Source organism: Sphingobacterium corticibacterium (assembly GCF_004208525.1).
Classification (GTDB): Bacteria; Bacteroidota; Bacteroidia; order Sphingobacteriales; family Sphingobacteriaceae; genus Sphingobacterium; species Sphingobacterium corticibacterium.
Window position 1 is genome coordinate 1,153,427 of sequence record NZ_SGIT01000001.1, and the last position, 57,671, is coordinate 1,211,097.

32 protein-coding genes (2 of these 32 running past the window's edge) are annotated in these 57,671 nt (G+C 44.4%); 8 read left to right on the forward strand and 24 right to left on the reverse strand.

Features of this window, described 5'->3' with window-relative positions; genetic code table 11:
• From EWE74_RS04810 to EWE74_RS04860, 11 genes are all read right to left on the reverse strand, one after another.
• Nucleotides 1-247, reverse strand: the 5' portion of a protein-coding gene (locus EWE74_RS04810; RefSeq protein WP_130140363.1) for a FecR family protein. Its footprint begins 938 nt before the window's first position; 247 of the gene's 1,185 nt are visible here — the first part of the coding sequence; its start codon is at nucleotides 245-247; the stop codon falls past the left edge of the window.
• 120 nt (nucleotides 248-367) lie between these two features.
• Nucleotides 368-949 carry an RNA polymerase sigma factor gene (locus EWE74_RS04815; protein WP_165384643.1) on the reverse strand — a complete coding sequence of 194 codons (582 nt, stop codon included), beginning with the start codon at nucleotides 947-949 and terminating at the stop codon, nucleotides 368-370.
• Between the two features lie 316 nt (nucleotides 950-1,265).
• Nucleotides 1,266-2,708, reverse strand: a complete 1,443-nt coding sequence (locus EWE74_RS04820; RefSeq protein ID WP_130140365.1) for a BACON domain-containing protein — start codon at nucleotides 2,706-2,708, stop codon at nucleotides 1,266-1,268.
• A gap of 41 nt (nucleotides 2,709-2,749) precedes the next feature.
• The gene (locus EWE74_RS04825) at nucleotides 2,750-4,336 is read right to left on the reverse strand and encodes a DUF5010 domain-containing protein (protein WP_130140366.1); all 1,587 of its coding nucleotides are present in this window, start codon (nucleotides 4,334-4,336) and stop codon (nucleotides 2,750-2,752) included.
• 18 nt (nucleotides 4,337-4,354) lie between these two features.
• Complete coding sequence (locus tag EWE74_RS04830; RefSeq protein WP_130140367.1) at nucleotides 4,355-7,573, reverse strand: glycoside hydrolase family 2 protein; 3,219 nt, start codon at nucleotides 7,571-7,573, stop codon at nucleotides 4,355-4,357.
• Nucleotides 7,574-7,624: 51 nt separating this feature from the next.
• Nucleotides 7,625-9,904: a GH92 family glycosyl hydrolase gene (locus tag EWE74_RS04835; RefSeq protein ID WP_130140368.1), complete on the reverse strand. Its 2,280-nt coding sequence runs from the start codon at nucleotides 9,902-9,904 to the stop codon at nucleotides 7,625-7,627.
• Between the two features lie 25 nt (nucleotides 9,905-9,929).
• A complete protein-coding gene (locus EWE74_RS04840; protein WP_130140369.1) occupies nucleotides 9,930-11,177 on the reverse strand; it encodes a glycoside hydrolase family 71/99-like protein in 1,248 nt (415 codons plus the stop codon).
• On the reverse strand, nucleotides 11,170-14,802 hold the full coding sequence (locus tag EWE74_RS04845; RefSeq protein ID WP_130140370.1) for a glycoside hydrolase family 2 TIM barrel-domain containing protein: 3,633 nt from the start codon (nucleotides 14,800-14,802) through the stop codon (nucleotides 11,170-11,172). The genes EWE74_RS04840 and EWE74_RS04845 overlap by 8 nt, the downstream gene beginning before the upstream one ends.
• Before the next feature lie 14 nt (nucleotides 14,803-14,816).
• Nucleotides 14,817-16,058, reverse strand: a complete 1,242-nt coding sequence (locus tag EWE74_RS04850) for a glycoside hydrolase family 99-like domain-containing protein (RefSeq protein WP_165384644.1) — start codon at nucleotides 16,056-16,058, stop codon at nucleotides 14,817-14,819.
• A gap of 50 nt (nucleotides 16,059-16,108) precedes the next feature.
• Nucleotides 16,109-18,169, reverse strand: a complete 2,061-nt coding sequence (locus tag EWE74_RS04855) for a SusD/RagB family nutrient-binding outer membrane lipoprotein (protein ID WP_130140372.1) — start codon at nucleotides 18,167-18,169, stop codon at nucleotides 16,109-16,111.
• A 12-nt stretch (nucleotides 18,170-18,181) separates the two neighbouring features.
• Complete coding sequence (locus EWE74_RS04860; RefSeq protein ID WP_206365135.1) at nucleotides 18,182-21,502, reverse strand: SusC/RagA family TonB-linked outer membrane protein; 3,321 nt, start codon at nucleotides 21,500-21,502, stop codon at nucleotides 18,182-18,184.
• 497 nt (nucleotides 21,503-21,999) lie between these two features.
• On the opposite strand from EWE74_RS04860, the gene EWE74_RS04865 reads away from it, so the two are divergent.
• The 3 genes from EWE74_RS04865 (at nucleotide 22,000) to EWE74_RS04875 (ending at nucleotide 30,104) form a co-directional block, all read left to right on the forward strand.
• A complete protein-coding gene (locus tag EWE74_RS04865; RefSeq protein ID WP_130140373.1) occupies nucleotides 22,000-24,537 on the forward strand; it encodes a hypothetical protein in 2,538 nt (845 codons plus the stop codon).
• A 115-nt stretch (nucleotides 24,538-24,652) separates the two neighbouring features.
• Complete coding sequence (locus tag EWE74_RS04870) at nucleotides 24,653-27,523, forward strand: glycoside hydrolase family 3 C-terminal domain-containing protein (protein ID WP_130140374.1); 2,871 nt, start codon at nucleotides 24,653-24,655, stop codon at nucleotides 27,521-27,523.
• Nucleotides 27,524-27,527: 4 nt separating this feature from the next.
• Nucleotides 27,528-30,104: a glycoside hydrolase family 3 C-terminal domain-containing protein gene (locus EWE74_RS04875; protein ID WP_206365136.1), complete on the forward strand. Its 2,577-nt coding sequence runs from the start codon at nucleotides 27,528-27,530 to the stop codon at nucleotides 30,102-30,104.
• A gap of 140 nt (nucleotides 30,105-30,244) precedes the next feature.
• On the opposite strand, the gene EWE74_RS04880 is transcribed toward EWE74_RS04875, so the two are convergent.
• The 5 genes from EWE74_RS04880 to EWE74_RS04900 all read right to left on the reverse strand — a co-directional run bounded on the left by EWE74_RS04880 (nucleotide 30,245) and on the right by EWE74_RS04900 (nucleotide 39,015).
• On the reverse strand, nucleotides 30,245-31,861 hold the full coding sequence (locus EWE74_RS04880; RefSeq protein ID WP_206365137.1) for an arylsulfatase: 1,617 nt from the start codon (nucleotides 31,859-31,861) through the stop codon (nucleotides 30,245-30,247).
• A gap of 11 nt (nucleotides 31,862-31,872) precedes the next feature.
• Complete coding sequence (locus EWE74_RS04885) at nucleotides 31,873-33,630, reverse strand: RagB/SusD family nutrient uptake outer membrane protein (protein ID WP_130140375.1); 1,758 nt, start codon at nucleotides 33,628-33,630, stop codon at nucleotides 31,873-31,875.
• A gap of 21 nt (nucleotides 33,631-33,651) precedes the next feature.
• Nucleotides 33,652-37,074 (reverse strand): SusC/RagA family TonB-linked outer membrane protein, encoded by a 3,423-nt coding sequence (locus EWE74_RS04890; RefSeq protein WP_130140376.1) that lies wholly within the window; start codon nucleotides 37,072-37,074, stop codon nucleotides 33,652-33,654.
• 124 nt (nucleotides 37,075-37,198) lie between these two features.
• The gene (locus tag EWE74_RS04895; protein ID WP_130140377.1) at nucleotides 37,199-38,341 is read right to left on the reverse strand and encodes a FecR family protein; all 1,143 of its coding nucleotides are present in this window, start codon (nucleotides 38,339-38,341) and stop codon (nucleotides 37,199-37,201) included.
• A gap of 107 nt (nucleotides 38,342-38,448) precedes the next feature.
• Nucleotides 38,449-39,015, reverse strand: coding sequence for an RNA polymerase sigma factor (locus tag EWE74_RS04900; protein ID WP_130140378.1), 567 nt, complete (start codon nucleotides 39,013-39,015; stop codon nucleotides 38,449-38,451).
• A 303-nt stretch (nucleotides 39,016-39,318) separates the two neighbouring features.
• On the opposite strand from EWE74_RS04900, the gene sbnA reads away from it, so the two are divergent.
• From sbnA to EWE74_RS04915, 3 genes are read left to right on the forward strand one after another with little or no spacing between them, the layout of a single operon-like run.
• Nucleotides 39,319-40,296 carry a 2,3-diaminopropionate biosynthesis protein SbnA gene (gene sbnA, locus EWE74_RS04905; RefSeq protein ID WP_130140379.1) on the forward strand — a complete coding sequence of 326 codons (978 nt, stop codon included), beginning with the start codon at nucleotides 39,319-39,321 and terminating at the stop codon, nucleotides 40,294-40,296.
• On the forward strand, nucleotides 40,293-42,038 hold the full coding sequence (locus EWE74_RS04910) for an FAD/NAD(P)-binding protein (RefSeq protein WP_130140380.1): 1,746 nt from the start codon (nucleotides 40,293-40,295) through the stop codon (nucleotides 42,036-42,038). Before sbnA ends, EWE74_RS04910 begins: the two co-directional genes overlap by 4 nt.
• A 10-nt stretch (nucleotides 42,039-42,048) precedes the next feature.
• On the forward strand, nucleotides 42,049-43,425 hold the full coding sequence (locus tag EWE74_RS04915) for an alanine racemase (RefSeq protein WP_165384645.1): 1,377 nt from the start codon (nucleotides 42,049-42,051) through the stop codon (nucleotides 43,423-43,425).
• A gap of 24 nt (nucleotides 43,426-43,449) precedes the next feature.
• Here EWE74_RS04915 and EWE74_RS04920 read toward each other — a convergent pair whose 3' ends face one another.
• The 5 genes from EWE74_RS04920 to EWE74_RS04940 form a co-directional block, all read right to left on the reverse strand.
• Entirely contained in the window at nucleotides 43,450-44,436 is a 987-nt protein-coding gene (locus EWE74_RS04920) for a TolB family protein (RefSeq protein WP_130140382.1), read from the reverse strand.
• 113 nt (nucleotides 44,437-44,549) lie between these two features.
• Nucleotides 44,550-45,701, reverse strand: a complete 1,152-nt coding sequence (locus EWE74_RS04925; protein ID WP_130140383.1) for an efflux RND transporter periplasmic adaptor subunit — start codon at nucleotides 45,699-45,701, stop codon at nucleotides 44,550-44,552.
• Nucleotides 45,698-50,026: a CusA/CzcA family heavy metal efflux RND transporter gene (locus EWE74_RS04930; protein ID WP_130140384.1), complete on the reverse strand. Its 4,329-nt coding sequence runs from the start codon at nucleotides 50,024-50,026 to the stop codon at nucleotides 45,698-45,700. Before EWE74_RS04930 ends, EWE74_RS04925 begins: the two co-directional genes overlap by 4 nt.
• 82 nt (nucleotides 50,027-50,108) lie before the next feature.
• Nucleotides 50,109-50,441 (reverse strand): hypothetical protein, encoded by a 333-nt coding sequence (locus EWE74_RS04935; RefSeq protein ID WP_130140385.1) that lies wholly within the window; start codon nucleotides 50,439-50,441, stop codon nucleotides 50,109-50,111.
• Between the two features lie 563 nt (nucleotides 50,442-51,004).
• Nucleotides 51,005-51,478: a hypothetical protein gene (locus EWE74_RS04940; RefSeq protein WP_130140386.1), complete on the reverse strand. Its 474-nt coding sequence runs from the start codon at nucleotides 51,476-51,478 to the stop codon at nucleotides 51,005-51,007.
• 153 nt (nucleotides 51,479-51,631) lie between these two features.
• Here EWE74_RS04940 and EWE74_RS04945 point away from each other — a divergent pair, with 153 nt between their 5' ends.
• Both EWE74_RS04945 and EWE74_RS04950 read left to right on the forward strand, forming a co-directional pair.
• A complete protein-coding gene (locus EWE74_RS04945) occupies nucleotides 51,632-53,590 on the forward strand; it encodes a tetratricopeptide repeat-containing sensor histidine kinase (protein WP_130140387.1) in 1,959 nt (652 codons plus the stop codon).
• Nucleotides 53,583-54,215, forward strand: a complete 633-nt coding sequence (locus tag EWE74_RS04950; protein ID WP_130140388.1) for a response regulator — start codon at nucleotides 53,583-53,585, stop codon at nucleotides 54,213-54,215. The genes EWE74_RS04945 and EWE74_RS04950 overlap by 8 nt, the downstream gene beginning before the upstream one ends.
• Nucleotides 54,216-54,320: 105 nt before the next feature.
• Here the strand turns inward: EWE74_RS04950 and EWE74_RS04955 are convergent, their stop codons facing one another.
• The 3 genes from EWE74_RS04955 to EWE74_RS04965 form a co-directional block, all read right to left on the reverse strand.
• Nucleotides 54,321-55,214 carry a bestrophin family protein gene (locus EWE74_RS04955; RefSeq protein ID WP_130140389.1) on the reverse strand — a complete coding sequence of 298 codons (894 nt, stop codon included), beginning with the start codon at nucleotides 55,212-55,214 and terminating at the stop codon, nucleotides 54,321-54,323.
• Nucleotides 55,215-55,352: 138 nt separating this feature from the next.
• Nucleotides 55,353-57,470 (reverse strand): cation:proton antiporter, encoded by a 2,118-nt coding sequence (locus EWE74_RS04960; protein ID WP_130140390.1) that lies wholly within the window; start codon nucleotides 57,468-57,470, stop codon nucleotides 55,353-55,355.
• A gap of 9 nt (nucleotides 57,471-57,479) precedes the next feature.
• A protein-coding gene (locus EWE74_RS04965) for a hypothetical protein (RefSeq protein ID WP_130140391.1) crosses the window boundary here: on the reverse strand, nucleotides 57,480-57,671 show its end. It continues 423 nt past the right edge of the window; the window shows 192 of its 615 coding nt (coding positions 424-615); its start codon lies beyond the right edge, outside the window — the gene reads right to left on this strand; it ends in the stop codon at nucleotides 57,480-57,482.

A 57,671-nucleotide genomic window follows, 5' to 3' on the forward strand; every position in this document is an offset into this window, starting at 1 on the left:
CTTGTATTCGATCGAGAATCTTTGCCAAAACTGGATCATTAGCCATGTGATCATCATCCTGAGATAAACTATTATATAGTTTAATTGCTTCTATAAATTGATCGTTGTTTTCCATTTCGCCGAGCAACTCCTTCAAAGACGGATGTTTTTCAACGAAGGTATTGATATCAATCTCGGTCGCTCTATCACGAGTTGGATTTATAAAATATCGCTTCCACTGAAGGACGGTCTGATCTATTCGTTTCATGGATTTATAATCGTATTGTAATAGTAAGACACATTCCTCTCGGATATCTTACACAAAAAACAAAAATAATTATAAGAAACTGATTATTAACTAGAAACACTTATAAACAGAGGCATATTCTTATTGCAAAAACAAGGTATGTAACAACGAGAATGTCACGACTAGTCCTTTTTTCATAAGCAATTCGCGCAGGGTCGCAATAGCCCGGGATCGGTTAGCATATACCGCAGTAGCGCTAAGTTGTAATTTTTCACTGATTTCCTCCACGCTCATATCTTCCAAGAAAGTATACCGAAACACTTCCTGTTGCTTTAACGGAAGTCTATCGACCTCTTCCATAATGCTTTTGATTAGTTCTGTACGTAGTATGTTCCCAAATATATCATCATCCTCTAAGAGCGTTTCTTCGAAATCGGCCGGCACATCTTCCAAGGACATAGCCTGTGGTCTACGCAGATAGTTTAAACTGGCGTTTTTCGCCATGACATACAGATAAGCTCTTAAACTATCTATACGACGAAGGTTAGTCCGCGCATTCCAGGCCTTGACAAACACATCCGACACGATATCTTCCGCGACTTCCCGACTTCCCACATAACGTATAACAAAAAAAAGTAACGGTTGCCGATAGAGACGGTATGCGGTCGTCAGCCCTTCCACTTCTCCGTTACACATACTATTTAAGAAGATCACGTTTTCCATTTCCCGGTCCATATAGTTTTCCTCCTAATTTGCCCATTAGCCTTTATTGAAAACTAAATTATCGTTCCGTATTCCGCTGGAACACGTTTTTACGATGTATAGTCGCAATGACAAAAGCAAAAATATAGGAGACTGACTAAATTACGAATCTCTTCGCTAAATCCGTCCTGTACCGTCTGCGCCCATGAAAAAACTCCCGAGGCTTACGCTCTGGGAGTTCAACTTAGACTAATAAATATAATTTACCTATCGTGTTACCGTATTCGTCACCTACCTAACAGTAAACGGCTAATTAAGTAATTGACCACGGTGTCTACTACGGACAGTTCGTGATCGTGTAACCATCTCTCTGCGGACAAATATTGGCAAAATTAAATTTACTCACATTTGAATGAGACAGCAAATCTGCTGGAAGCTCCCCGCTAAAATTATTATCTTTAATCTCCAACGTCATCAGCTTTGTCAACCGTCCAAAAATATTTGCCGGTACAGATCCCGATAATTTGTTCGTGTGTATGGCAAAATTTTCTAGACTTTCTAATTGAGCAAACTCTACGGGAATCGTCCCCGTTAATTCACTACGTTGAAGCAGAAGCAACTTCAACTTCGACAAATTGCCAATAGTAGTCGGTAGCGTGCCGGTAATAAAATAATTATTTTCCATCCGTATTTCTAAAATTTCGGTCAGATAGCCTATTTCTGTCGGTATCGGCCCTGCTAACCCTTTGGCCGTCAATGTGAGCCTAGTCACCCTATTTTTACCATCAACCGCCGCTATCGTTACTCCGTTCCATGCACTAGAGACCGTCAGCGGTTGGGTAATATCCCAGCCAAGCGTACTTGCTGTTCCTCCCATCGTATTGTAAAGCTTAATCAATACTTGACGGTCAAATTCTGTGGTATTAGGCGTATTTCCAGCTTGGTTTACCGTTATTCTAATATCCAATTCCGGCGATTTCAGCGTCACATATCCGACGCGTGACAAAAGCGGATTTGGCGTTGCCGTAAAGGAAAGTTTGTCTCCTTCCCTAACCACCGTTAACCATTCTTCATGTGGATTCTCTACGGTCCATTCCAAGTTCGTTGTAACAAGCACTTCCTGTGCTTCCTCCGGATCTAGCCCGAAAGACAGTGTTGTTTTGTCGGCTTCGAAAGCGACCGTTCCTTGTTGTGTGATGGTGATGCTCTTACCCGAAATCGGCAGTTCCCCCTTTACCGAGATAATCCCTATACGCGCACCAGGCTGCGTGCTAGGCGCTACCGATATGGTCAGCATATCTTCTTCACGGACCACCGTCAGCCACTCCACATTGGTACTCGCCCCCCATTCCATATTACTTTTCACGACAACTTCCAAGTTGTCGGCACCCGTCGGTTCTACAGCAATCTCAGCTTTGTCTACGATTAGGGTTGGCGTATTACCATGCTGTTTCACAATGACAATTCGGCTGACATTACCATCCACGCCAACCATCTTCAGTTTAGCCACCCGCTCGTTGACTGTCTCATTTTCAATCATTTTTAACTGAATAGCACCATTCTCTTTCGTAACCGTAATCCAGTCAGCATCGGCCAACAAGCTTACCGTCCATTCCACATTGGATTTTACCGGAATTGATCCAGTCAGTTCGTCGCTCAAATATTCAGCAACATCACTTTCAACTTCTAAACTCGGTTTAAAAACTTCCTCAACTTCTTTTTTGGAGCATCCGGAAAATGTCCAGCAAATAAGTAGACACAGGATCGTTAGTCTTTTCATAATTAAGAATATATTAGATAAAAATTTTATTTAGCTGTAAATTATTTAGCCGTAAACTGGACATAATTAATCGCTAAGTTTCCAGAAACTACCTGCAATTTAATATCATGTGCACGGTAATCGTCCATCCGTATTTCTTTGGATGAAACCGTGTTCCATTGCCCATTTGATGTCGGTAATTGGATGATTCCGGAGTCTTTCCCATCTATACTGTAGCGAATCTCTGCCGACGAGGTAGCAGAATAGCGGATATCCAGAACTGATTTTTTTCCTAGGGGGACCTCCTTCCATTGCAACCATTCCCCAGATTCTGCATCCGTGACCGCCCAGCCGCCATGTGTATCGTTACATTTGGCGACATCCAGATCACCCCTTCTATAAGCGTTGCTACTGTTTCCTGCGGTCTTATCCTCGTAATAGTCACAACCTTCTGCCTCCAATTTTAATACAGCTGGATAAGGCTCCTTACTAAAGCGTTTTAAGATATTGAGGCGTTGATTCGGGTAATCATAGTACTTCGTATCCGTACTCCGCCATAGGGAGGCATTTTCTAAGACATCCACGTGTCCCTCGATCAAAATCAGCTCCGCATCTTGGTTGATCATATTCGTTAAGTTATCGGTCAACGTTTTTCCATGGTTCGCATCGATAAACATGGGATTTCCCGAAAGATCGCCAATAGAAAACCCCGGTACGCCAACACCAATAGAATGACCATTGTGCCGACGCAGCGTATAAGGCTTATCCATGACGAACCAATCGTGGAAGGCGTCGACTACCGGCGCATAAACCGTCTTGTCCCGATCCTGAAATGATCGGTCAGCGATAATAAATGGATCGACCTGGAAAGATGCTTTAAAATCACTCCGCAGACGATTCAAAATAGCCGATAACTTTCCTTCATTAACCGGCGTATTGTCATTTCGATAATCTACAAAATTATTTACGCTCCAGAGGATCAATACCGGTCTATCGTCGATTTTAAGTAAGTATTTATCCGGCACCGTTTCAAAGGCAATTTTGATGTTGTAGTCCCAAATATATCTGTAAATGCCCTGATCACTATCGTCATCCAAGAGATCCAACGGGTAAGGAAATCTATCTTTATCCGTAACATAGCTATTGTACAGGTTACGGTTTCTCGCGGCAGACCAAGATGAAGGGCAATCGTCAAAAATCGCGATCTTAAACTTATCCTGCACCCCTTTCCTTTCCATTGCCGCCACCAGATCCTTTAGTCTATTTGGGTCGCCATGATCTATATATTTTCCAGGCTGAGCAAGATAGCCCCTACAGTTTGCAGCTACATAATCCTGTCCACTATAATCAATTTCTTCAACCAGATTATCCCACCACTCTTCTTCGCTCTCCTGTAATGTAGCGTCGTACAAAGGCATATTATACAACGTACTGGAAGTGCTTACTATATTTCCTTTCCGCAGATCACCTTGAAACGAAAATAAAGAACCCAATAAATATTCCTTTTCTCGTGTGGGCACATCTTCTTCTACGCCGTCTACTTCTGTCGGCGGATCGAGCGGATCATCACTGCTCAAATCTGTGCTTTTAGAACAGCTTAACGTAAAGGCGACAGTCGACACCAATAATAAGTTTACCATTTTTTTCATCGGTCAGTATATTATTTGTTATTTAACTTTTGGATTGGAAAAAGAAACCTTTAGCTGTGGTAAAAACGCATTGCTGTTATCACATTTGAAATGTGCTTTAAAACGATTCTTATCATCGTTTCCTATCTTCAACGTCAGTTTGTTCCAACCTTGCAACAAAGGCAGCTCTTTGTAAGTACTATTGCGGTTGGTGATATCTGCTGCTTTATACAGCCTGTCATTGATGGCCAGCGTGCTCACCCAAGTATCCACATATAACGTCAATTTTGGCATATTCGGTTCGATCAATAAATCATCTAACGGGCGGGGGCTCCACACCCAGAAGTCTACTGTATAGCCCTCACCCTCCTTCACCATTTTTTCCTTGCTGCTTTCCGGGAACTGTAAATTGCCGTCCCGCAAAAAGAAAACATCCACCATGCTCTGCTCCGCTTTCTTCGTAGGAATACCCGCCTGCCTCAATAAGGTTTCTAGCGTTTTGTAACCTTTTTCCGAGTTAGCAAACTCCGTTAAGGTACTGACAAAAAGTGTCGAGTTTGCTTGTTGATATTGAACAAACACCGGCAGCGCAACATCCCCTTCCCGTTCACTTCTTATTGTTGCCGCCGTTTTAATTTCTTCCGGTCGTTTATTCCATTTCCGCCAGTCGGTAATGCACCCTTCCAACAGCACATCGCCTTGATTCACCAAGTCGCCCGATAAGCCGTGTAAGGCGGCATCCGTCTGCTGTACCTCACAGAAGTAAAAATCGGAATTATGTAGTCCGGTGAACCAAGACTTAGATTTTGGTATAAAAGAAGATATCGCTCTGTTCTTCACCGTTACCGCCAAGGGCAACAATTGCCTGAAACTAGATACGGTCTGCGGAGTTACCCCCCAGATCCAAACATCCGCTCCCTTGCCAACCTGCTGCAAAATATACTTTTCGTTATCCGGCGCAAGATTTGCACCTCCATCTACAATAAACAATGCTTTATCGGGATGTTTTACCTTATTGACAAACTGTACACCCTGCGCATCTAGCACCTGCCTAGCCGTACCATTTTCACCAACAAAAACGACATCAGTATAACGCTGCTCCGCTCGGTAAGCGGTGTCGGACGCACTAGCTTTGATCAGGTCTTGGTAAGGTGACCAAGCCGGTTTCTCCGGTGCATTAGCCGCTCGAAGCGCATCGTACATCGGCCAAGGGTCGTAGAGCGGCAAAGTAGGATCATAGCCCGGATTAAAAGTCGAGCTATATGGCCCTATCCGCTCAGGCTGTACGCCAGGCTGTCCTTCCACATACGAGGAAAAGAACACACCATCTTCGGTTAATGAAGGCGGCTGCGTCAGATCTTTCTTACCGATTGCTAACGGTTTTAACGCATACCAAGCCATATTAAACACCGAAATATAGGAAGCCCCCATTTCGCGCTGATTAGCAATTAGGTGGTAAACTTCGTTTGCCAAACCTTCCATACGCCCCTGTTGCGACTCGTAAGCCCGTTCGCCATTGTACTTAGCAACCTGTTCAGGTGTGCCATAGTATGCCATACTATGCTCTCCTATTCCCCAAGGTTTTCCGATGCCAACCCAACGTTTCATCGAATTCAAATCACCATAATGTCCAACCGTCGTCGGAAGGATGCCATCGCCGTCATCTTCTCCGTCAGCAGAAATCCATGGACGTGTAGGATCGTTCTTCGTCACGATTCCCCGCCAATCTTCCCATGCTTTCTTTTGCTCGGTCATCAATTCCGGCTTATTGTACACATGGAGGATAACCGGCTTATTTTCATTACTGACACTCCAGCCAAACACCGAGGCATGATTTCTGTCGCGCAAGACAAAGCGTTCGAGATGCCTCTTTGAGGCTTCCCAAAACTCCGGCGCATCCAATTTTGGGCCACCATCACTCGCCCAGTTTGCCGTTTCATTCAACACACAAATCCCCATCTCATCCGCCATATCCAGATAGAACCGTGGGTATACTTGCGCATGCGGCCTAACAGCGTTGCCATTCATCCCCTTAATTGCTGTAAACCAAGCCCAAGCATAACGTCTGGTCATCTGCGGAATACCCATAAAATGCCAAGAATCACCTTTAAGCGCAATCGCTTTTCCGTTGAGGAGCTGTTTGGTTCCGTCAGACGTCCATTCCCGCCATCCAAAGCGCTCATACTTGGTATCCATCTTTTGGTTTTGCTGGTATAGGTTCAATCGGAGCGCATATAGTGCCGGATATTCCGGCGTCCAGAAAATTAAGTCCCCCGAGTTAACCGGAACACGGATCGTAGTCTTGGTCGCCGCATTGGGCGATAAGCTCAACTTCGTATCTGTAATACTCAGGGATTGCTGCCCCAGCTCCCAATTAGGAACCGGAACGCTATTCACGTCCGTACCTGCTCGGTTTAGCCACTCGTTGACCACACCATCCAGCCGGACTTCCGCTTGCTTATCGGTATTGTTTTTTACGGTAACCTCCAGTTCGAGCATATTTTTTGAGACCAAAGGCTTAACAAAAATATCCTCCACATTAATTTTTGGATACGCCAACAAATAAACATCTTGCCATATTCCCCGTATATTGGTTCCCCACATTGATCCAGCGGGAATTACTCTTCTACCGATCGTCGACTTATTTTCGTATAGCGCTTGATCCCTTACGCCAACCAAGACCTCAATTGTCTGACCCGGTTTTACCTGCTCCGTAATATCCAAATCAAATGGTAAAAACAGATCAAAATTTTCCGCTACTTTTTTACGGTCCACATAGACTTCCGTAAAACCCGCTACCGCTTCAAAATAAAGCTTAACCTGCTTGTTATCCCAATCCATCGGGATGGTTACTGCTTTTTTCATCCAAGCCATACGAGCATCTTCCCATTCCTTAGGATAAGAGGGATAATTTCGGTGATCTGGGCCCTCCAAACCTCGATTGGCGAAAGCATTGACATTCCACGCCGATGGGATTTTAATTTTTGTGCTACTCCAGGCATCCGCGTCCGGCAATGGCAGTTCGGGAGCTTTACCTTTTCCCATTTCATACCCTTTAGGCAAAGCCACCGTTTGTATATCCCAACTGCCATTTAAGCAAATTTCTTTTCTGAATTCGGCTTCCGTTCTATTCACGAAACCCTCACTAGGAGCAAAGACGTGGTTATAGGTCAGTTTCTCCGAGGTCTGTGCGCAAAGCTGTACCGTACACATACTCGCTAAAGCCAAGAATGCCAAAATAATCTTTATTTTCTTCATGCTGCTATTTTCAACTATTGTTCAATCGTTTAAATTATACACCATTTCTACCTACTCTATAATACTTTCTACTGAGGGAGGCACATCCTTGATATCACTTCCCCACTGGGTATTCGCCTTATTTCCCATGACTAAAACCAATTTTCCACCATCGGCAATATCCTCGTGGTTGAACCAAGGTTTATTCCATTCTTCACCATTTAAGGTTGCCGATTGGATATAGATATTGTCCTGTCCGTATTTTTCGGCGACGATTTCAAATACCTTTCCGCCCTTCAGTTCTAGCTTGACCCTTCTGAACATCGGCGTACCGATATTGTAGCTTGGTGAACCCGGTGTTACCGGATAGAATCCCATAGACGAAAACACCACGAAAGCCGTCATTCCTCCGCCGTCTTCATCCCCTGGAATGCCCATGAGGTCATTACGAAACCATTGTTTCAATAAGGTGTGCACCCGTTTTTGGGTTTTCCAGGGTTGTCCGGCGTAATTGTACAAATACGGAATATGCAACGCAGGTTCATTCGCCATAGAATACTGCCCAACATTCCCCGTATGATCGGGCAATTGCGCATAAAATTCAGGCTTACCTCTTCCCATTGGCTCCCGAAATGTCTGATCTAGGTTGTCCGTAAACTGCTCTGGAGACCCCATCAAGGCGATTAAATCAGCAGGGTTATGTGGTACATCCCAACGATACACCCATCCATTATTTTCGTCGTAATAATCTCTGGCACCCTTTCCTCCCGAATAGCGATAATCAAAGGGTTCGATAAATTCTCCTTTCCCATCTTTAGGATGGAAAAAGCCCGTTTCCGCATTATAGAGATTTCGGTAATTATAAGAACGTTTCAGGAAATACGTATAATCTTCGGTTTTGCCCAGCTCTTTCGCGATCTGCGCTAGACACCAGTCGTCATAACTGGTTCCCAACGTTACGGCTACCGGCTGGCGCTTTTCATTTGGATTTACTTCCGAAACATACTCCGTTTCGTCCGGCCGAAGTGCCGGATAGAATCCATGCTCGTGATAGAAAACATCCAAAACCGTATTCGGCACCCGCTTCCAGGGCAATAGCGATTTCTCCGTAAGCGCGGCCTTACAGGCAAGATAAGCTGCTTCTAAATCGTAACCTCGCAATCCCTTCGCATAAGCGTCCCAAATAACCGCTACGGCATGATTTCCGTTCATCCTATGGCTGTCCCCGGTTACTTCCGGAAAGGTGGGCATCCAACCCTCTTTGGTCTGCTCTGCCATGCGGATATAAGACTGTATCATGTTCCTTTCCATATCTTCGGCGATGAGGATACGTAGCGGATGTGTCGCGCGGTAGGTATCCCATATCCAATCGTCGGTATAAAAAGGTATCCCGCCGTCCTCATGTACCTGATGATCCATGCCGCTATAATATTTCCCATCTTCAGAAAGATTAATCATTCGTTCATAGGTACGATATAAACTGGTATAGAACACTGTTTTCTGATTTTCATCATCTCCCTCTACTTCTATTTTCCCAAGCGCTTCATTCCAGATTTTCCGGCCTGCTTCCGCGACCTGCCCCACCTGATAAGTGTTGATTTCGCGCGCTAAGTTTTTCGCCGCCTGCTCTACACTGATAAAGGAGATTCCGTACCGCACGCCGACCACATCTTCATTAAAGACAGCCGCGACTGCCTGATCCTTTCCGATTACCGCATCGTGGTCCTTTTTGATCTTTCCGTTTTCCAGCGCACCGGATTCGACCGGGTTCTGCTCAAACTCCATATACAAATACACCTTTGTAGGGCCATTATCGACGATTTGATAACCCGATACACGGTTAGCTTCTGTTTTGAGTTCGCCATTCCGGGTATTCACTACGAGTACATGTTCCCCGTCACGCTCAAATTTCAGTTCGTAGACGGCTGCCTGATGTGCGGGGGCAAAGTCTACATCGATGCCCATTCCGTCCAAATACACCGAATACCGATAAGGTTTTATTTTTTCCAGATCGTATGTGTAAGACTTAATAGCGCGCAACTCCTCCTTCACACTGTTGTATGGGCTTAAGTTAAAAGCCGAGCTACCCCGGTGGCTGGTCACCATGATGGGTAGACCATTCACCTCATCCGCCGTATAATCTTTTCTTTCCGGATATACCCGGAGCATACTATTCGGGAGATGTACTGTCGGAAAAGTAGGCACCAGTAGATGGCTAATGTTCCCGATATAAGGATTCACATAATCTACCGGCATATTTTTCTTATTCTCCTCGTTTTCCTTCGTAGTGCATGACGATGACAATAGTGCCATACCGAGAAACAGGGAATACAGAAGTCGTGTCTTTATCATAAAAATTCAAGGTTAGGTGTATTTATTATTTTTTTCGCGAGGGTATCTCTTTCGTGAAAACCCGTTCTTTTCTCAGCATTTTTCCAGCTTCTCCGGTTAGCCATAAATAGTAGTCGTTATCTAGGTTGTCTTCTATCCCTTCAAATTTACCATCTCCATTGCGAGGCACTTCACTTCTTCGGGCTGTTTTAAAAATTGCCGTTCCTTCATCAATTTCGTCAAACATGGCAACATAAAGCATTTCGGCTCCATAGCCGATACCACCAGCCAACTGTTTCCATAAAAACTTTCCGGCATTCCGATCGATATAAGCAGAGCTTTCGCCTTTCAGATTTTCCCAGGAAAATCCGGGAAAGCACAACGGGACATAATCGATGCCATTCGCTTTACACCACGCGATATCGCCGGGGATCAGCTTGGCCGCAAACGCTTCATAACTTTCTTCCTTATAACGCCCTACGAACCAAGGAAGTAAGACATCGCATTTTTTGATCAGTTCGTGCAGTTTTGGATTACTTTCGGTATCGGATTTTAATTCGCGCCAATAAGTGGGGACACCGATCATGATGCTATAACCCCGCGCCCGCAGGCCGTCGATCAGCTTTTCCGCATCCGGCAACCCATACGCTCTATCATCGTTGAAGCCGATGCCCCATATCGATACCAACGGCTTTCCATTATGGAAAAGATAGGTAGGTGCTTTTTGCCGCTTAGCAAAATCATACGTTTTGTCCAACCGGTCGAGGTCCGCCAACAACAGTTTCTCATCACCTGATTTCATTCCACTTAGATCGTACATCACCACGATAGAACGGTCGTACTCCGCTGCAGATTTCAGGGCATTATCCAGTACCTTATCGAAATGCTTTCGCCCGCTTTCCCCCTTGATCTCACTGACAAAACGTTGCATAAAAGCACCATCGATACCGTATTCTTTCATCCATTTAAAATGGAGATTTACGGTGCTGTAATCGTACGAACTAAACGTGTAGGCCGGCGACCCGTCTTTATGGCTAAAAGCTGTTTGATAGCGTTTCGTATACTCTTTGGTATCCGGCCAGAAATCAACAGATGTGGAGCCCGGTTTAAACCCCTCTCCTCCTTTTTTATAATGATACCATCCCCTGCCTGCGCCATCGCTTGGCGCATTGAACCAACCCTGATAGCCCGTCATCAACAAGCCTTTGTAAGAATCGTATTTCTTTTGTGCATATGCGCTGTTTACGAACAGCCATGCACAGAGTAAACTGTATATAATCTTATTTTTATTCATTTTTCAACGAAGCATTTATCATGTTTGCTAATAGTTTTGCTGCCACCGGATCCGTGCTCGTTTTACGATGTGACATGGACGACACGATTGCATGCCCTTTTCCATCCACTATTTTCAGCAGAGGATACCCTTTGAGGGTCTTCATTTTTTCGGAACGTTGTTCCATTTCGTCTTCGATATAGCCGTGTATTTTAACCAAGCTTGCCAACTCCATCACCTGTTCATCTCTGACCACCTGAAAGACATTGTCACAAACCGTCGGTAGTTCCGGCTTATTGTTGTTGAAATAACGCAGCTCTAACAGGTCGATATCGTCAAACACGGGCGATTCCGGAATTTCCATACTGACGATTTCCCCCTCACTAGGTTTCACCCATCCTGTAATATATTCGGGAAATACCCCTTTAGTTGCTTCCTCACTGTTCAAGATTAATACCTTTCCGCCTTTTGCGATATAGTTTCGCACGCTTTTCAAATCATCGGTAGACGTATCTTTAGATATTGCCGAGAGGATAATAAGGTCCGCCTTTGCCGCCAAAGCTTCACGGATCGTATTTGCTTTGGTATACTTCGCCTGCAAAAAATCGAAAACACCAAGGTTGTCTGCCCCGTCCACGATGATGATTTTTTTATCGGCATTTACCGTATTGGTCCAATTCTTTTCGGCCAAAAGCACCTCATACACATTGGTCGACATTTCTTTGCCGTCTTCCGTATAGCGCAACTTCAGTTTTGCCTTTAGTTTTGAACTTGGCAAGCTACCGGGAATCTGTATTGCGGGCGTTACCCATACCCGTTTATAGTGCTCTACGCCGGGAACCTCCAGCGCACCTGCCGTAATCCGCTTACCATCTTCGGTTTCCAGCCACCAGTTTAGGACACCTGGTTTTAAGTCGCGGCCGTTTTCCAGATCGTTGACAATACAGAAACGCGCAGGCAGAGAGGTCCCCGCAAAGAAGTTCCGTCCCCAGAGTTCCGCACTCGCCAAAACAGGCTGTAGCGCACGCTTCACTGCATAATAAGTCGGATAAGGTTCGATAGTCTGCGGATTGTACACATTCCGGAACCAGGTCAACAAAGCAAAGTGCAGGATTCCAGAAGTTTTATCATTCGAACGCCGCAAGGCTTCCGCCAGCTCGCCCGTGATGAAGGACTGCACTTTCAGGAACGATGCCGGATCTGCATAAGGATATGACGCATAGCCCACCAACGATTGTGGGTTTTGATGGATCAACATATACGAACGCGTAGGATGTCCCGTCTCGTTATTCGGATATCCCGTAGACATTTCCTGGCTAATCAGTGGACGCCCCTCGTTACGGTTACGCTCTTGAAACTCACCGTTAAATTGCTTGAATATTGTATAATCGTACCAGTTAATATACGCATGTACATCGTCAATATCCCCATCGTCGATATCGTTATAAAAATCTTTGCCAAAAATATCTTCCCGGCGGCGGTAGTTGGAATCAAAGCAAATGGGTCTGGTCGGATCAATCGCCCGCATCTTTTTCACGACGTCCGAAATGATTTTCATCTTTTCTTTTCGGCGTTCCATATCCGGATCATTATCGTAGAATTTCATCTCGTTATTAATGGTCCAGAACAAGATCGCCGGGTGGTTTCTGTATTTTTTCAGTAAGCCGAGATACTCTTCTGCCCACATATCGATTAAGGCTTTATCAGGCATTGATCCCTGTATCATAAGCCAGGGCCAGGTCCCTTCGTGGCTGATACCGATCCCGTTTTTATCCGCAGCTTCGATCCAAAGTTTATTGTACGGTGTAGTATGCGTCCGGGTCACCTCGATATTCCCCGCTTTCATAATCTGATAGAAACTATTGGCAAGTACCGAATCGTTGGGTGCCAGCGCAAAGGGTGTATGATTACCTCCACGCAACCAATAAGGCTTTCCGTTTAGATGCAGCAGTCCATTTTTCGATTCAAATGTCCGAAAGCCAGACACTTCCATTTTCTCATCTTTTAGTTCACCATCCGGCGTGTTAATCTTAAAATGGAAATTGTATAAATTGGGATCTTGGGGGCTCCAAAGCCTAGGCTTTAGATCATGTACTCCGTAAGTTACTATCTTCTCCTCGTCGCCATTCAGACGTATCCCTTTCAGCGAAGCCTCTCTATAAAACAGATTTCCTGTTGCTTCCTCGACAATATCAGTAGCCAGGTCAAATTGTACCGGTGTCTTGCTGTGGTTTTTAATCGTCACATCAAATGTGGCTCCCGTGAGTGTCGGACGGATAAAAACATCCTCGACCTTAACCGGATTGCTTACAATCAATTTTACGGGCTGCCATATTCCAGCCGGATCATCCCCATAAAAACCGTGTGCAATATCCTTCAACATTTTGTTGGTCACGGGGACTGTCACCGCTACATCCACGATTTCATCCGCTCGTTCAATATCCTTGATATAATCGCGGGTTACATAGACGGTGATAAGGTTTTTCCCCGGTTTCAAAAATTTAGAGATATCTTTCCGGATCTCGCCAAACATACCGACATGGGACGTTACCAGTGTACCGTTTACATAAACATCGGCCATTTTCGATACCGCATCGAGAATCAGTTCTGATGTTTTATGTTGTATACCCTCGGGCAACTCGATCCATTGTCGATACGCTGCCGCCTTTGTTTTCTTGTAATCGAAGGTATAGCCGGCACATCGATCTGTTTCTTGTTGATAATACGTATCGGATACGCCTTTGGGGAAGGGCCCCATGGTTTCACCGTGCAACCAGATACGGATGGGGTTCCAGAAATTTGGGACACGCATCACATGCCAGTCATGATCCGACACAGCAGGATCCGCAAGCAATTCTTTGTCGGCTACCTGATAATCGGGCATAAAGAGCCAATTTCCATCCAAAGAGATTTCCGTACGCTGTGAACGGAGCTTCTCCATCTTTTTGGAGACATACGCCGCTCTTTCCGTTTGACGTTGCGTCTCTTTTTCCTCGGGGTCAACTTTTACTGTATACACCGTAGACGGCACCCCTTGCAGCGTATTTGGCGCCAGCGGTTCGATCAGCAGATCATCGAATTCGGTTTCGATCCACCCTCCGCCCAGCGTAAGGTAGCCGGAAGGTGCCAATTGGCTATTCTTATCGATCACATCAATCCTAGGTAGCTGCTCATCATTCACAAAAATCCGGATGCGATCACCGACCACCTCTATTTTAAATGTATACCATTCCCCTACCTCCGGTTTAAAATCCAGCGAGGTAATACCAAGCAGTTCATCCGTTCCCATGTATCCCATCCGGCTGAGATAAAGGTCATTCTGCAGACCGCCCATAAAGCCAACGATATATCTGTCAAAACGGTTGTTTGCGCGGAACCCAGCCCATATCTGTACCTGATCAGCATCCTTATGTGCCCGCGCACGAAAAGTTGCTCTAAAATCTTTCAGGTCTTGTTTTCCAAAGCGGGCATAGGCATCTCTAGACTTGAAAACGCCATTTTCTATTTTGGTCATTCCTCTACCAATGACATCCAATTTAACTTGCTTTTCAAAATTTTCTTTAATAGGCGGATCAGCTTGAACGGTAAGGAACATAGACGAGCATAAGCCCGTCATCATGCCCATACGCTTGACAATGTTTCTCATGTATATGTTTTGATTTATTTGACTTTAAATTCGTCTCGAACAATATCGAGGTATTTGGTTCCATAACCATTTCCATAATCTTCCCAGGCCGGCTCTATTTGCGAATCTTTCACCCAGTCGTTGAAGGATTCGATCAGTACCATTGGAGTACGTCCTAAGTTCATTTTCGCCACGTTACAGCGTTCTCTGAATGCGGCTTCATCCTTATAGATAGGCGGAATATTGTAATCTACCGTCGCTCCCGAGTTGGTATATTGGCTGAAGGACGGCGAAGCGGAAGGAACGAAATCAATACCAAAATGTTGGTTTATATAATCCTTATTAAACTTAAAATTTTCGTTTATCAGCTGGCTTAGCATGTAGGTCCGTTCCCACATTCCACCCCCAACATTACACATGTTGTCCATAGTTACGGCATCGACCATTCCATTTAAGAAGAAGTAGGTATAGCGAGCAGATGGAGACCATTGTTGCTGTTTAGCAATGATGTAAACGTCATCCCCGGTATGTTCCTTGATAGTAGAACGGATATTATCGTACACTTTTTTGCTATCGGCGGTGTACAACTGGTGCGGATTCGACAAGACAATAACGGGCCGGCCGTTCGTACGATAATACGTTTCATCCTTAAAATAATCCGAAATCCGCTTCATGAAATTGTACAAGCGTTCTTCCCGTGTCAGTTCCACCCCTGATACCGTGATCTTAGCCGCATTTTCCAGTAAAGCGTTATTATTAAGTCCCGAACTAAAATTACCGATATCTACCGCTATGGCATACCTTAATTCGCCCATATTCACCGAGCCCAATAGACTGGGATGTTCGCCCAGCTGGTTAGTAATTAAAGAATCGGTCCCGTTCATATTTCCCGGATACAGCACGTTGGGATTTTCTTTTACGGGCGGCGTAATCAGAAAATCGATCTTCGCCTGCTTTGCCCATTCCACAATTTTGCTCATGTTATAAATGCCATTATCCGTGGCTTCCAGCTTATACTGTCCGAGTTCAGGCTCAACATACGGACCTATTTTACCATTTTGGGGATCATAAGGATCGTGGATCCGGGGCCAGTGATTCTGGTCTTCAAATGCACTTGCGGTGGTATAGAGGTAGGCGCCTACCGGGATATCGGACGTTACCGGAATCTCCTCTATGGTATAATTTAGCGGATAATCATCGATGGACGGCACATTTTCTTTCTTACAGGATATCATTAGGGCAACGCAAGCAAATACTGCCGCTACTAAAACTTTCATATTATTTTTCATTTCTCTTCATTCTTTTGAAAACATCAAACCAAAAGGCACTATGGTAAATAAGTAGACCACAATTCCCGGAATTCATAATGAAAAGCCTTTTTTAAGGCCTCCCTATTGCTGACCTCGCCCGTCATTTGTTTTGCCGTTGCGAGCACCTCATCGTAATCCTTGCCATATTTTTTACTGAAATATTGCGCACTTGTCTTCAGCCTTTTGTTACCACCATACAGTAAATCGGCAATACCGATATCCGGATTCAATTTTGCAAAACCTAACGAGGTAAAAATATTATCTCCCCAGCGGTCTGCCCGGAAATAGGGGCTTTCCATCTTTAAGTTTTCTATAGCTTGGTAATAAGCGTCCTTATTCTTATTTTCTTCCGCAATAGGATAGATAAAACGCTCGTTCCAGTAATTATACGTCCGATCATATCCTTCTGCGTTACTCGATTGGCCATTCAGAAAAAATGGAGGAAAACGTAGTACACGTGTTCTTCTTTCTAGATTCCAACCCTCCAAGCAATTGAAGAAACCAGCGATATAACGCTGTTTGTAAATCTGCTCGAGGTGATTCTCGGCGCCCCCTTTTCCATTGATATCCGCTTTGTAAAGCAGTCTACGATCCGAAAAACCATGTCCATCCGTATCCCATTTAACACCGTTTTGTTCCATATAATCAGCGACCTGAGCAGATAAGCCGTATTGCTCAAACGACGCCCGGATTCCCTCTTCATAGTACTTTTGTGCGTCCGGCAAACCGAAAAGTATCGCTGCTTCTGCTTTTAGAAAACACGCGTCGGCCCAGCTTAATAAGACCATACTAGCATCCTCTTTCATGAAATCGTCTTGTACAAAGGAGCTGTTATAGGGGCTGGATCTATTCAACGGATCGTTGTAACGTATACCTTGGGCTTCTCTACCTGGCACAAATTCCCATTCCCATCCTGTAGCCAAACCATTGGATTCCTGCGGCATAGGCACATATGGCATGGTATAATTCACTAAAATGGAGTCTAAGCGTTGGTCATTAAGTCCATCCATCTGATGTAGAGCATGATTCGGGCAATAATGCTCCCTGTCATTGATATCATTACCGCAAAATTCGGCATGGTGGCGGGTCAGCGTATCGGTAAACAAAAATATCGGTGTATTAGATGGTGTCTTGGCTATCCCATTCATCATCAGTTCATTCGATTTCTGTGCATATTTCTCTATCCGTGGGTCGCTGTAGGAAAACAGGTAGAGTGCAAAATACTCGTTCAACGCGGGGTATCCACCATCGAAACTAGTTTGTCCTTTGATAAATCGTCTGAAGTAGTAAGAAGAGCTCATGTCTACATCTTGCCCCCATTGCAATTTGGCTATATCTGTTATCGAGGAAATCAAATTGGTTTCATCTTGCATCACATCGGTGGCATGCTCTCTGGCCAAGTCCATGGAAAGGTTTTGAGCCTGGAGCGCAATATTTAAGCGTAACGTGTTGGTAAACTTCTGCCATTTTGCGAGGTCTGATCGCCCAATGCCTCCAACTCCAAAAACCGGATCGGTTTCCAGATAATCTCCCAATGCAGGATTGTCCACATTATAAAGACTCCCCGCTTCCTTTAAAAGCTCCAACATCTGCCTGTACATCTCTTCTTCCGTATCGAATTTGTAGCTTCTAATACCCACTGTGCCATCCGTTATTGCCTCACTCATCGGCACCCCACCATATATCGATGCCATCATATAATACATATACACCTTCCACGTCTTCACCATCGCTAAGCGATTCTCGAAGCCCTCTTGGCCGGTGTATTCCCTTTCCATCGTAACCAGATCCCGGATAATACCGATATAAAATTTGTTAAAGAAACTATCTCCGATTTCCTGTGCCGGCGAAGCATGAAATGTCAATACGCCATAACGTGAAAAGGTAAGTAACCTACCCTGAATATTCAGTTCACCGATCAGGTCCATGGTCCGGTAGACCGTTCCCGGGAATACGCTGTTGAGGTCAACGTCATAATACTTTGTATCGTTGGTATTTATCTCTTCAAAATTCTTCGTACATCCCGGCAACAAAGTCGATAAGACAAGCGAAAAAATGATATAATATATTCTTTTCATTATCTTTAATTTTTAAAATGAAAATTTGAAATCAAACCCATAAGTGGCCATAGGCAAGCTAAAGCCCCGCTCAAAACCCTGTGCATTCCCCGAAGTCGAGGTTGCTTGCGGATCTAAACCTTTGGGTGTATTTTGGAATAAGATGGCCACGTTGCGCCCCACTGCCGAAAGTTTAGCATTTCTGAAAGGAGTTTTTGCAAACCATTCGTTAGGCAGGTTGTATCCCACAGAAACTTCCCGCAATTTGATATAAGAGGCATCGTAAATGTAACGTGCAGCACTGGATTGGCTATTATGGGTCCAGTGATCCATTGGTGTTACCCAAGCAATCGATTCTTTACCTGCCCAAAATTCGCCGACCAAAGAAGGATCATAGACCGTATTTCCCAACTGAACACCTTTCGGCCTTCCCCAATCTGGATATAAAACATAGTTTGCATCGTAATTTGCTCCCGGGGTAACCGTATGACCGGGCTGTAGGAAGCCTTTCCGCTCTTCCCCATTTTCACCTAAAACTAAGTCCGACATAATATGTTCCCAACGTCCTTCCAGCGATTGAACGGTATTACCATCAATTCCTCCTACAAAGGCAGTATACGACCAAACATTTCCTCCCTTTTGGAAGTCCAACATCGCCCCGATATCAAAGCGTCCGATTTTCACGGTGTTGATCCAACCACCAAACCAGTCAGGCAAGACTGTTCCTAGATATTGGTCCGGGTCCATGGATGGTTTTCCATCGGTCGCTACATAGATTTCGCCCGAGGGTCCTCTCCGGTAGTCGTTTCCGTAGAAAACACCATATGGCCTGCCCACTTCGGCATAAAGTCTAATATTGTTGGCACTTCCCATCTCATATCGGTCAACACCGTCTATCAGTGATACGACTTCCGAGTTATTTTTCGCCCAGTTGATGGTAGATGACCAGGTGATCAAGTTTGTTTTGATCGGTACTATGGTCAGGCTGACTTCCGTACCCCAGTTTTTTATTTCTCCGGCGTTTAGGATTTCTCTTCGGTAACCACTTGCTAACAAAGCATCTGCTTCCACAATCTGGTCTGTCGTGCGCTTACGATAATAAGTAAGATCAGCAGCTAAACGGCCATCCCATAGGCGGAACTCCGTACCCAGCTCCCAAGATTGGGTTTTTTCCGGCCTTAGTCCACCATTTTTCAATACATCTTCGCCGACGAAGTAAGGCATACCTAAAAAAGAACCATTTTCCGGACGGTAATATCCCGTTCGCAAGCGGTCAAAGCCGGTATCATTACCCACTTGTGCAAAAGAACCCCGCAATTTCCAGAACGTTAATGCGTTACTCTTCAAAGACTGGAACATATCGGTCAGAACCAAACTCGATCCAATCGAATAATAGAAATAGGAATTATTATCCGTCGGTAGGGCACTCGACCATTCGTTTCTAGCTGTTATATCCAAAAAGGCATAATTCTTATAACCGAAACTCGTCATCCCATAAATCGCCTGCTTTTCTTTTCCTTCTGGAAATTCCAAAGCGGATACCGGCACCCTGGTATTGGAGAGCGTTTTCTGGTCTTTATACAGCAACATGCTTACCCTGGAGGTCATTCGATCCACATCGGTATGTTGTAAAGACGCTCCTAAATTGGCATTGACACTAAAATCTTGTTGAAATTTAGTATTAAAGGAGACCAACCCTTCAAAGTTGTTATTCACTGCCATACGTTTCCATTTAAAATATCCACCGTCTATCTGAAATGGGCTATACAAGTTGGTGAAATCCCATCCGTCTGACTGTTGCACGTCTGTTGCTCCCCTTAGGCGCACATTAAACTTATTATTCAATCGGATGTTCATCGTTAGATTACCAGCAAACATATTCTTACTATCAGCATTGGAAGTCTCATTTAACAACCAGTACGGATTAGAGAAACCTCTAAAGTTGAACGGCCTTCCGTCTTCCTGTTTCCAGGGGATCAACTCCTCTTGCGAGGCATCACGTGGTAAGTTAGCGGCAACGTATAACGGATTTCTATTCGATGCATTTCTAAATCCCCTGTTCGTAACATCTTCTGTGGTATACCGCAAATTCGCATCAAAGCTGAACCAATTCGTCAATTTTGTGGTATTGTTGAGGTTAAAATTATGCCGTTTATAGATATTAAAATTTTCCAGGATATCATCTGCATTGGTATTCGTATAAGAGAAACGCAACGATAGCTGATCAGTTAGCTTATCAATCGATAAGCTATGGGTCATGGCATTTGAGGTTTTGAACATACCCTCTGTCGTATTAGGCTGTGGTACATACGATTTTATCTGGCCGTTACGTCCAACCACGTCAAAGCCCAACATCGGTAACCCCCAAGAACGCTGGTCCATATTACCCATGTTTGGATTCCAGATACCGTAAGGCATATCGGGATCGAAACTAATACCATTACCCGAGTTTCCAAAATAATTCATCCCGTCTCTCTTAAAGCGATCGGACTGTCCTGCGCCGTATATATTCTGATAAGTAGGATAATTATATAAATGTCCCATCATATCATTAAAACCGTAGGTAATCCCTAAACCCTGTTTCCGGCTTGCCTTCTTGGTGGTGATCAGGACCACGCCATTGGCTGCATCCGAACCATACAGTGCCGAGGCATTGGCTCCTTTTAATATTTCAATATTTTCAATTTCATCGGGGTTGATACTATTCACCGGATTACCGAAATCTAGGTCACCTTCCTCGCCGGAACCATTCATGACCGGCACCCCATCGATTACATACAACGGCTGGTTGTTTCCAGTCAGGGAGTTGTTACCCCGAATCACAACCCTCGTAGAAGCCAAAGGACCACCGCCGGATACCACCTGCATCCCTGCCGCTTTACCCGAGAGCATATCCATCAGGTTACTCCCTCTTACTTCGGTCATGGACTCCACATCTACCGATTGCTGGGCATAAGAGAGTGATTTCGCTTCCCGGGTAATCCCCAAAGCTGTAACCACGACTTCCTCCATTTCGGTAGTAGACTCTCCAAGTACAACCGTTAATTCTGCTCTATTTCTGATCGAAATGTCCTGACTAGTATAGCCTAGAAAGCTCACTTTGAGAATACCATTTGCCAGTGCCGTTATGGTAAACTTTCCGCGGTGGTCGGTCACCGCATCTCGAACATTCGATCCTACTACCGAAACGACCGCCCCCGTAATGGGTTCATTTGTCGTTTTATCGACCACCAGGCCACTGACCTTGATCTGTTTCGATTTATCCTGCGCTTGCACGACCATTGTTAGTATGGGCAATGTCAGCAGTAATAAAATACAAATGCGCATAAAGGCATTCTTTGTTTGTTTTTCCATAATCATGATTTAGTAAAAGCGTAGTAGTGTTGAGTTTATAATTTGCATACAAAATTTGGTTTATTTAGCGATTACGAATTAAGCGGTCTAACACTAACAGACAACTTAATTATTGACTTAACAAAAGGATTAATCCTTATTTTCTGTAAAAAAATTGTTTCGCCATCTTGAAAATACAGAGAACAATCCTAAAATGAAATACCGAATTCAAAAAGCAATACCCACCAATTTTATCTTTGCAGTTTAGCAAAAACTAAAAGTTTTTTGCTAGCTTTATCGGGAATAAATAATAGTCTAAATTTGTGATTTCAGCTTTTTCAGGATGAAACAAATTGCACTTACTTTAAGTAGGCTCTATATTATTCTGTAATAACCAGTATAAGAACATGATTATAAATCATTCATATAAAACAGCGAAAAAAACATCGTGTGCGGATTATATTATCTTCTACTATACCTTTCTTATATTGTTTATTTTTTCGGTCCTTGCACCCGAAATGGCATATACTCAAATTAATCAGGGTCTCTACTTCTATTCGCATGAATCTACGATAGAAAACCGGACCTCATTGCTTCTCCAGAATGGTTATCCGTACCTATTAAAAGATAAAGACATTTTTTCGCTCAACTTCGATGTTGACATCCGAATTTCCGAAGCGCAGCGATTTGGATATATCTTTAAGATCATTTCCAATAAAAAAGAGAGCTATAATCTTGTCCTAAATACCAAAAATGAAGTTTTCTTCGTTTTGGACGATAAACAAGATAAAAAAGAAGATTTCAAAAAAATCAATATCGGAAACAATGAGCATTTAAAAATTGAGATTGTCTTTGACAAGAGACAAAACCAAATCAGTTTACATATTAATGAACATAAAGTAGTCTATAAGAACGACCTACAAATGGTTAACTCGCTATTGATCAATTTCGGAAAATGTGCTATTGACAACTTCAAGACCAACGATGTTCCTCCAATTATCCTTCGTAATGTGCGGGTACATTACAATGGTGAATTAGCCAATCAGTGGTTATTTGATAATTACAACCAGCATATCACCTACGACCATATCCACCATAAAAAAGCCGTTTTTAGCCAGGGCAAAATGCTGGTCGACCACAGTATTCATTGGCAAAAAATAGGTTCGTTCAAAGCGAAGAAAGCCCCGCAGATCACTTTTGACTCGGTCAGCAATCAAGTTTTCGTATTGGACGACAAACAACTTCTGTCGTTTACGATCGTCGATCAACAGTTGTCACAGACCGCTATGCGACATACCCCTATGGATCTTTTAGTCAACAGATTGGTGTATGATTATACCACTCATGAATTATTATCTTATAATTTCTCGCCACAACGATTAAACTACTTTGATCCAGAAACCGGTAGCTGGGATGTACCCATCGAAGAAGAACACGAATACTATCACCACAACCGGCATGTATCCTTAAAAGACTCTTCCCTTTATCTCTATGGCGGTTATGGGCATTACCGGTACAAAGGCTTTTTATATAAGATAGATCTACGTACTGGAAAATGGCAAACAAAAGACCTATCGTCCGACATCACCCCGCGCTACTTAGCCGCTATGGGCGTGAATAAAACCGACGACAAGCTGTATATCCTAGGCGGCAAAGGTGCGGAAATGGGTTTACAGGAACTATCACCGATGATCTTTTTCGATTTATACGAAGTAGATCTGCATACCTTGCGTCCTAAACTGCTGTATAAAAATGAAAAAGAACAGCAAAAGGACCTTCTTTTCTCCAATAGCCTGATTATCGACGACAGCAATGCCTTCCTTTATACCCTTGCTTTTCCGGCAGAACGAACAGATTCGTATTTACAGCTGAAAAAGATTGGGATCAGCGAACCTACTATCGCAGATTATGCAGATTCTATCCCGTTCTATTTTAAGGATGACGCTTCCTACTGTGATCTTTTCTTTTCCCCTTCGCTTTCAAAGTTGATTGCGGTAACGGCGGTCTCCAAAGACGGCATCGATTCGGAGGTATCTGTCTATTCCTTAAATTTTCCACCCTTACAGTGGGAGGATATTCATCTAGTACCAGCCGAGCAATCGTTCTCCAAGACAATTGCAGCCATCCTGTTCATCATGCTTGCAGCAGTCGGTATATTCTTATATCGAATAAAAGTGAGAAGATTACGGAGTCGGCAGCCCGACTTTGGCCGTGTGCTTCCGGCACAAAACCTCGATGAATTAAATCCCGCAGATACTGTTTCCGTTACAGATGCGATCACGATCGATCCAAGTGTTGCACCTCTACAATATTATCATCTAGAAAAGAGTGCGATTCGCTTGTTGGGTGCCTTTCAGGTGTTTGATAAAGACGGCAAAGAAATTACCGAAAATTTCTCTCCCATCTTAAAGTACTTACTCATCCTGCTCTTACTTTACACCAGCAAATATAAAAGAGGTATTTCGTCGTCCAAGCTCGAAGAGATCCTGTGGTTTGGTAAATCGGAAAAATCGGCATTGAACAATCGGAACGTGAACCTGAGCAAGCTTAGGGCGCTCTTGGAAAATTTTGGACAAGTTGAGATTGTCAATAACCACGGTTATTGGTCCATTTCCTTACCTGAGGAAGCACTCGCGGATTACAGCGAAATTTTAGAACTATGCCAGCAGCTACACGATAATCCACAGGGTGAGATCGAGCAAGTTTATCGACTAGTCGAGTTACTCTCGTTTGGCGAGTTACTACCCGAAATCCAATACGAATGGATCGACAGCTTCAAGTCCGACTTCTCTACATTGATTATCGACACCCTGTTGTTTATTATTAAAGTCGGTATCGTTACTGTCCAAAAAGATGCGTCAACTCTACTTAAGATAGCAGATATTATTCTAATTTTTGATCCGATCAATGAAGATGCGATCAAAGTGAAGTGCAAGACATTATATACTATAGGAAAAAAATCGCTGGCGAAAAGTGCTTATGAACATTTCAGCAAAAGATATTTGAGTTTACTGGATGAAGAGTTTACCGGTACATTAAAGGAAATGATCGAATAGTTTTCCAAAAAAAACGAATATTAATAGCCATTAGGCAAGTTATTAATTCGCTCGTTAATTCAGTGCTGCGTTATTTACGTAAACTATTTGATAACTTTAATATAAACGTAAACCTATGCAGTCTAGAAAGAAACTCACTTGGGCGCTTATTGCCGGACTCGTATTCCAAGGGTACGGCTACGCGCAAGAAGCAAATCCTGTCGCCACCGTATCGTCCTCCTTAAATCAATCCACCGTCGAAAATATTTTCGACCGTGATGTCAACAGCAGCTGGAAAGTGTCTGCTGCCGACCTCAGCAGCAGCCAATGGTTAATGTTCACCTTAACCAATGGTGGCGATGTAGACAAGTTAACCATCACTTCGAAAGGATTGTCAAAAAAAGAGGTAGAGAATCTTTTTGATATCTATATCACTTACGATCCGATGAATTTAGGGGCTGCAGTACAATACCGCGTCATAGAGCAAGACAAGAAGTTCGTACTCTCCTTCACTCCAAAATATGGTGCACACATCAGGCTTGATCTTAAAGCTGGCATAACCAAAAAGCCTTTCGAACTTGCAGAGGTGGATGTCTCGGTTCCAAAGCCGGAAGAACAACAGGCAGAGATCGTCAAGAACCGGGATTATATGGATCCGAATCTGCCTACGGAAGAACGGGTAAAAAGATTACTTGCCGTGATGACGCCGGCAGAGAAAATAGATTTACTCAAAGAAAGCTGGGGTATCGCGGGGAATAAACGCCTTGGTATACCTGCTGTTATGAAAGTAGAAGCTTTGCATGGCTTTTCTTACGGAAGCGGTGCCACTATCTTCCCACAATCCATCGGCATGGGAGCCACTTGGAACCAAGCATTAATTGAGCAGGCGGCGATTGCCATCGGTGAGGAAACGAAGAGTGCCAATGCAGTACAAGCTTGGTCGCCCGTATTAGACGTTGCGCAAGATGCCCGTTGGGGACGCGTAGAAGAAACCTATGGAGAGGATCCTATATTAGTTGCTAAAATAGGCGGCGCCTGGATAAAAGGTTACCAATCCCAAGGCTTATTGACCACACCTAAGCATTTTGCGGTACATGGCGCACCACTAGGTGGCAGGGACTCGCATGATATCGGCTTGTCCGAACGTGAGATCCGAGAAATACATCTGGTGCCTTTCCGGGATATTTTTAAAAAGTACAAATATGAGTCGATCATGATGTCATACAACGACTATTTAGGTGTACCTGTAGCCGGAAGTAAGGAAATATTACAGCATGTACTAAGAGATGAGTGGGGGTTTGACGGATTTATTGTCAGTGACTGTGGTGCTATTGGCAACATGATGGCAAAAAAACACTATACGGCTACCGATAAGCTTGCGGCAGCAAAGCTCGCGCTAGCGGCAGGTATTGCGACCAACTGTGGCGACACCTATAACAGTCCGGAAGTTGTACAAGCGGTAAAAGACGGAAAAGTCAACATGAAAGACCTGGACTTTGCCTGTTCGAGCCTCCTCCGTGTGACGTTCAGAAACGGCTACTTCGAGAACCATCCAAGTAAACCGTTAGACTGGAATAAAATCTATCCCGGATGGAACAGCCCAGCGCACCAGGCAATAGCCAGACAGGTGGCACGCGAATCCATTGTATTGTTGGAAAATAAGGATCAAATTCTTCCCATAGCAAAAGATACCAAGACTATCGCGGTATTAGGACCGGGTGCTGATGATTTACAACCGGGTGATTATTCACCAAAATTACAACCAGGACAATTAAAATCGGTCCTGACCGGTATTAAAGAAGCGGTAGGCGCTTCAACCAAGATCCTTTATGAAAAAGGTTGTCAGTTTTTCCAAACCGATAGCACCCGAATTGAACAGGCCGTAGCTATAGCCCAAAATGCCGATATAGTGGTGATGGTACTCGGCGATCAATCAACCAGTGAATCCATCAAAGACCAGGTTAAGACGTCGGGTGAAAACCACGATCTCGCTACCTTGGAACTACAAGGTGACCAGCAAAGATTATTGGAGGCTGTTGTAGCTACCGGTAAGCCTGTGATATTGGTCTTACAAGCCGGAAGACCATATAACCTCTCCTATGCGAAAGAACACTGTGCCGCGATTATGGTCAACTGGTTACCTGGACAAGAAGGTGGTCCCGCAACAGCAGACGTCCTATTCGGCGACTATAATCCGGCCGGCAGGTTACCCGTTACTTTCCCTCAACATGTGGGACAATTGCCTCTCTATTATAACTTCAAGACTTCCGGACGGCGTTATGAATATGTGGATATGGAATTCTACCCGTTGTACAAATTCGGCTATGGGCTGAGCTATACCAACTTTACGTATTCCAATCTCTATACGCAGGTGCAAGAAAATGGCAATATCGCTGTCCGTGCAAAAATCACCAATACGGGTAAGATCGCCGGTGACGAGGTTGTACAGCTTTATGTTACCGATATGTATGCCAGTGTAAAGACAAGGGTGATGGAACTGAAAAACTTCGACCGAGTACATCTCCAGCCGGGAGAAACCAAAGAAGTTAATTTCACACTGACACCCTACGAAATCTCTCTATTGAACGAACATATGGACCGCGTTGTTGAAGCAGGCGAATTTAAGATCATGGTTGGCGGGGCGAGTCCTTCATTCGTCGCGAAAGACCAGATCAAGAACAGCTTAAACTACGAAGACGACAGCAAAGGTTTGGCTACCACAGTTGATTATCAGCAGAACTTCGCCGCAAAATTTGATCTCCGCGTGCTTAACATCGAGAAGGATATTCAGGATAACAGCTGTGTCGCACACGTAGAAGTGAAAAATACGGGTAATCTAACCGATGTCAACAAAATCGGCCTGTTTAAAGATGGCGAGCATTATGAAGACAGAAGTTTCGAGCTGGAACCCCAAGCGTCTAAAGTTCTCACGTTTGACATCGAAGCACCCGCTTTCAAAGAACTGCAGTTTGTCAGTAAATATAAAAGTGTAACCTATAAAAACTAAGGCATTGAAAAGTAACAAACAACACTTTCAAGCAAAAGTAAGCGGAATTTTTATTCTTCTTATTTTCCTGTGTGCCCAGGTACCTGTTGCGCGCAGCCAAGAATTATACCGCGATGAACAGGCTAGCGAGCATAGCCGGATCATGGATTTATTGTCTCAATTGACCATTGAAGAGAAAATCGGGTTGTTACGGGCTAGCTCTCCCGGTATTCCACGGCTGGATATTCCGAAGTATTACCACGGAAATGAGGCCCTGCATGGCGTTGTTCGGCCGGGGCCATTCACCGTGTTCCCCCAAGCAATAGGTTTAGCTAGTATGTGGAATCCCGACTTGCATCTCCAAGTTGCCACGGCTATTTCTGATGAGGCACGGGGGCGCTGGAACGAGCTGGATAAAGGTGAAAAACAGATCGATGCGTTCAGTGACCTGCTGACCTTTTGGTCGCCAACCATCAATATGGCACGTGATCCGCGTTGGGGAAGAACACCGGAGACTTACGGAGAAGACCCCTATTTAACAGGGATATTAGGGACGAAATTCGTTAAAGGACTGCAGGGGGACGATCCGAGATATCTTAAAGTTGTCGCGACCCCCAAACATTTTGCCGCCAATAACGAAGAGCATAACCGCTTTGTCGCAGATCCTCATATCCCTGAACGGCAACTCCGGGAATATTATTTCCCCGCGTTCGAAATGGCGGTAAAAGAGGGAAAGGCAGCCTCTTTCATGTCTGCATATAATGCACTAAATGGTGTTCCCTGTACGGCAAACCCCTGGTTATTGACCAAAGTACTCCGGAAAGACTGGGGATTTAACGGCTATGTCGTATCAGATTGTGGCGGCCCGAGCTTGTTGGTTTCTGCACATAAATATGTAAAAACAAAAGAAGCAGCGGCGACTCTTTCGATTAAAGCCGGTTTAGATTTAGAATGTGGCGACGATGTATATATAGTCCCTCTTTTAAATGCCTATAAACAGCACATGGTAAGCCAGGCAGATATCGACACCGCTGCTTACCGCGTGTTAAGAGCGCGTATAAAATTAGGGTTGTTCGACCGTTCGGAATCAAATCCTTACAGCAAAATACCCGGAAGCGTTGTCGGATCGGAAAAACATAGGCAGCTCGCTTTAGAGGCGGCACGACAAAGTATCGTGCTTCTAAAAAATCAGAATCATGTGCTACCCCTTAACCCTAAGAAAGTCAAATCTATTGCAGTTGTGGGCATCAATGCAGGATCGGCAGAATTTGGAGACTACAGCGGTGCTCCAGTACATGCGCCTGTTTCTATATTACAGGGTATACAGCAACGTGTAGGCCATCAGGTCAAGGTACTTTATGCACCCTGGAAATCTGCCCTGGACGGACGGGAGATGATTACCGCAGCAGCGTTTCCCGAGGGATTAAAGGCCGAGTATTTTTCGAACAAGGACTTAGCAGGAACACCCAAGATCCGCACCGAAAACTGGATTAATTTTGAACCTGCAAATCAGGCTCCCGATCCCTTTTTGCCAAAATTTCCACTATCCATCCGCTGGACTGGTAAGTTAAAACCTGCCGTCAGCGGGGATTATACGCTTTACTTTCCCGCAGACGATGGTGCGCGTTTATTTATCGACGGAAAAAACTTGATTGAAGATTGGAGAGAAAGAAGCATCAGCACTGATTCGATCACGATATCCTTGGAGGCTGGTAAGACATATAATCTTAAAGCGGAATACTTTATCAACCGGGATAACGCGATTGCTAAGCTGTATTGGAAAGTTCCGTCCATGGAGCAGCAAACGCGTATAGAGATGTATGGCGAAGCAGGAAGAGTGGCGGCAGAGGCGGATCAGGTTATTGCCGTCATGGGAATCAACAAGACAATCGAACGGGAAGGCCAAGATAGAGCTTCTATTGAGCTACCGGCAGACCAACAGGAATTTATCCGGGAACTGTATAAGATCAACCCGCATATTACGGTAGTACTGGTTGCCGGAAGTTCGTTGGCAATTAACTGGATGGACGAAAACATACCGGCCATCGTCAATGCCTGGTATCCTGGCGAGAGTGGCGGCACGGCGGTTGCCGAGGTGCTGTTTGGGGACTACAACCCGGGAGGAAGGCTACCCCTCACCTATTACCATAGATTGGAGGACGTTCCTGCTTTTGACGATTACGATATCACCAAAGGAAGAACTTACCAATATTTTAAAGGCAAGCCCCTTTATCCGTTTGGTTATGGCTTAAGCTATAGTTCTTTCCAATACAGCGACATTGATGTGCAGGAGCAGATAGGCAATCTGCTGGTCAACTTTACCATCCGCAATAGCGGGAAGCTGGATGGTGACGAAGTTGCCCAAGTGTATGTCAAACTGCCGGATGTTGGGGTGATCGTACCGATAAAAGAACTGAAGGGTTTTAAACGGGTTCATCTAAAAAAAGGAAAATCCGAAACGGTCAGCATCACCCTTGACAGAAACCTTTTACGGTATTGGGATGAGCAGACTGAACAATTTGTTTACCCGAAAGGGGAATACCATATTATGGTTGGTAGTTCCTCGGAAGACATCCGATTAAAAACATCGGTTAGGCTGTAATATGAAATGTAAACTCCCGGAACTTACACGCCGGGAGTTTACTTATACATTAAAACAAGCTCCTTGGGATTCGAAGTACAGTCTTTTTAGTATCCATCGTTCTGTGTAACCAGATTGTTTTGTAAACGTACAATAGCATATCATTTTTCTACACCAACTTCAATCGCCCATTTTTGGTAACTCTTCTTCATCTTATCCACAATAGCCGGCTGATTTAGACTAACGTCGTGCAACTCGACAGGGTCGTCTATCATATTAAATAACTTAACTTTCTCGTTTACACCTCCTCCAACTATCTTCCAAGTACCGTCACGCATCGCCCACTTGCCAAAATGTTCCCAATATAACGTCCGATCCTGGCCAGTACCACCTTTAAACACAGGCAGTAAGGAAATACCCCTAATGTCTTTAATTTCATAACCTTTGAATTTTTTAGGATAGGTCGCTCCTGCAATATCAACACAGGTCGCCATAACATCCATAATATGCCCGACAGCGTCAGTTTGATTATCTTTTCTTTTGCGAATACCGCCAGGCCAATGCACGATAAACGGCGTGATGATCCCGCCCTCTTCCGTCCATGATTTATACATCGTATAGGGCGTATTCGACACATTGGCCCACGGTTCATCGTAAGCCAGATAAGATCCTCGTTGTCCAACTCTTACGCGTGGGTCATGTAATTTCCGTCCATCAACATTTTCAGCACTTGCTCCATTGTCAGAAAGAAAAACAATCATGGTGTTATCGAGTTTTCCTTGTTTTTTCAATTCCGCCACAATCCGACCGATCCCCTTGTCCATGCGATCTACCATCGCCGCATAGACCTCCATCCGATCCGCCCATTCACTGGGATTATCTAGCGATTCCCAACTAGGTATTCCTTCGGGGCTGGCAGAAAGTTGATGCCGCCCATCGATTATTCCGAGTTGCTTCATCCGCTCATAGCGTTGCTTTCGAATGTATCCCCAACCTTTGTCATATACCCCATCATAGCGTTCTATATCTTCCTGGGGTGCATGCAGCGGCCAGTGTGGTGCTGTGTAAGCCAGGTATAGGAAGAAAGGTTTTTCCTCATCATTCCTGTTGTGCCGATCTAGGAAAGATAACGCTGTATCGGTAAAGGCATCCGTCATATAAAAATCTTCGATTGGAGGAGACCATAGCTCATCTTCGTGTACCATTTGCCGTTTATGTGGTTCTTCCACCAGTTCAAAATAGCTGCTTGCCCCACTGATCAGCCCAAAATAGTGGTCAAATCCGCGTTGTCGTGGCCAGTGTTCTGGGCGTTCACCCACATGCCACTTTCCGGTCATATACGTTTTATAACCAGCTTCCCTCAAGACTTCTGCCAATGTTACACTTTCATTATTTAGGAATCCCTGATAAGGTCCTGGTTTTGGTTTGCTTCCCCTATTACTCACCATCTTTCCCATCCCGGCTTCGTGGGGGTATAATCCCGTCAGCAGCGCCGCCCGGGAAGGGCAGCACCGTGTCGCGTTATAAAAAGAGCGGAACTGAAGCCCATCACTCGCCAGTTGATCAAGGTTTGGCGTGTTAATTTCACTTCCGTAACACCCCAGGTCAGCATACCCCATATCGTCGGCCAATATCACGATAATATTGGGACGTCCGGCTGATGAAGTCTGTCCGACAACCACATTCCCAGAAAACATCCTTCCAATAATAAGCATCCAAAAAAGTATAGCTATGTAGCCTCGTAAAGTAAAAATCGGGTAAGAAAAATAAAATCTCATAATATGCTTTTTTAATCTACAATTGCGGTTAGTGGTGGCAAATTTCTTTCTGTACCGGGATATCCTTGATTCTGATTTATAACGCCTAATGTATTCGTATTAATCGCATCCGCGGGAACCGGAAACAAGACATGATATGGACTAATCCTACATTCAGACGACCCCCACTTCAGATGTTCTCGATAAAAATTATTGGTTGCCATAACTCTATCGTACCAAAAATTTTTCTTACTGAAATCTGCGATTGAATAGCCGTTACGACCTTCCGCTGCCATGATGTACGAAATACGGACCAACTCCGATTTACGATGTTCTTCGGCAAACAATTCTCTAGCCCGTTCGTCGAGGATCGTTTCTATACTCACATCACTGGCAGCAATTTCCGCGGCATCGGCCCGTCCCCGTACCTGGTTAATATCTGCGGCAGCCGATTCCATCCTTCCTAGCCAATAGTAAGCTTCTGCACGCAACAGATAAGTTTCTGCCGAGCGGAACACATAATAATCGCCCTGACCTCCATTCGGTACCTGGTCTGTTGTCGCTTGCGGAACGAAGGTTTTATAAAACGGAAAAGAATGATAATGCTGGAAGGTATCGACAATTGCCGAAAAGTTTGTTGGGTCTATAGGTTTTCCGAAATCGATTGACGCCGGGTTGTTGTATAACAATTCCTCCTGCAACACCCAGTTGCCATCCTTCCGTCTTAAGTCATTTTCATCCTTCCACAGCTCATAAAGATAATAATTAGAAGGCCTAAGATTCGAATTGCCGCGACCGAGGGAATCATAGGTATCACCTCTATCTAAAGTACCTCTTGCTGCTTTACTGTCCAGAACACGGGCGTTCCACCATGCCGGGTGGTAATTCCGCATAGTGTGGAGTCCTCCCGTACGTACCTCATCCGGCAGATCGTTTCTATCCAACACCCCAAGAATTGTTTCAGAATTAGCTGCATTATGCACGTTTACCGGGCGGTGCAGATCCCAGAACAAGTTCCGATGTGGCGCAATTTCCACCTCTGGGCCAAATCGTTCCCGCATTAAGGGATGCCTCTCAATAACGTCGGAGGCCATTTCTACCGCCTTTTCATACGCCCGGTTGGCCAAACATATTTTCGATAACAGATGTTTACCCGCCGAGCGGCTTGGCACGCCTGGGCGCATCTGTTCCGGAAGCCACTCCACGGCAAATTCCATATCGCTTTGGATACGATCCAAGATCGCCCAGCGCGAATGCGTGTAGAAATCCAATTTCGCCTCCAGCAATTCCTTATCGATAAAAGGTACATCCCCAAATTGATTAACCAATAGATAATACCAGTATGCGCGATGAAAGTAAGCCTCGGCCAGTATTTCATTCCGATCCAATTCATTGTCCCAAGTAATATCATCAATCCGAGAGATGAGTGCATTCACCACACGTACCGGTCGGTACGCCCACTGAAAATTATCCAGAACGTAATAATTTCCATCGGCACTCGGAGTCAATTGCAGATTCATATTCCGAATACCATTGTCATTCAGTGGTCCTGCCACCCCCAGCTCGGTAAAGATAGATTCTGATACCACCGTATTGAGTTCACCGTAAAACGAATTTCGCAAGTTCTTGCGTGCGGTGACTAACATAGACTCATATCCAGCCTTATTTATGAGCAGGTTTTCAGGCGCATAAAACGAAAGCGGCTCCGGTTTCAACCATTCCTTAGAACAGGAAAAAACAGCAAACATACTTACGGCCACGACTAAACTATATACAAATTTTATTCTCATTTCATCAATTATTAAGGTAAACTAAAACGATGCATTGAATCCGATCGTAAAGATCCGTGGCATTGGACTATTCGGAGATTCTGGATCCCAGCCCGTCCATTTTGTCACGGTGAGCAGATTGCGCGCACTCAAAAAGAACCGAAGATTATTTACCGAAACCTTATCCAAGACATTTTTTGGTAAACGGTAACCGATCGCGACATCCTGTAATCTCAAAAAGCTACGTGACTCATACATATTGATCCCCCCCTCAAACAATCGATAATTGACATTAAGTCGAGGGTGTGTATTCGATCTATTTTCGGGTGTCCAATACGGGATATCCAAGGTATTTGCACGGTCATAGATATTCGAACTAGAGTGGTTAAAATCTTCCCGCTCTCCCAGGTGACCTAAATCTGCCCTTATGAAGATATTTGCATCAAAATACTTCCAGAAACTGAAATCATTCCGCCAGCCCAAGGTGTATCGTGGCTGACGCCAACCTATAAACTGTTTATCGTCAAATTGCCGGTATGCACCATCTGCATTTACATCTTCCACACGGTATTCTCCGGGACGTAAGCCATATTGTGCTGCTGCTTCGGTCTCTTCAATCTGCCATATTCCTTGTATCCGGTAGTCCCAGATTCTATCCAAGGCCTCTCCAGGGAAATACCCATTTGCATAATCTGGAACCTCCCTTTGTATAAGCTGCCCGTTCACCTCTTCTTCCATCATATCCCCCCAAAGGCGGTCGATACGATTACGATTTAAAGAAAATACTAAGCTGCTTCGCCAATTTAGATTTTCCTTCTTTATGACCTGTCCCTGCACCGTTGCATTTATACCTCTATTGGAAAGTTCGCCAAGATTAGTCGTGACCGATTCGTAGCCGATAATCCGCGGTAACCTCCTATCCAATAAGAGATCATAGGTGGTTCCTTTGTAGGCATCTATTGTGGCGGTAAGCCTACTATCAAAAGCAGTCAGGTCGAATCCTATGTTGTAGGCCTCCGTTCCCTCCCATTTTAGGTTGGGATTGGCCATAGAACTATTGGTGAGCCCCACGACAACGTTTGAGCCATCAAAATATGCATTGCGCGCGAGGTTAGAAAGCGCTGCGTATGCGGGCACATCCCTGTTTCCGTTCACCCCCCAAGAAACACGCATCTTTAGATCATTTACCCAAGCCACGTCAAAAAAACGCTCCTGAGACAATCTCCACGCAAAAGCCGCGGACGGAAAGAAGCCTCTAGGATTATTTTGGCCAAACGCAGAAAACCCATCCCTGCGCCATGACAAGGTAAAAAGATAACGTTCATCGTAATTGTAATTCATCCGTGCCATCAAAGCATCTCCGGTACGCACCCTATCGTTGTTACTAATGGAAGGATTCGCTCCATATTGCAGACCATGCCAAGAAAGATTTTCATTAGGTCCAAAATTTTCATTTTCCTGAAAAGACTGCTGTATCTGTAATTTTTCCGCATTAACCAAAAAAGTAAAGTCAAATGCGTGCTTATCGAAACGTTGCGACCAGGTCAAGATATTATCGACCATCCATTCATAGGAATGTTCATCGGACCGCGTACCGTACCCATTACGGCGCGTCACACCTCCCAACATCGTGGTAGAAGGCCAAAAGTTGTAATCTTTTTCCGTCACCAGGCGGTTTTGGAAAGACGCTCGGTATTTAATACCGAAAGGCAGCTTCAACTCCGCATAGAACGTGGCAAACAAGCGATTGTTTTTTCTATACTGATCTTTATAATAAGCTTCCAAAAAAGCATTAGAGAAAGAAGGATCTTCCTGCGGAAACCTGACCAGCATACCGTCATCCTCTATAAACTTGCCATAGGGACTCAGTCTATTGATTCCTCCGGCGGGTACAGAGCTGTTGTCAGAACTGGCAAATTGGGCATTCATGCCGATCTTGAAAAATTTTGCTACATCTCCTTCCAAGTTTAGGCGAGTTCGCCAAGTCTTGAGCCGGTCGCCATAAATGATTCCTTCATTATCGGTGTATCCGGTAGAGAGGTAATAGTTCACACGAGATGCTTTTCCAGATAGCGCAATATCGTTATTGTGGCGGAGGCCTTGCTGCATTCGTTTATCGTACCAGTCAATGATCCGACCTTGTTGGAAACCTTCAATCTCGACACTATTTAGGCGTAATCTTTTTAGCCATTCCACCGTATTATCCGCATCTGCATTATTGCTGTAATTCCGCCATTGCTCCAACGACACATTTTCCGGCAGTTGCTCTGGATTCATATAATAACCATCCGCATCACGTGGTGCCATCTGCTGCATCAGATCCTGTCTAAACTGCAAGTAGCCTCCTGCATCGAAAGGTCTATAATCATTGGCTACAGATGCCAACCCCCACATCGACGAAACCGTTACAGTCGGCACCTCGCTTGCACCACGTTTTGTGGTTACGATGATAACCCCCGAAGCCGCACGCGCACCGTAAACGGCAGCCGAACTTGCATCTTGCAGTACGTCTATCGTCGCAATATCAAATGGATTGATATCTTGCAATGCACCATTGTAGATAACACCGTCCAATACAATCAACGGACTTGTACCTGCCGTAATAGAATTGGCACCTCTCACTTCTAAAGATCCGCCCCCTCCCGCTCCAGTAGCCTGATTGCTGGCAATACCTGCTACTGTACCACTTAGAAACTCGCTCAGATTGGTAGCCGATTGGCTTTCGAAATCACGCGCATCCACACGGGAGATTGCGCCCGTTAGGTCACTTCTTTTCTGAGTACCGTATCCGATCACGACAGCTTCTTCCAAGTCATTCATCGCGGCTTTCATAGCAATTTCCAAACTAGAACGTCCCTTCAGCTCTACTTCCTGAGTTTCATATCCCACGAGCGTAAACATTAAGATTCTCGCCTCTGCAGGCAAATCAAGGCTGAAATTCCCATCGCCATCCGTTTTTGTCGCGGCAGCAAAATTCTTTACCGATATCGTTGCACCCTCCAATGGCAATCCATTCTCATCAGTTACCTTGCCCTTCAAACGACTTTGCACGATCTGTTCCGCGCGGGCAGGTGGTACGATGTTCCGTTTGCGAGCAACATCCTTTGTTACTTTGCGACGTACAAGCACTGTCCGATCACGGATAGTATAGTCGAGGGGCTGCCCATCGAAACATACCAACAAGGCCTGTTCCAGACTGGCATTATGCAATTTTACCGTTACCGGATGTGCTTGTTTTAAATCACGGTCCGCATAGATAAAATCCACACCCGTTTGCTCACTTAGCAATTTTACAACATCTCTCAGTGCAACATTTTGTTTATCTATATTGATTTGGGCACGTGATTCCGCAGAAACCTGTAGAATCAGAATGGTTAAAAAGAACACTGTTATCCGCATCGCTTTCCATATAGTATGATCATTCCGCTTGTCATAGCGAAACATCTTATTATAGTTTATAATCATTAACTTTGTTTGTTTGGTTATTCTTCAATTATTTAGACGATAAAAAAGGAACGATCAAATATTCGGACGGAAGGGGTCTCAAGCACTTCCGTCTTTTTGTTGGTTCCCTACAACAAGCTAGCTTTTACATCACTTTCACCCTCCTTCCCTCAATCTCAAACCGGACCGCCTGCGTATAGCTAATCTTATCCAAAATTTCAGATATATGCTCATACCGGCCTACCGAACCGGTGAAGGTGACAGACGATGCATCACCTTGGTAAATAATCTCCACGTCGTACCAACGCGCTAACATTTTTAATATATTTTCCAAAGGTTCTTGTTCAAATACGAACTTACCATATTTCCAAGCTGTAAACTGCCTGACATCAACTGTACTTATCATGAGATCTTGTCCCTTTAAGACACTCTGTTGCCCAGGTTTGAGCACATGATATTTTATTTCGTTTCCATCTGTCTTATCATTCACAAGCACATTAACGCTCCCCTCGATCAACGTAGTAAGTGTCTTATGATCGTCCGTATAAGCGGAGATATTAAATTGGGTACCGAGAACGTCGACAATCTGTGCACCTGCCTGCACGCGAAAGGGTACCTTATGAGAAAGACCATTTTGATCCCGTGACATCACCTTTGCCACATCAAAATAAGCTTCGCCTTCCAAAAACACCCGACGTTCCTCCTTTCCGAAATGTACAGGATACCGTAGAGATGATCCTGCATTTAACCAAACACGCGTACCATCAGGCAATGTAAGCTCATACTGACCGCCGCGAGGAGTCTTTAAGGTTAGCATCTGTCCGGCGATTGCAGGACTAACGACCTGTCCGTCGTCATACTTTATCAAATCGCCGATCACAATACCTTTATGTAAATCACTCAGTGTGATTTCTTTTCCACTCTCCAGCACTAGAGTTGCCGTATTTTTGCCCGGCACAATACTATCCTGCTGTGTTATTATATGATTCTGTTCAAGAGAAGCTGGTTTGTATAAGAAGATAAACAAACTCAATATCACGGCTGCTGCAGCCGCGTAGTACCAATATGGCTTGAATTGACGTAACGGTTTGTTTTGCGCGATCTGGCCGTCTATCCCGCGTTTGATCCTTTCCTTTAACCGCCCCCGGTCGTCTTCACTCAGCTGCCGCAGGACATCTCTATCCTTCTCAAATAATCTGTAGTAGACATCCAAAAATTGCCGTTCCTCTTCAGATGCTGTACCGTTTCGATGTTTCTCCAGAAGTTCTAAAAAAGTTTTCCTATCCATGATTAGCGAGGTTTACACTATTAAGACAGGCTACATTGACATTTTCCCGAAAATATTTCTGTTTTTTTTAAAAATCAATTATCAGAAAAAAAACTATACCAACTAAATCAGAAAAGCTTGGTAATGATGAGTAACAAAGTTAACGATGCCCGTAGCTGCGCCAACGCCAAACTTAATTGGTTCTGGACGGTTTTCCTGTTCATTTTTAACTTTTTGGCAATTTCTGCCGTGTCCAGCTCCTGCTCATACCGCATTCTATAAATTATTTGCTGTTTAGCGCTCAAGGAATTAACGAGCGCCTCCGCCAAAAGAACCAACTCCTTATCCAACAATGGGGTATCGCTGGAATCGGTGGCTGCCTGATATTCTATTAAAAGTTCCGCTATAGGCACATAGCGTTTTTCTTTCTCAAACCAGTTGAGTACTCTATTCTTAACCGCTGTATAAAGATATCCCCTAACATTTTCAATAGATAATTCTTCCATTTGATTCCACAAGGCGACGAAAATATCCTGGGTAATATTCTCCGCTATGTCATATTGGTGGCACCGTATGAACGCTTGCTCAAAGACGTACTCCCAATGCTCTTCATACAACAAAGTAAAGACCTGCTCATCCTGTATTTGCGAGCGGGATAATAAATTTGACGTCGTGTGAGATTTACAATCGGCCATAAGTTGTGCGCCATGTTATGCACACAAACTTAAAAAATAATTTGATACTTTAATAATATGCATCTCTTTGCTTATATTGAAGCCGCTGCCCATTGCAGCATTTGATCATTCGGCAATATGATGTTAGCTGAACGTCCCTTAAGTTATCAGGTGACTTAAACAGATTCAAATACGCGATGAATACTGCGTATAAACCGCGTATTTTTTGCATATAGTACCCATAAACATGTCCCTCTTACTTTACGGCATTTTTTTTGGAGCTGGCGTAAGAACAGAAGTCAATAAACTTACGGAATTCAGATTATGAGGTTATTAAACAAGGAAAATATCACGGCTACCCTAGAGCGGGGAGTCGGAAATACACCATTGCTCAAACTGGAATCCTTATCCTCCACCCTAGACATCCAAATCTATGCAAAGATGGAAATGGGAAATCCAAGCGGCAGTGTCAAAGATCGATCGGCCACCAACATCCTGATCGAGGCGATCCGGAAGGGCGAGATAAATGCGGAGACCACCATTGTTGAGTCTTCCTCTGGAAATATGGGTATTGCTTTGGCCAGACTCTGCAAACTGCTGCGGTTAGACTCCTATATTGTTGTCGACCCTTACATTAATCATCACGCCAGAAAACTACTACGCAGTTATGGAGCAAACTTGGTCGAGGTAAATGAAAAGGATAAAAACCAAGGTTACCTCGGCAATCGCTTAAAAAAGGTGCAGGAACTTCTAGACACGGTACCCAATAGCTACTGGACAAATCAGTACGGGAATCCTAACGTGCATATCGCACACGAGCAAATATTTCGCGAAATTCTCGACCAGCTTGGCGCGGCACCCGACTACATGTTGGTTGCGACCAGTACGTGCGGTACGATCCGTGGCATTGCGGACGCCATCGAAAAGACGGCTTCGTCAACGCGGCTGATTGCGGTCGATGCCGAAGGCAGCATCCTTTTTGAAAACAATGCGAAAGCAAGACACATCCCGGGAATGGGCGCTAGCCACCCATCTGCCTTTCTGCAAAAACATCAGATTGACCATTACACACTTGTTTCCGACTATGAAGCAGTTCAGGGATGTCAAATCATGCGGGAACGCGAAGGCATGTTAATCGGTGGTTCTTCCGGTGCTCTCATCGCTGCACTACATAAATTAAAAAACTATATCCCGGCAAACGCGTCGGTAGCCTTACTTTTTCCTGACAGCGGAGAACGTTATCTTGATACCATCTACAATGAGTTATGGATCCAGCAAACTTTTGAAAAAGTAATGGCATGATCTGGAAAACTGAACACATTACACCACAGAACGACCTGTATTCCTTTACCCAAGCGTTTAGGAAGCACTCTTCTCCATCGACCGAAAGCAATACGATTGCCATCGTGGGAGGCGGCCCAAAAGGAATGTATGCCCTGAATCATTTTGTTAATCAAATACACCTCAATCCAACCACAAAACACTATCAAGTTTTGTGGTTTAATCGAGATGAGCTATTTGCTTGCGGACCAAATTACGACATACATCAACCTAATTATCTGTTGATCAACTATTGCATAGGGCATGTGCATGCCTTCCATCCGGCATATCGAGACCTGGAAAACCAAAAAAGCTTTGTAGATTGGCTGACTGCTGTGAAGATTGTCGACACAGCTGTCGAGCCGACCGACTTTGCCTCACGGGCCTTGGTAGGCCACTATCTACAGTGGGTTGCTATGGAAACAATGCGTAACCTTCCATTGCATGTACAAATAGAACTTATCCCACAGCCGGTTATCGCGATAACCGATCGGGACTCGAAGGCAACAATAGAAACCAATACCGGGCATTGGGACGTCGACAGCCTGCTGCTGACCACAGGTCATTGTTACCAAAACAGTTCCTTAATCGACCACCCGGGAATACCGGCAGCGCAGTATATACGCACACCCTACCCCGTCTCGCAGTTTGAGAAGATTCCGCCGCAAGCGCAGGTTGGTATTATCGGCATAGGATTAACCTTCATCGATATTGCGCTGGCCCTTACCGAAGGCCGTGGGGGCTCCTTTCAACAGGGCACCTATCATCGCTCCGGAAAAGAACCTACCATTTATCCATTTTCCAGAACGTCACTTCCTATACTATGCCGTGGACCGCAATACCAGGAGCAACGTCCCTTGTATATCTTGACAGAATCGCAGTTTAAGAAATGGATGCGCCGGTCAGCAAAAATTGATTTCGTTTCGGAAGTACTGCCTTTGATCGAAGAGGAAGTACAACTTGCGTATTACACTGTGCTGTTTAACGTTACAGATCCGGAGACGACACGAAATAAGATAACACAAATACCAGTATCCGAGCGTTTTATGCTAAACGATTTGTTACGACCCGCCTTAAACAGCGAAGAAAAAGTCATCCAGTATATCCAGATGAACATTGATGAGGCCCGTAAGGGAGAAGAAAAAAGTCCGCTGATGGCAGCCGCAGCCGTTTGGGGGAAAATATGCGCACATATCGCTACGTTGTACAAGACGGTAGGGTTCACAGGTGCATCCCAGCAGCAGTTGGATCAATACTATTTTGGCGCGTTCAACCGGGTGAGTTACGGTCCACCGATAGCAAACATGGAAAAAATATATGCTCTAGCTAAAGCCGGCATCATCCGTTTTGGGACGTTACCTGACCCCACGATTAGCTGGCAGGTCGATCAGCAAACGTTTTCCGTTTATGATGTAAGTGGAAAAGCGATCCAGATAGATAGCCTAATCGACGCGCGCATCGCTCGCCCCGCCCTCCAAAAAAGAAACGCCGCACTATATGACAACCTGCAGCTGCAAGGGTCAATACGCGCACACGAGAATGAAGGTTATATACCGGGCAGCATGTCCATCGATAAATGCGGGAAATGCACCACGATAGGAGGTCTACCTGTTTACTGTTACGGATCGAATACCGAAGGTGTCTTTTTCGATAACGACACCTTATCGCGAACAAAAAATGATACCGCCTGTTATTGGGTACAAGAGACACTTCGCAAAATGTAAAAAGAACTTTATGGATAACACATTTTTACCACTAACACCCATCCTACATCCTTGGGTGCAACGTGTTATAGAACAACCCACGTCTTTGTTTCAAGCGATCGAACGGCAAGGATCGCCTATAAACATACACCACCTATCACCCTTGAAAGAAAACATCAACGCGTATGAAAAGGTACTAAACAAATACCAGATCGCCCACAAAATATTCTTTGCACGCAAAGCCAATAAATGCTTGGAAATAGCCCGAGCTGTAGCACAGACGGGTCAAGGGGTTGATACAGCAAGTTACCGTGAACTTCAGCAATGCGTCGAGGCCGGAATTGATAGCGAACAACTTGTGCTTACCGCAGCGGTTAAAAACCGGAAACTTCTTGAACTTACCCTGCAGCACGACATCCCTGTCGTATTGGATAATGAGGATGAACTGCAACTGGCGCAAGGCGTAGCACAAAAAAAGGAGAAAACCATGGAGGTAAACATTCGCGTGGGTGGCTTTTTCGTAGAGGACAAGCGTTTGCCCACGCGCTTCGGCTTTCCCATCGATCGCGCAATCGCATGTATCAGCGATTTAGCGGATAAATATCCCAATCTCGAATACACCGGTTTACACTTCCATCTCAACGGTTATTCTGTCAAGGAGCGTGTGGCAGCCATCGAACAATCGGTGCGCGTCATCGACGAACTATTGACCTATGGAATCCAGACGAAGTCGCTCGACATAGGTGGCGGTATCTTGATGAATTACCTACAATCTGAACAGGAATGGCTCGACTTCCATAAGTCACTACGCGAAGCCGTACTCGGGACACGGTCGGAACTAACCTATCAGAATGACGCGCTAGGTATGGTCAAAATCAACGATCAGCTCTATGGTGAACCCACGGTATACCCCTACTTCAATAAACTGCACAAGGCGAAATTATTGGAAGAGATTCTAACCACGCGCTCTGCTATCTTCGACGTTCCGATCCACCAATTGTTTACCGAACGCGCCCTAGAATTCCGCATGGAGCCTGGCCGGTCGCTGCTGGATCAAGTGGGTTGTACGGTGGCCAAAGTTGTCTTCCGTAAAAAAGATAGCGAAGGCCGTCTGCTGGTGGGCCTCGAAATGAACCGCACGCAGCTCCGGAGTTCCAGTGCCGATTTTTTGGTAGACCCTATCCATCTGCCGAAACAGCAAAACCAGAAGACCGATGATCCTTGCTACGCCTATCTCGTCGGGAGCTATTGTCTGGAACAGGAATTGATCCTTAAACGAAAAGTCTACCTCAAATCGTATCCGGAAATCGGCGATTTGATTCTATTTCCGAATACCGCCGGATATATGATGCATTTTTACGAGTCAGAAGCACATCTGTTCGAACTTGCAAAAAACATATTCGTGTAGCGGAGATGATAACAGATTGTCAATTTAGCGCCAGAGCATCTGTCCGCCACCGGATTCTATTCTGTCTTTGTCTTTCCAAATAACCGGGATAACACCCGGTGCGTTTGATTCAGAAGGATTGACCACATACCGCTGGCCATCATTGGGGATAATCCGCATATCCCATACGTGGCCAAGTGTACCGGTGGATCGGTAATACGTACCAACAAGCAGGTACTTACCATCCGGTGAAAAGACGGGATTCGATTCCGTGAAATTACTGGTAGTCACCTGTTTTAGATCAGAACCGTCAATATTCATAGTATGGATATGATTGCCTATCTGTAACGCTAGCTTGTTTCCAGCTTGATTAACAGCCAACTTACCCCACTCCTCATAATTCATTTCCTTAATGACTTTGCCTGAGGTATAAGGTGGAGGCAAGCGTATGATATATTTGTTATGGGTAATTAGCAGTGCATTACCCGGCAGCCACAGCGAGCTCATGTTAAACACATCCAGTCTCTCCCCTTCAATATCCAATAAGCGTGTCACAAATTCACCATTTCTTTTTAAAATGGTTATTCCGTCGTTGTAATCTTTTGACGTTATCATAATCAAGCTATTATCCGGTGATAAATAACCATGGCAATAGCTATTGCCCTCAGGGCTGGTATAATCAAATTGTTCGACAACAGATCCGTCAGCCATATTGCTAAGTGTAAATTTCACTTTATAATTTCCTATTGTACTGGCATTAACTGCCGTCAACTTCAGTTTACCATCACGTGATATATCCACATTATTCCGTTTACTGTCGCTGGGAAGAAATGCACCGCCGGTTCCATCAGGCAAGCTTATTTGAAGGATGCCCTCTGTGGCCCAGTCATAGTAAATAGTACCTTTTAAATCTGTCGGATATTTTCCTGCCCCACTTCCGTCATCCCTTGTCCCATCCGCGTCTTTAGAACAAGAGGCAGCTAATATGCAGCATAAAATACCTATCGTTATCAAATAGCTGTATCTCTTCATAGCATTATATATTTAATTACTCCACTAAGTTAGGGCTATTTGATTTTGCGTACAATCCACGAAAACTAGGATATGGATTGTATGTGTGTTTTCAGTTTTATGTATCTCGTCCGCTATTCCGTATCCCCTTTATTCTTCATAGCCATCAATAAATCATAACTCCCGCGGTCCACTATATCCATATCCGCCAACAGTTCCGATTTTCCAGGCTCCACATAACCCTCATAAGTCGATACCACCTCCAAAGGCACTAAGCGAAATACATTCTGGCGAAGCCTTTCAAACACATAGCTTTTATCCTCATAAGATACCACACTAGTCTCCGGTATGACAATAGTTTTGTGTTTATACGTTGTAACGACGGCATTGAGATACATGCCTAATGCCAATCTATACGGTGAGTCCTGAAATTTAGCATATACATCTGCAGAACCATCTTCCTGAATATAATGATTGATTGTCATGATGTTGGCTTTCAAGGGTTGGTCTGGGTGTGAATTGGTATAGACCGTCAGTTCCTGTCCGTTCTGGATACTGGGTAGATCCTTTTCAAAAACCTTGATATGTATAATCAATCCCTGTGCATTAACCAGCTCGAACAAGATATCCGAAGGGTTCACATATTGACCTTTTTGAACGCTTATATGGCTTACCATACCGTTAAACGGCGCCGTAATCGTTGTCGAACGACTTATATTATTTTCTGCTATCGATGTAGGGTCTAAGTCAGCCAGTATTAATTTTTGCTCCAACGAGCGAATAGCAATACGGAGCTTGTTGTACTCTTCCTCCGCATTTTCAAACACCCGATCACTACTCGCTCTGTTCACATTTAATTCCTGTTGGCGCCTATAATTTCGCTCCGCCGTTTTGAGCTGGGCTTTGGCCATTAAGAAATCTTCCTGTAATTGCACGTACTTATAGTCTTCCAGTACCGCCAATACCTCACCTTTGCGAAAAACCTGGCCCGGCACAACCCGAATAGCTGTGATATGCCCCCCCAATGGATGAGATACCGAGGTTATATATTCTGGCAAAATATCTACTTTTCCGTTAAATCGCATCGTTTTCGGCATATCTCGGTATGTTGCCGATGTATAGGAAGGCTCCAACATACGCAGTTGTTCTTCATTCAACGTGAGGATATTTTCTGCGGAATCCGTTTTCGTACGTTCTTCCATATTGTTTTCTGAATTTCCACATCCGGATAGCTGTAGCAAAATCGTCCACATGACGATGACTACTATATATTTTTTGTTATTCATTGCTCTATCAAATAAAATAATTCAGTAATGGTTCTATTTTGTTCAGACACCACATCCAGATACTTAACTTCTATATCGATCGCTTGATTTGTGAGGATTACCCATTCCAAATAATTGATATCACCAGCCAAAAACTGTTGTTTTGCAGTATGTAGTATTTTCGCTGCATGTGGAAGTTGATTTTGTTCGTAACTTGCTACTATTGCCAGCTGCTGCTCCAATTCAACAATCAATTTTCGATGCTCTTTACGCATTTCAGCAGTTTTTTTATCCAGTTGCTGCTTTTCGACGCGCTCCTTTATTTTCGACGCGCGGATTGCCTTTCGTTGTCCCTGCGTAAAAATGGGAAGCCCCACACCAATCCGCACCGAATTAAAACGGTCGTTATTGATTCCTTTAAACGACTGGCTACTAAAGCCTAGCGATAGATCTGGAAGAAGCCGGCTAGCAGCCAGCTGTGTTTCCGCTTCGCTCGTCCGTACCGATTGCTCCAACAATTGCAACTCGGGATGAGCCCTTAATATGTCGTCACGGCTATCAGGTAGATATATCGCTTTTGAATCGACATCCAATGGAACATAATCTTGGTTACCCTGCAACAGCCATTGAAACTCTACTATAGCTTTACGTAACCCACTTTCGACCAGCCGACGTTGAACCGCGATTTGCTCCCGCTGTGTTTCAGCAATGGTCGCTTCCAGTATATTAGCTTCGCCGAGTTCTAGCCTAAGTTTATTTTTATCAACAAATTCGCTATAGATGCTGTCCATATGTTGCAGGATCGCTTTTCTATCATATAAAATCTGAATCTGATAAAACACATGTCTGACTTCCCGTGCCGTCTGAACGGCTGTCAACGCTTCCTCCAGTCGCGCTGTCTGCCATTCTTCTTTTAACACCTGCTTTCTTTTCGCGTATACCGTCGGGAAACTGATCTGTTGGTTCAACCCTAATCGATTATCGTTTTCAAAGCCCTCCAGCTTACCATATTCTACATACGCTTCGATTTGCGGCATGTCCAACGATGTTTCGGTCAGTTTATCTTTATATGTACTAAACAATTGTCGATTTTTTATCTCCAGGTTATTTTGTTCCGCGATTTCCAATGCTTCTTGCAGCGTAATAGGTTGTTGTGCCGACAATCTATTCCCCGAGAAGAAGCAGAAAGCGAAAACAATAATCCGCACGATGTTGGTATTCATTTTTTTGCTTTTAGTCTGTTCACTTAATAAGTAAAGAATGGGTAACACAAACAAGGTTAGAAACGTCGCCAACATGAGTCCACCGATCACGACTGTTGCCAGCGGACGCTGCACTTCAGCGCCGGATCCCGTGCTGAGCGCCATAGGCAAAAAGCCTAGTGAGGCTACACAAGCGGTCATCAACACCGGTCTGAGCCGCACTTTAGAGCCACGTAACACCACCTGTGCAACACTGGTTATGCCCTGTTTGCGCAGTCTATTGAATTCGGCAATCAACACGATACCATTGAGTACCGCCACCCCAAATAGCGCAATAAACCCTACACCCGCGCTGATGCTGAACGGCATTCCGCGTAACACCAGGAAATATATACCACCTATGGCCGATAAGGGGATGGCGGTATAAATCAGTAAACTCTGCTTCACGGATCTAAACGCAAAGAACAACAACAAGAAAATAAGACTCAGTGCGATCGGGACAGCAATTCCAAGTCGTTTTTTCGCATGGTTCAAGTTTTCGAAAGCCCCGCCGTAATTGATATTATATCCTTTCGGCAACGGCATATCTGCATTTACTTTCTGTTCCAGTTCCTCGACGATCGATTGCACGTCCCGGCCTCGTATATTGAAGCCAACCACGATTCTTCTTTTAGTATCTTCGCGCTGAATCTGGTTAGGGCTGCTTTTGAGATCCACATCCGCCAGCTGGTACAACGGAATCTGGATACCTGTCGGTGTTGGAATCAATAAATTCCGGATATGTTCTATACTTTGCCGTTTTTCATCCGCCAGCCGAACGACCAGATCAAAACGCCTTTCCCCCTCGTACAGCATCCCCGCCTGTTGCCCGGCAAAAGCAGCATTAATTACTCTATTTGCATCAGAAACGGAAATATGATGCCGTGCCAATGCTGATCGGTCAAAGTCGATGATAACCTGCGGCGCACCAACAACGGGCTCAATATATAAATCCTCCGCTCCCTTCACCGATTGAACAATTCCACCAAGACGTTGTGCATACGCCGCGAGGCTATCCAAATCTTCCCCATAGATCTTGCAAACGACATCCTGCCTCGCCCCTGTCATGAGCTCATTGAAACGCATTTGCACGGGGAACTGGAATCCGGTAGTCAATCCCGGGATGGCCGTTAGCGCCTGACTCATTTTTTCAGATAGTTCCGGAAAGGTCTTGGCAGACGTCCATTCTTTCTTGGGCTTGAGAACCACAATCATATCGCCGGCATCCATCGGCATGGGTTCCGTAGGAATCTCCGCACTTCCAATTTTGGTTACGATTTTTTCAACCTCCGGAAACTGCTCTTGTAGTATTTTGGCTGCTTTTGTCGTTACTTCGATGGTTTTACTGATATTGCTTCCTTGTAAAATACGCATTTCCACCGCAAAGTCACCTTCCTCCAGTGATGGAATAAACTCGCCTCCCATACGAGACAGCAAGGCGGTCGCAAAAACAAACAGCACAGCGACGATAATTAAAATTATAGTTTTTGCACGTAGCGCCTTGACCAACATCCGACGATGTAGCCGTTCCAAACGCTGCATCATACGGTCAGACCAAGTCGGCTTGTTATTGATCTTTTTACTTAACACCAATGCACTCATCATCGGAATATAGGTCAACGAAAGAATAAAGGCACCCATCAGTGCGAACGTGACCGTTTGCGCCATCGGTACAAACATCTTACCCTCTATTCCCTGTAAAGAGAAAATGGGGAGATAAACAATCAGGATGATTATTTGCCCAAAAACCGCACTATTTACCATTTTAGTGGCAGATCCGGTAACTTGCTTATTCATTTCTTGCTGGCTCAGCACATTGTTTCCATTTACAATGCCACGGTGCGTCAGCTGATGCAAGACCGCCTCTACAATAATCACGGCACCATCCACAATCAGGCCAAAATCAAGTGCGCCCAAGCTCATGAGATTTCCGCCCACGCCAAATAAGTTCATCATGATGACCGCAAATAGCATGGATAAAGGAATAACGGAAGCAACGAGAAAACCCGCCCTAAAATTACCAAGAAACAACACCAGGATAAAGACGACAATCAAAGCACCTTCCGTGAGATTAGTTTTCACCGTGTCGATAGTGTTATTGACCATCTTTGCCCGATCAAGAAAAGGTTCTATAACTATCCCTTCAGGGAGATCTTCTTCGATAACCTGAAGCCTCTCTTTGATGTTTTTTATAACCTCGTTTGCATTTTCACCTTTCAGCATCATCACAATTGCGCCAGATACCTCGCCCTGATCGTTATAGGTCATTGCGCCGTAGCGGATCGCATGTCCAATCTGTACGGTCGCGACGTCCCGCAACAAGATCGGTGTTCTTTCATCGGAAATCTTTATCGGTATTTTTTCGATATCCTCAATTCCCCCCAATAGGCCTTCACTACGGATAAACAGCACCGTTTCATTACGCTCTATGTATGCGCCGCCCGTATTCTGGTTATTCTCTTCGAGCGCATGAAAAATATCCTGGATGTTAATATGAAAAGACAGCAACTTATTGGGATCAACAGAAATTTGATATTGCTTAAGTTTGCCACCAAAACTACTGACTTCTGCTACGCCAGGTGTACCCAAGAGCTGCCGGCGAATAACCCAATCCTGTATTGTACGCAGTTCCGTCTCATCATACTGTTTTTCATATCCGTCCTTTGCACGGACAATATATTGGAAAATCTCCCCCAGACCTGTAGAGATCGGCCCCAATTCGGGAATTCCGATTTCATCCGGAATTTCCTCCTTGACCATCTGTAACCTTTCGGATACCTGTTGCCGCGCCCAGTATACGTCAGTAGATTCATCAAAAACCAACGTAACCAAAGAAAGTCCAAAGCGCGAAAAGCTTCGTGTCTCGGTTACACCTTTAATATTACTGGTTGCCTGCTCTATCGGAAAAGTAACCAGCCGTTCAATATCTACTGCTCCATAAGACGGCGCAACGGTAATAATCTGTACTTGATTGTTCGTGATGTCAGGTTGTGCATCGATCGGTAATCGACGCAGTTCGTACATACCAAAGAGTACCAACCCCATCGTGAACAATGCAATGATGAGTTTATTCTTAACAGAAAACTCAATTATGCTGTTCAACATAAAATGTGCTATTAAAAAATTTAAAATAGAAAAATAGACTACACGCGTATTTTCGTGTAGCGACATACTATCGTAAAATCAATTAACAGCTTTTTGGTGGCTGGAATACGTCTGATAGGTAGTTAGAAGAGAAATGCGAGTCGTCCATAATACGCCTACTATCCGGATCGATAAGCGCTGATACCGGCTTTGGTGCCATATGCGATACCGGGATATTAAAAGCGAAGATCATGAGCGCGGAGCCAGTCATGAACGGTAATTGCATATCTCTATCCCAATCATCATCCTTTTCGTGACCGCCATAATGGTGTACCATAAATTCCAAGAAACTTTCGTCGTGCTCTAGGTAATGATCAACCAATATCGGCAACTTCAATACTTCCACGAAAGAAGTCGTCGAGAGTATATAGCTCATTAAAAAGAATATGGACACCGCCTTTCTCATTGCATAGCAAAGGTAAACACACCTTCATTATTTAGAATTATTCTGACATCATTGTTTTGTCATATTTTAGCAGATAAAATTATCGATATTGGCGTTAATTGAAAAAATCTGTTCCATGAATCCTGTTATCCCAGTTTAGATTGCAAATTATATACGACTGATCCCAAGCTTTTCCGAAGTTCGGGATTGTTTATCTTGCCAAAATAGCCCCATCACCAGAGCGTATTATCTTTCAACTTTCAACACAAAAACAAAATATCTTCCGTTTCATTTAGATGATGTACATTCACTCTCAAAAATTTATCTCGATAACACCGCGAGAAGATTGGAAAACAGAATTTTTCTGCACCTTCGACAAAGGCACCAATATCTATTTTATTATAAAGGTCGGGGAGAATGTGCCCCCTAAACCGTTAAGGCAGCGTTGGTTTAAGAAAAAACAACAAGAGAAGGTCGTCCCAAAAAATACGGGACGACCTTTTTATTTAACAATCCGGCCGAGATGCGTCTGTTCGAAATCGTCGGTAAATACTTTAAAACGAATATTGCTTCGTGAAATCAGCACCATCTCCCGACAGGGTAAGGCTCTCATTGACGACAACTTCGTTTGCTTTTTCAATTTTAAAACTTAACGGCATGTTTGCTCCATAGTTGATAATCTGAACCCCACCTGCAAATGCGCGGATCGGTTGTGTCGTTTCAATGACATATGTCTTGGTCGAACCGACAAAATCATTTTTATCCAGTCCGATGGCTGACTCGCCCGTTTTCGCTACACCGTTTACTTTCCATACGTCCGTTTTTCCGGCCAACGTACCTCCCGAAACAGCTACAGATACAAAATCCTCATCAGGATTCACGTCGTTAAGCGTTACCGTTATTTTGTAGTTACTACCATTGTCACCATCGTCTACCTTGTCGTCATCACTACATGATGTAGCTAGTGTTCCTAAAGCCAATAAGGACATAGCTCCCCATTTTGCAATCCTTGCGTTCACCTTTTTCATGTTCATAAAATTTATTGGACAAATGTCCATAGATTTTCCTGGCATGGCAATCATCATAAACCATGATTTTTTTCTCCTCGTATACCATGATTTTTTCTGCAGATGGACGATTCAGTCTTTTTTATTTTGATATTTGCGATTCAAATGCAAAGCATGACAAAGAATATATTCTTATTGATTGTTTTTTTACTTTTGGCCTTCTCGCCAAAGGCGCAACAATGGATACCGCTTGACGAAGAGAAATACTTGCAACAGATTACGCAGCAGATCCATAGCGGCAAGACCGATACCGTGCGCTTGCGCCATTATCTGCTACTTTCAGAATACTGGGCACAGAGCGATAGCTTGAAAAGTCGCGAAGCTCTACAACAGGTCATTCAATCCCCTGCAAAGCACACCCTACCCAAAGGCATGCTGGCCTATTATCAAGGACTCTATCATGCCTACGCTGGCCAAAAAGCCAAAGCAAAAGAATTTTACAGACATGCTATCGAAGCGTTGGAGAACGATCCGCAGCACGCCGATCTGCTCATCAGGGCATGGCATGACTACGCCTATCTCCAGATCGACGAAAAAGGTTACGATGTACTGGTAAAAACGCTGACTGACCAATGCATCCCCGCGAGCAAAAAAAGCCGCAATAGCACACTCCTAGCCTATTGCTATACGCAGTTGGGCATCACGTTCATGTCCGTAGGCCAATTCGATAAAGCCGAAGAATATCACCAAAAAGCCTTGGTGGCGCTTGAAAAGATACCCGTGCAAACCGTGCACCTGCTCACTTACTTCAATTTGATCAGCAATTACTGTTACAAACCGGATAGCCAATCTGCAAAAATCTATCTGGACAAAGCCCTAGCTATCATACAACCGTATCCAGACTCGCGGCAGTATCCGAATTACTACTATCAGGAAGCCATGTACTATACCACGAAGCAGGAATATGACCAGGCTTTGCTTAGCCTGGAGAGCGGTGTGAAGATGGCGCAGGAAAAAAAGCAAGTCCGGTTACTACATCTATTGTATTTCCGGAAATACAACGTGTACCTGATGCAACAGGATTATCAGAAAGCCAAGTCACAGCTCGAACATATATTACAGGAAAAGGTGCTAGGTAGTGAAACTGTTAACAGGAGGATTACCTATACACAATTGGCCAACGTGAATGAGCTGTTGGGCGATTACAAACAGGCGTATCATTGGATGAAGATGTCCAGCAATCTCGGGGACAGCATCCAACAGGAGAAGCTGCTCGAAAAAATGAACGAATACGAAATCGCCTATCAAACAACAGAAAAACAACAAAAAATCGATAGGTTAGAGCAAGAAAAGAAGGAAGACGAACTGCTAGCCAAAAACAAAAACTTACGTATTACCATCCTTGCCATTGCGCTTGGGCTGAGCGTGGTCATCGCATTTCTGATCTACATAAACTATCGCAAGCAGCAGAAATTAAACAGGCAGATTAGCCTTAGCCATCAACAAGACTTGCTACATATTGAAAACCAGCGGAAATACGAGGCCACAAGAGCCGTTCTGCAGGGCGAAGAGCAAGAACGGCAACGAATCGCGCAGGATCTGCACGACAGCATGGGCGGCATGTTGGCCAACATCCGTATGTCCATTTCGTCGGGAGATTCCCAAAACTCGACGGATATCCTGCGGAAAATAGATAAATCCATTGCGGAGATGCGGCGAGTTTCCAGAAACCTGATGCCCGAAACACTCAAAAATCTCGGATTGGAAACCGCACTGCGGGAGCTTTGCGAATCCATGGGACAAAAAAATTTCTCCATACAGTTCGAATCCTTCAACCTATCGGAATACATTCCGTTCCAAACACAGCTGATGCTTTACCGCATCACACAGGAAGCGATCAGTAACGTCACCAGATACGCTCAAGCAGCGAACGTGATCGTACAGATCAGTCAAAACGAAAACCTACTGAGCCTTACCATAGAAGACGATGGTATAGGTTTTGATCCGTCAACCATTACGTATGGACTAGGGTTGAGAAATATCGAAAACCGGGTCCGTCTGATCGGCGGCACAGTCGATATTGTGTCCGCCAGAGGACAAGGTACCACTATTAATGTTGAATGCCATGTATAACAATACGCCCATCAATATAGCCCTAGTCGACGACCACCCGATGATCCTGGAGGGGTTGAAGTCTTTGCTACAGCAGCACGGCCGATTCCAAATATTTTCCTTTACCAAAGGCGTTGCCATTCTGGACTTTATCCAGGAAAACACGATAGATGTAATCCTACTAGATATTGTATTAAGTGATGCAAACGGTCTGGATCTATGTAAAAGCATCAAGCAAAAATCTCCCAGTTCCATTGTCATCGGGATAAGTAACCAAGCAGAACGCAGTATTATTTTCCGCTTCTTGGAAAACGGTGGAAACGGCTATATTCTGAAGAACGCAGATGCGCAGGAGATTGTTCAATGCATCGACAAAGCGCTGCTGGGCGAACTCGCCCTAAGCAGAGAGGTTCAGGAAATCATTTCTCGCCCCTCGACTAGTACATTTGAACTGCCTAGATTAACGAAGCGGGAGCAACAGATCCTACAGGCCATTGCACATGGACAGACCTCGGCCAAGATTGCCGAAAGCCTTTTCATCTCGGTCATTACTGTCGAGACGCACCGCAGAAACCTGATGCAAAAATTCAAAGCCAAAAACATGATTGAACTCGTGAAAATTGCCACCGAAAACAAGTTGCTATAGTGCGGGCGAATCCGTTTTATGCATTCAACATTTCTGGCTGTTTAATTGTACGATTACCATAAATTACAATCGCCCGAAAATGGTTATATAAATGGACCGGATACCTTAAAGAATAAAGAAGGTCTTCGGTTTTAGCGGCTCAGGAATTTCTGTTTCTTTTAGCAGCTGCTTGATATTAATCTCGATATTCCGCGCTATGGCCGTTACGGGCGTATCACTGGGCCGATTACGGAAAGGATCTTGCAAGTTGTATGCGGTTTTTTCAGCAAGAAAAAACAAAGCGGCGATAAGTACCAACAGCGGAATTTCGAAAATCGCGTGAACATCCTGTATCGCAATCGATAACGTAATCAGAAAAAGATAAATGGCTGCATGTAGAAAAAAACGATATGTCACTGGAAATACGGTCGTATTTATACGTTCTGCCCTGCCCATAGAATCCACAAGACGCACTAAGGTCTGATCCAGTTGCACCCTGTAAAATTCAGGGATTAGCTGATTATCTGCGACTTCCTTTATACGGGTTGCCTGCATCTGGGTTATAGCTAACGGTACATTTTTATGATGTCGAAGCGTATCCTGTTCTGCCGACGTGAGGTTCAATTGTCTACCCAATGGATTCAATCCCCGCAGAGAATCGCCTAAAGCGTAACACCAAGCGATCTGTTTATAAGCGACGTCTCTAATCACGTCTTCGGATGCGCTGTCGATATAACTTTGAAGTTGTATGACGAGCGAACGGGAATCGTTTACAATCGCGCCCCATATTTTGCGTGCCTCCCACCACCGTTCGTACGACTGGCTCATCTTAAAAGACAATAACACCGATATTGCTGTACCTAAAAATGCCGGAACACCCAAAGGCATGTCTGGAAGCCGATCCCCCAGAAAATACGTAAAGGCATTAAAGATCAAGCCCACAATAGCCACTGTGGCCACTTCGCTTTTAATTTTGTTAAGCATGTAGCGTAACGGGATACCAGAAGAATTCACTATCATACTAGGATGAACAAATATCTTTTGGATGTGTTTGAACGACGAAGAAAAAAATCCGTGTTCCCATAAACATAGGGACACGGATCGTCGATTTAGCGCCGTTCAATCCCTTTCCATTTCGGAAAGATCGCACCGCGTTTTCTATCCAAAAACTTTACCTATAACTTTACCGATTGCGGCGAAATCATCAAGATTATTGACGGCTCTTCTTTCGATCGGATTTTCTCGTGCTTCCGAATATGGATAGATCAAGATATAATTATTGTGAAGCAAACTATTATTCAGGAATTCCGGTACCGCATGCATTGGAGAAGTGTAAGAGAATCGATTTCTATCAGCCATGAGCACAATTAATCCTTGATCTGTCTCCAATCCAAGCAATACATTCTCGGCTTCGTTCCAAGACTCCATTTCTTGCAGTTCCGCTTCGATTGCTGATTTCTTTAAAATACGTTCAAGAACGCCCAACATCCGTTTGTTAGCGTGAAATGTCATCGTAGCGCCTGAATTTCGTGCAATATTCCAGATTTTTAACAGCGCGTGAAAAAAGCCAGGCTCCTCCTCGGCGTCGCGTGGAATAATAACAACATAGTTTTTCACCGTCGATATTGGCTGAATAGCACGGTATATTAATAAATTCACATGCTCGTTTGTCAGGTAACCATTATAGAGATTATAAATAAACGATGCAGAAAATCCCTTTTCACGTTCCAAACCGATGATTAAATCGGTGATATTTTTCTCTTTAATTACATTATTAACGCCAGATACCACCTGTTCATCATGCCGAGTTATAGGTGTAATAACGACATCAGCTGCTGCTCCCATTTTTACCGCCCCATCTAAAATACGTTCCGCATTTTTGGCCGACGATTCATTTTTCTCCTCATTGATAATATTTAGCGCAAATATTCCCTCTTTATTCGATTCTGTTTTAATAAGCAGTCCGAGATTGACCATTTTTTCTGTCATCTGCTCGTTGTTGATCGGCAGTAGAATCCGTTCCCTTTCGTCACCTTTACCGGTCACCGTATTATCCTTATCCACATCCGCTATTTTCTGCCCGCTCGACATCGACACAAATGACGATATTGTACAAGACACCAAAATGAGTAAGATACTTCCATTTAATACATGATCATTTAATAATCTGATTGGTTCGCCGTCCGCAGTTTCGCCAATGATAATCGTATAGCCGACCATTACAGAAGCCAATGTTGCCGCAGCAGACGCTGCACTCATACCAAAGATTAAGCGTCCTTCGTTGGCAGTAAGTTTAAAAGTACGTCGTGTCAAATATGCTGCCACATACTTTCCACCTATCGATGCCACGAGCATAATTCCCGCTACCCCAAGCGTTTCCCAATCGCTTATAAAAGCCTTAAAATCAATCAGCATACCCACGCTGATCAGAAAGAAAGGAATAAATATGGCATTACCGACAAATTCTACCCGATTCATCAATGAAGAAGTATGGGGAATGAGTCTGTTGAGCGCCAAACCCGCAAAGAATGCTCCTATAATAGCCTCTATTCCCGCAATCTCGGCGAGAAGCGCCCCCAGATATATCATCACGACCACGAAGATATATTGTGAAATCTTGTCTTCCACCCGTTTGAAAAACCAACGGGCAATAATCGGGAACAACATTAACACGATTGCCGAAAACAACGCCATAGAAACACCAAGTCTTACCCAAAAGGCCGTACCTACCTCTCCCTGAGACATCCCAACAATGACGGCCAGCACGAGAAGCGAAAGTACATCCGTTATCATTGTGCCACCTACCGTAATATTCACCGATAAGTTTTTCGCAATCCCCATACCGCTAATCAGCGGATACGCGATAAGGGTATGCGACGAAAACAAACTAGCGAATAAAATGGATGTCGGGATGGAGAATTGCAACACATAGTAGCCCCCTATAAAACCCAGAATAAAGGGAAATATAAAGGTGTACAATGCAAATGTCAGACTTTTCCATTTATTCCGTTTGAAATCGCCCATATCGATTTCTAGTCCTGCCAGGAACATAATATAAAGCAGACCCGTGGTCCCTATTACGATAACACTGCTATCTCGTTCCAGCACATGAAAACCGTTAGGCCCAATCAAGGCTCCAGCGATAATTAACCCCAATATGTGTGGAACTTTAATTTTGTTCAGTAAAAGGGGTACAAACAGGATGATTACCAATTCAATCAGGAATTTGATTAGCGGGTCAGTAATCGGAAGTGTGATCGGGTGTATAGCAAGCATTGTGTATTATTATTTTGCTCTGGGTGTCAATTCTACGGAAAATACAGTTTCACAATTATTTTTACCTGTTAAGACCAATGTGCCTCTCATCACACCGGATGTTATATCATCGAGCTGAACGCGTCTGGCTACACTACTTTTAGTCATATTGGTATCGGGTAAGATATTCAGTATAATTTCATTGCCGTTCTGTTGTCCTTC

Coding starts and splice junctions, on each gene's coding strand:
- sbnA (WP_130140379.1), top strand. CDS start 39,319: ATGAGGTTATTAAACAAGGAAAATATCACGGCTACCCTAGAGCGGGGA.
- EWE74_RS04955 (WP_130140389.1), bottom strand. CDS start 55,214: ATGATAGTGAATTCTTCTGGTATCCCGTTACGCTACATGCTTAACAAA.
- EWE74_RS04935 (WP_130140385.1), bottom strand. CDS start 50,441: ATGAGCTATATACTCTCGACGACTTCTTTCGTGGAAGTATTGAAGTTG.
- EWE74_RS04870 (WP_130140374.1), top strand. CDS start 24,653: ATGCAGTCTAGAAAGAAACTCACTTGGGCGCTTATTGCCGGACTCGTA.
- EWE74_RS04895 (WP_130140377.1), bottom strand. CDS start 38,341: ATGGATAGGAAAACTTTTTTAGAACTTCTGGAGAAACATCGAAACGGT.
- EWE74_RS04910 (WP_130140380.1), top strand. CDS start 40,293: ATGATCTGGAAAACTGAACACATTACACCACAGAACGACCTGTATTCC.
- EWE74_RS04880 (WP_206365137.1), bottom strand. CDS start 31,861: ATGAGATTTTATTTTTCTTACCCGATTTTTACTTTACGAGGCTACATA.
- EWE74_RS04825 (WP_130140366.1), bottom strand. CDS start 4,336: ATGAAAAAAATGGTAAACTTATTATTGGTGTCGACTGTCGCCTTTACG.
- EWE74_RS04945 (WP_130140387.1), top strand. CDS start 51,632: ATGACAAAGAATATATTCTTATTGATTGTTTTTTTACTTTTGGCCTTC.
- EWE74_RS04915 (WP_165384645.1), top strand. CDS start 42,049: ATGGATAACACATTTTTACCACTAACACCCATCCTACATCCTTGGGTG.
- EWE74_RS04900 (WP_130140378.1), bottom strand. CDS start 39,015: ATGGCCGATTGTAAATCTCACACGACGTCAAATTTATTATCCCGCTCG.
- EWE74_RS04920 (WP_130140382.1), bottom strand. CDS start 44,436: ATGAAGAGATACAGCTATTTGATAACGATAGGTATTTTATGCTGCATA.
- EWE74_RS04845 (WP_130140370.1), bottom strand. CDS start 14,802: ATGAGAAACATTGTCAAGCGTATGGGCATGATGACGGGCTTATGCTCG.
- EWE74_RS04840 (WP_130140369.1), bottom strand. CDS start 11,177: ATGAATAAAAATAAGATTATATACAGTTTACTCTGTGCATGGCTGTTC.
- EWE74_RS04855 (WP_130140372.1), bottom strand. CDS start 18,169: ATGAAAAGAATATATTATATCATTTTTTCGCTTGTCTTATCGACTTTG.
- EWE74_RS04940 (WP_130140386.1), bottom strand. CDS start 51,478: ATGAAAAAGGTGAACGCAAGGATTGCAAAATGGGGAGCTATGTCCTTA.
- EWE74_RS04815 (WP_165384643.1), bottom strand. CDS start 949: ATGGAAAACGTGATCTTCTTAAATAGTATGTGTAACGGAGAAGTGGAA.
- EWE74_RS04885 (WP_130140375.1), bottom strand. CDS start 33,630: ATGAGAATAAAATTTGTATATAGTTTAGTCGTGGCCGTAAGTATGTTT.
- EWE74_RS04890 (WP_130140376.1), bottom strand. CDS start 37,074: ATGATTATAAACTATAATAAGATGTTTCGCTATGACAAGCGGAATGAT.
- EWE74_RS04950 (WP_130140388.1), top strand. CDS start 53,583: ATGTATAACAATACGCCCATCAATATAGCCCTAGTCGACGACCACCCG.
- EWE74_RS04925 (WP_130140383.1), bottom strand. CDS start 45,701: ATGAATAACAAAAAATATATAGTAGTCATCGTCATGTGGACGATTTTG.
- EWE74_RS04820 (WP_130140365.1), bottom strand. CDS start 2,708: ATGAAAAGACTAACGATCCTGTGTCTACTTATTTGCTGGACATTTTCC.
- EWE74_RS04830 (WP_130140367.1), bottom strand. CDS start 7,573: ATGAAGAAAATAAAGATTATTTTGGCATTCTTGGCTTTAGCGAGTATG.
- EWE74_RS04960 (WP_130140390.1), bottom strand. CDS start 57,470: ATGCTTGCTATACACCCGATCACACTTCCGATTACTGACCCGCTAATC.
- EWE74_RS04860 (WP_206365135.1), bottom strand. CDS start 21,502: ATGGAAAAACAAACAAAGAATGCCTTTATGCGCATTTGTATTTTATTA.
- EWE74_RS04835 (WP_130140368.1), bottom strand. CDS start 9,904: ATGATAAAGACACGACTTCTGTATTCCCTGTTTCTCGGTATGGCACTA.
- EWE74_RS04850 (WP_165384644.1), bottom strand. CDS start 16,058: ATGAAAGTTTTAGTAGCGGCAGTATTTGCTTGCGTTGCCCTAATGATA.
- EWE74_RS04930 (WP_130140384.1), bottom strand. CDS start 50,026: ATGTTGAACAGCATAATTGAGTTTTCTGTTAAGAATAAACTCATCATT.
- EWE74_RS04865 (WP_130140373.1), top strand. CDS start 22,000: ATGGCATATACTCAAATTAATCAGGGTCTCTACTTCTATTCGCATGAA.